At 59.4% G+C, this 57,671-nt stretch carries 51 protein-coding genes (1 of these 51 only partly in view); 27 read left to right on the plus strand and 24 right to left on the minus strand.

All coding sequences use genetic code 11. The features are described from left to right. Positions 1-73 precede the first annotated feature (73 nt). The 5 genes from gspD to gspG are packed head-to-tail and all read right to left on the minus strand — an operon-like array spanning position 74 to position 5,594. Entirely contained in the window at positions 74-2,455 is a 2,382-nt protein-coding gene (gene gspD / locus HXW87_RS19050) for a type II secretion system secretin GspD (RefSeq protein ID WP_239777473.1), read from the minus strand. Then, positions 2,452-3,000 carry a type II secretion system protein GspM gene (gene gspM, locus HXW87_RS19055; protein WP_239777474.1) on the minus strand — a complete coding sequence of 183 codons (549 nt, stop codon included), beginning with the start codon at positions 2,998-3,000 and terminating at the stop codon, positions 2,452-2,454. The genes gspD and gspM overlap by 4 nt, the downstream gene beginning before the upstream one ends. Then, entirely contained in the window at positions 2,993-4,177 is a 1,185-nt protein-coding gene (gene gspL / locus HXW87_RS19060; protein ID WP_239777475.1) for a type II secretion system protein GspL, read from the minus strand. Before gspL ends, gspM begins: the two co-directional genes overlap by 8 nt. Next, on the minus strand, positions 4,174-5,127 hold the full coding sequence (gene gspK, locus HXW87_RS19065; RefSeq protein WP_239777476.1) for a type II secretion system minor pseudopilin GspK: 954 nt from the start codon (positions 5,125-5,127) through the stop codon (positions 4,174-4,176). Before gspK ends, gspL begins: the two co-directional genes overlap by 4 nt. Positions 5,128-5,135: 8 nt before the next feature. Beyond that, a complete protein-coding gene (gene gspG / locus HXW87_RS19070; protein ID WP_239777477.1) occupies positions 5,136-5,594 on the minus strand; it encodes a type II secretion system major pseudopilin GspG in 459 nt (152 codons plus the stop codon). Between the two features lie 147 nt (positions 5,595-5,741). Between gspG and gspI the strand changes: the two genes are divergently transcribed. From gspI to HXW87_RS19095, 5 genes are all read left to right on the plus strand, one after another. After that, a complete protein-coding gene (gene gspI, locus HXW87_RS19075; protein WP_239777478.1) occupies positions 5,742-6,122 on the plus strand; it encodes a type II secretion system minor pseudopilin GspI in 381 nt (126 codons plus the stop codon). Positions 6,123-6,702: 580 nt separating this feature from the next. Further along, positions 6,703-7,065 carry a hypothetical protein gene (locus HXW87_RS19080; RefSeq protein WP_239777479.1) on the plus strand — a complete coding sequence of 121 codons (363 nt, stop codon included), beginning with the start codon at positions 6,703-6,705 and terminating at the stop codon, positions 7,063-7,065. 383 nt (positions 7,066-7,448) lie between these two features. Next, positions 7,449-8,693, plus strand: a complete 1,245-nt coding sequence (locus HXW87_RS19085) for a hypothetical protein (protein ID WP_239777480.1) — start codon at positions 7,449-7,451, stop codon at positions 8,691-8,693. Beyond that, complete coding sequence (locus tag HXW87_RS19090) at positions 8,690-9,214, plus strand: hypothetical protein (protein ID WP_239777481.1); 525 nt, start codon at positions 8,690-8,692, stop codon at positions 9,212-9,214. Before HXW87_RS19085 ends, HXW87_RS19090 begins: the two co-directional genes overlap by 4 nt. Then, positions 9,202-11,169, plus strand: a complete 1,968-nt coding sequence (locus tag HXW87_RS19095; RefSeq protein ID WP_239777482.1) for an AAA family ATPase — start codon at positions 9,202-9,204, stop codon at positions 11,167-11,169. The genes HXW87_RS19090 and HXW87_RS19095 overlap by 13 nt, the downstream gene beginning before the upstream one ends. Before the next feature lie 937 nt (positions 11,170-12,106). Here HXW87_RS19095 and HXW87_RS19100 read toward each other — a convergent pair. Together HXW87_RS19100 and HXW87_RS19105 are read right to left on the minus strand one after the other, a co-directional pair. After that, positions 12,107-12,892, minus strand: coding sequence for a methyltransferase domain-containing protein (locus tag HXW87_RS19100; RefSeq protein ID WP_239777483.1), 786 nt, complete (start codon positions 12,890-12,892; stop codon positions 12,107-12,109). A gap of 344 nt (positions 12,893-13,236) precedes the next feature. After that, complete coding sequence (locus HXW87_RS19105; RefSeq protein WP_239777484.1) at positions 13,237-13,668, minus strand: type II secretion system protein N; 432 nt, start codon at positions 13,666-13,668, stop codon at positions 13,237-13,239. 132 nt (positions 13,669-13,800) lie between these two features. Here HXW87_RS19105 and gspH point away from each other — a divergent pair, with 132 nt between their 5' ends. Both gspH and HXW87_RS19115 read left to right on the plus strand, forming a co-directional pair. Continuing rightward, the gene (gspH, locus tag HXW87_RS19110) at positions 13,801-14,253 is read left to right on the plus strand and encodes a type II secretion system minor pseudopilin GspH (protein WP_239777485.1); all 453 of its coding nucleotides are present in this window, start codon (positions 13,801-13,803) and stop codon (positions 14,251-14,253) included. Further along, positions 14,250-14,858, plus strand: a complete 609-nt coding sequence (locus HXW87_RS19115) for a prepilin-type N-terminal cleavage/methylation domain-containing protein (protein WP_239777486.1) — start codon at positions 14,250-14,252, stop codon at positions 14,856-14,858. The genes gspH and HXW87_RS19115 overlap by 4 nt, the downstream gene beginning before the upstream one ends. Before the next feature lie 240 nt (positions 14,859-15,098). Here HXW87_RS19115 and HXW87_RS19120 read toward each other — a convergent pair whose 3' ends face one another. The 3 genes from HXW87_RS19120 to HXW87_RS19130 are packed head-to-tail and all read right to left on the minus strand — an operon-like array spanning position 15,099 to position 17,282. Next, positions 15,099-16,037, minus strand: a complete 939-nt coding sequence (locus HXW87_RS19120) for a DUF4880 domain-containing protein (RefSeq protein WP_239777487.1) — start codon at positions 16,035-16,037, stop codon at positions 15,099-15,101. 31 nt (positions 16,038-16,068) lie between these two features. After that, positions 16,069-16,620, minus strand: a complete 552-nt coding sequence (locus HXW87_RS19125) for an RNA polymerase sigma factor (RefSeq protein ID WP_041062424.1) — start codon at positions 16,618-16,620, stop codon at positions 16,069-16,071. Beyond that, complete coding sequence (locus tag HXW87_RS19130) at positions 16,617-17,282, minus strand: secretin and TonB N-terminal domain-containing protein (RefSeq protein ID WP_239777488.1); 666 nt, start codon at positions 17,280-17,282, stop codon at positions 16,617-16,619. The genes HXW87_RS19125 and HXW87_RS19130 overlap by 4 nt, the downstream gene beginning before the upstream one ends. A 206-nt stretch (positions 17,283-17,488) precedes the next feature. Between HXW87_RS19130 and HXW87_RS19135 the strand changes: the two genes are divergently transcribed. Further along, complete coding sequence (locus HXW87_RS19135) at positions 17,489-17,833, plus strand: hypothetical protein (protein WP_239777489.1); 345 nt, start codon at positions 17,489-17,491, stop codon at positions 17,831-17,833. Positions 17,834-18,050: 217 nt separating this feature from the next. Here HXW87_RS19135 and HXW87_RS19140 read toward each other — a convergent pair whose 3' ends face one another. Next, the gene (locus HXW87_RS19140; protein ID WP_121185065.1) at positions 18,051-18,491 is read right to left on the minus strand and encodes a carboxymuconolactone decarboxylase family protein; all 441 of its coding nucleotides are present in this window, start codon (positions 18,489-18,491) and stop codon (positions 18,051-18,053) included. A gap of 309 nt (positions 18,492-18,800) precedes the next feature. On the opposite strand from HXW87_RS19140, the gene HXW87_RS19145 reads away from it, so the two are divergent. From HXW87_RS19145 to HXW87_RS19160, 4 genes are all read left to right on the plus strand, one after another. After that, positions 18,801-20,234, plus strand: coding sequence for a PLP-dependent aminotransferase family protein (locus tag HXW87_RS19145; RefSeq protein ID WP_239777490.1), 1,434 nt, complete (start codon positions 18,801-18,803; stop codon positions 20,232-20,234). 123 nt (positions 20,235-20,357) lie between these two features. After that, positions 20,358-20,651 (plus strand): putative quinol monooxygenase, encoded by a 294-nt coding sequence (locus HXW87_RS19150; RefSeq protein ID WP_047293918.1) that lies wholly within the window; start codon positions 20,358-20,360, stop codon positions 20,649-20,651. Positions 20,652-20,848: 197 nt separating this feature from the next. After that, entirely contained in the window at positions 20,849-21,250 is a 402-nt protein-coding gene (locus tag HXW87_RS19155) for a cupin domain-containing protein (RefSeq protein ID WP_239777491.1), read from the plus strand. 241 nt (positions 21,251-21,491) lie between these two features. Beyond that, positions 21,492-22,205, plus strand: coding sequence for an ATPase (locus HXW87_RS19160; RefSeq protein WP_239777492.1), 714 nt, complete (start codon positions 21,492-21,494; stop codon positions 22,203-22,205). A 205-nt stretch (positions 22,206-22,410) separates the two neighbouring features. On the opposite strand, the gene HXW87_RS19165 is transcribed toward HXW87_RS19160, so the two are convergent. Continuing rightward, positions 22,411-27,306 carry an NAD-glutamate dehydrogenase gene (locus HXW87_RS19165; protein ID WP_239777493.1) on the minus strand — a complete coding sequence of 1,632 codons (4,896 nt, stop codon included), beginning with the start codon at positions 27,304-27,306 and terminating at the stop codon, positions 22,411-22,413. 505 nt (positions 27,307-27,811) lie between these two features. Here HXW87_RS19165 and HXW87_RS19170 point away from each other — a divergent pair. From HXW87_RS19170 to HXW87_RS19200, 7 genes are all read left to right on the plus strand, one after another. Further along, positions 27,812-28,165, plus strand: a complete 354-nt coding sequence (locus HXW87_RS19170) for a hypothetical protein (protein ID WP_239777494.1) — start codon at positions 27,812-27,814, stop codon at positions 28,163-28,165. 290 nt (positions 28,166-28,455) lie between these two features. Beyond that, positions 28,456-29,415 carry a MoxR family ATPase gene (locus HXW87_RS19175; RefSeq protein WP_003218556.1) on the plus strand — a complete coding sequence of 320 codons (960 nt, stop codon included), beginning with the start codon at positions 28,456-28,458 and terminating at the stop codon, positions 29,413-29,415. Positions 29,416-29,420: 5 nt separating this feature from the next. Then, a complete protein-coding gene (locus HXW87_RS19180; protein WP_239777495.1) occupies positions 29,421-30,365 on the plus strand; it encodes a DUF58 domain-containing protein in 945 nt (314 codons plus the stop codon). After that, on the plus strand, positions 30,362-30,859 hold the full coding sequence (locus HXW87_RS19185) for a DUF4381 domain-containing protein (RefSeq protein WP_047293910.1): 498 nt from the start codon (positions 30,362-30,364) through the stop codon (positions 30,857-30,859). Before HXW87_RS19180 ends, HXW87_RS19185 begins: the two co-directional genes overlap by 4 nt. Continuing rightward, the gene (locus tag HXW87_RS19190; protein ID WP_095666791.1) at positions 30,852-31,931 is read left to right on the plus strand and encodes a VWA domain-containing protein; all 1,080 of its coding nucleotides are present in this window, start codon (positions 30,852-30,854) and stop codon (positions 31,929-31,931) included. The genes HXW87_RS19185 and HXW87_RS19190 overlap by 8 nt, the downstream gene beginning before the upstream one ends. Then, on the plus strand, positions 31,928-33,661 hold the full coding sequence (locus tag HXW87_RS19195; protein WP_239777496.1) for a tetratricopeptide repeat protein: 1,734 nt from the start codon (positions 31,928-31,930) through the stop codon (positions 33,659-33,661). Before HXW87_RS19190 ends, HXW87_RS19195 begins: the two co-directional genes overlap by 4 nt. Next, complete coding sequence (locus HXW87_RS19200; protein WP_239777497.1) at positions 33,658-35,295, plus strand: BatD family protein; 1,638 nt, start codon at positions 33,658-33,660, stop codon at positions 35,293-35,295. Before HXW87_RS19195 ends, HXW87_RS19200 begins: the two co-directional genes overlap by 4 nt. A gap of 112 nt (positions 35,296-35,407) precedes the next feature. On the opposite strand, the gene HXW87_RS19205 is transcribed toward HXW87_RS19200, so the two are convergent. Together HXW87_RS19205 and HXW87_RS19210 are read right to left on the minus strand one after the other, a co-directional pair. Then, on the minus strand, positions 35,408-35,710 hold the full coding sequence (locus HXW87_RS19205; protein ID WP_182401501.1) for a hypothetical protein: 303 nt from the start codon (positions 35,708-35,710) through the stop codon (positions 35,408-35,410). A 207-nt stretch (positions 35,711-35,917) separates the two neighbouring features. Beyond that, complete coding sequence (locus HXW87_RS19210) at positions 35,918-36,196, minus strand: hypothetical protein (RefSeq protein ID WP_239777498.1); 279 nt, start codon at positions 36,194-36,196, stop codon at positions 35,918-35,920. Positions 36,197-36,487: 291 nt separating this feature from the next. Between HXW87_RS19210 and HXW87_RS19215 the strand changes: the two genes are divergently transcribed. Genes HXW87_RS19215 through HXW87_RS19225 form a run of 3 tightly spaced genes read left to right on the plus strand, consistent with a single transcriptional unit; the run spans position 36,488 to position 41,951 of the window. Beyond that, on the plus strand, positions 36,488-37,732 hold the full coding sequence (locus HXW87_RS19215; RefSeq protein WP_239777499.1) for an exonuclease SbcCD subunit D C-terminal domain-containing protein: 1,245 nt from the start codon (positions 36,488-36,490) through the stop codon (positions 37,730-37,732). Continuing rightward, entirely contained in the window at positions 37,729-41,370 is a 3,642-nt protein-coding gene (locus HXW87_RS19220) for an AAA family ATPase (protein WP_239777500.1), read from the plus strand. Before HXW87_RS19215 ends, HXW87_RS19220 begins: the two co-directional genes overlap by 4 nt. Beyond that, positions 41,367-41,951, plus strand: a complete 585-nt coding sequence (locus HXW87_RS19225; RefSeq protein WP_239777501.1) for a glutathione S-transferase — start codon at positions 41,367-41,369, stop codon at positions 41,949-41,951. Before HXW87_RS19220 ends, HXW87_RS19225 begins: the two co-directional genes overlap by 4 nt. 99 nt (positions 41,952-42,050) lie before the next feature. On the opposite strand, the gene HXW87_RS19230 is transcribed toward HXW87_RS19225, so the two are convergent. From HXW87_RS19230 to HXW87_RS19265, 8 genes are all read right to left on the minus strand, one after another. Continuing rightward, the gene (locus tag HXW87_RS19230) at positions 42,051-42,308 is read right to left on the minus strand and encodes a hypothetical protein (RefSeq protein WP_239777502.1); all 258 of its coding nucleotides are present in this window, start codon (positions 42,306-42,308) and stop codon (positions 42,051-42,053) included. Continuing rightward, positions 42,305-42,514, minus strand: a complete 210-nt coding sequence (locus HXW87_RS19235; RefSeq protein ID WP_182401286.1) for a hypothetical protein — start codon at positions 42,512-42,514, stop codon at positions 42,305-42,307. Before HXW87_RS19235 ends, HXW87_RS19230 begins: the two co-directional genes overlap by 4 nt. Before the next feature lie 254 nt (positions 42,515-42,768). After that, on the minus strand, positions 42,769-42,948 hold the full coding sequence (locus HXW87_RS19240; protein WP_041062495.1) for a hypothetical protein: 180 nt from the start codon (positions 42,946-42,948) through the stop codon (positions 42,769-42,771). A 157-nt stretch (positions 42,949-43,105) separates the two neighbouring features. Continuing rightward, positions 43,106-44,281 (minus strand): lactonase family protein, encoded by a 1,176-nt coding sequence (locus HXW87_RS19245; protein WP_239777503.1) that lies wholly within the window; start codon positions 44,279-44,281, stop codon positions 43,106-43,108. After that, the gene (locus tag HXW87_RS19250) at positions 44,281-44,580 is read right to left on the minus strand and encodes a DUF5629 family protein (RefSeq protein ID WP_131670256.1); all 300 of its coding nucleotides are present in this window, start codon (positions 44,578-44,580) and stop codon (positions 44,281-44,283) included. Before HXW87_RS19250 ends, HXW87_RS19245 begins: the two co-directional genes overlap by 1 nt. Positions 44,581-44,735: 155 nt before the next feature. Beyond that, complete coding sequence (locus HXW87_RS19255; RefSeq protein ID WP_239777504.1) at positions 44,736-46,322, minus strand: aldehyde dehydrogenase (NADP(+)); 1,587 nt, start codon at positions 46,320-46,322, stop codon at positions 44,736-44,738. Positions 46,323-46,331: 9 nt separating this feature from the next. Beyond that, a complete protein-coding gene (gene araD1, locus HXW87_RS19260; RefSeq protein WP_239777505.1) occupies positions 46,332-47,324 on the minus strand; it encodes an AraD1 family protein in 993 nt (330 codons plus the stop codon). A gap of 158 nt (positions 47,325-47,482) precedes the next feature. Continuing rightward, positions 47,483-48,805, minus strand: coding sequence for an MFS transporter (locus tag HXW87_RS19265; protein WP_239777506.1), 1,323 nt, complete (start codon positions 48,803-48,805; stop codon positions 47,483-47,485). Positions 48,806-48,999: 194 nt separating this feature from the next. On the opposite strand from HXW87_RS19265, the gene HXW87_RS19270 reads away from it, so the two are divergent. Both HXW87_RS19270 and HXW87_RS19275 read left to right on the plus strand, forming a co-directional pair. After that, on the plus strand, positions 49,000-50,736 hold the full coding sequence (locus tag HXW87_RS19270) for an IlvD/Edd family dehydratase (protein WP_239777507.1): 1,737 nt from the start codon (positions 49,000-49,002) through the stop codon (positions 50,734-50,736). Positions 50,737-50,921: 185 nt separating this feature from the next. Next, on the plus strand, positions 50,922-51,641 hold the full coding sequence (locus HXW87_RS19275) for a FadR/GntR family transcriptional regulator (RefSeq protein ID WP_041062520.1): 720 nt from the start codon (positions 50,922-50,924) through the stop codon (positions 51,639-51,641). Positions 51,642-51,946: 305 nt separating this feature from the next. Here the strand turns inward: HXW87_RS19275 and HXW87_RS19280 are convergent, their stop codons facing one another. After that, a complete protein-coding gene (locus HXW87_RS19280) occupies positions 51,947-54,331 on the minus strand; it encodes an RND family transporter (protein WP_047293887.1) in 2,385 nt (794 codons plus the stop codon). Further along, on the minus strand, positions 54,328-55,371 hold the full coding sequence (locus tag HXW87_RS19285) for a YCF48-related protein (protein ID WP_239777508.1): 1,044 nt from the start codon (positions 55,369-55,371) through the stop codon (positions 54,328-54,330). The genes HXW87_RS19280 and HXW87_RS19285 overlap by 4 nt, the downstream gene beginning before the upstream one ends. Positions 55,372-55,819: 448 nt before the next feature. Between HXW87_RS19285 and HXW87_RS19290 the strand changes: the two genes are divergently transcribed. The 3 genes in view from HXW87_RS19290 to HXW87_RS19300 are tightly spaced (at most 31 nt apart) and all read left to right on the plus strand, a layout consistent with a single transcriptional unit that may run on beyond the window. Further along, positions 55,820-56,410 (plus strand): amino acid synthesis family protein, encoded by a 591-nt coding sequence (locus HXW87_RS19290; protein WP_007968626.1) that lies wholly within the window; start codon positions 55,820-55,822, stop codon positions 56,408-56,410. 31 nt (positions 56,411-56,441) lie between these two features. Further along, complete coding sequence (locus tag HXW87_RS19295; RefSeq protein WP_095666804.1) at positions 56,442-57,275, plus strand: alpha/beta fold hydrolase; 834 nt, start codon at positions 56,442-56,444, stop codon at positions 57,273-57,275. Beyond that, positions 57,272-57,671, plus strand: partial view of an aldehyde dehydrogenase gene (locus HXW87_RS19300; RefSeq protein WP_239777509.1) — the beginning only. Its footprint extends 1,082 nt past the window's final position; 400 of the gene's 1,482 nt are visible here — the first part of the coding sequence; the start codon lies at positions 57,272-57,274; the stop codon falls past the right edge of the window. Before HXW87_RS19295 ends, HXW87_RS19300 begins: the two co-directional genes overlap by 4 nt.

The following is a 57,671-nucleotide window of genomic DNA, read 5'->3' on the forward strand; positions in this document are numbered from 1 at the left end:
TTGGGGCCGCTTCGCTGCCCATCGGGGATAAATCCCCTCACCACAGGGTTACTTCTCAGATTGAGGGTGGGATTCAAAAGCGTGTACTCCCTTCAATCGGCACCGCTTTGATCGTCGCGCGAGGTCCCGAAGCCGGAACCGGACTCGGCACTCCCTGCGCCGCCGTCGGCAACTGCGGCGCCTGCATGTCCGGCATTGCCCAGCTGCGTTCCGGTTGCAGGCCGCCCTGGGCGCGGCGCATGAAGTCGTAGCGGTTGAGGGTGATGCTGCGCCCCGCTTCGCTGTCGCGGATGATGTACGGGCGCAGGAACACCATCAGGTTGGTCTTGCTGATCGCCCGGCGCTCGTTGCGAAACAGCGCACCGATCCCCGGCAAGGTGCCCAGCCATGGCACCGCTTCGTTGCTCTGGCTGTAACCGTCCTGCAGCAAGCCGCCGAGGACCATGATCTGGCCGTCGTCGAGCAGGATGCTGGTGTCGATCGCGCGCTTGTTGGTGACGATCCCCGCCGACGTCGCGCTGGCCGACGCGCGCTCGTCGATGCTGCTGACTTCCTGATAGATATCGAGCTTGACCGTGCCGCCCTCGGAAATCTGCGGCCGCACGTTGAGCTTCAAGCCCACCTCTTCCCGGGTCACGGTCTGGAACGGGTTGTTGCTGGTGCCCCCGCCGCCAGTGACATAGCTGCCGCTGACAAACGGAATGGTCTGGCCGACAAAAATACTCGCCGCCTCGTTATCGAGGGTCAGCAGATTCGGCGTCGACAGCACGTTGGTGCCGCCCTTGCTCTTCAGCGCCCGGGCCAACACTTTCAGGTCGAGAATCTTGCCGATGCCGGGGATATCGACGGTGCCGTTGACGTAACCGAGGTTCAAACCCTGCGGCAGCACATCGAGGCTGGTCTTGCCGTTGAGGTTGATCCCCGAACCGCCAAGATTCGCCCCGCCAATCACGCCTTTACCGCCGAGATTGCCGGTCTGCCATTGCACGCCGAATTCGCTGGCATCGTCCTCGCCGACCTCAACGATCAGGCTCTCGATCACCACTTGCGCACGGCGCTGGTCGAGCAAATCGATGACCTCGCGCAGGTTGCGATACAACGGCTCCGGCGCGGAAATCAACAAAGTGTTGGTGGTGGCGTCAGCCTGAATCGTCACCCCGCCGGCGCTGAACGCAACGTTCTGTTCGCTGGCCTGATTGCCGCCGCTGCCGGTCGAACTGCTGCCCTGCGCATAACTGCCGCCGGTGCTGCCCGTGCTGGAAGTGGTCGAGGTGCTGCCGCTGGTTTGCGTGCCGCTCTGCGCACCCGAACCGCCATTGTTGTTGCCATTGCTACCCATGGCGCTGAGCACCGAGCGCGCACTGTCGCTGGTGCCGCTGTCGCTTTCGCCAGTCAGCAGGCCGCGCAAGGCCTGCGCCAGTTTCGCCGCTTGCGCGTTACGCAAATAAACCACGTGCAGGTTGCTCGGATTGCTCTGTGCGTTGTCGAGTTTGTAGATCAGATTGCGCGCCAACTCAGTGCGCTCGGGGCTGCCGGCGCGGATGATGATGGTGTTGGAACGCGGGTCGCCGATCACCGCGATTTTCTGCGTCGGGTCGTTGCCCGGCGCGTCGAGCAGGTCGGCGACCATCGGCGCGATGTCGGCGGCGATACCGTTCTGGATCTGCACCACGTCGGTGTCGATCGCGCTCGGGGTGTCGATGGTCTGGATCAACTGGGCGACGCGGGTCAGGTTCTCGGCGTAATCGGTGACGACGATGGTGTTGTTGCCGGGGTAGGCATTGATCGGGTTGTTCGGCGAGACGATCGGGCGCAACACCGGAATCAGGTTCACCGCGTTTTCGTATTGCAGGCGAAAGGTACGCGTCAGCATGCCGTTGCCGGCGGGTTTGTCCGGGCTGTAGATCGGCCCGCCGAGCAGTTTCGCATCGGCTTCCGGCACCACCTGGGCGACGCCGCCGACATCGACCACGCTGAAACCCTGCATGCGCAACGCCGCGAGCAACATGTCATAAGCCTGGCGTGCCGGCACCTGACCTTCCGAGACCAGCGTCAGGCTGCCCTTGACCCGAGGGTCGACCAGAAACTGCTGGCCGGTGGAACGCGACAACGCGCGCACCACCGCTTGAATATCGGCATCGACAAAATTCAGCGTCACCGGCTGATCGCCCAGCGGATTGCTCGGCAGTGTGCTGCCGCGTGGGGCGCCGCCACTGCGTGCGCGTTCGGTGATGTTGTGCAGCTGCCGGGGTTGCGGCGCGGTTTGAGCCTGGGCGCGTTGCCGATCAAGCAGCGCATCGCCACTGCGCTGGGTGTTGGCCAGTGGACGGCCGAGTTCGCTGTCCACCAGCAACGGCGGCTGGTTCGGCGGCGTGCTGGTGTTGCTGCACGCGCTCAACGCCATCAGCAACATCGGCAACGCCAGACGTGCCGGTTTGGTTCCTGACCCCTTCATGAAGCTTCCTTAGCGCCCAGCGCCTGATCCATGCGAACGGTGCCTGACAATGTGCCGGCAGTGACTTCGGTCGAAGCGTTGTCGGCGCGTTGCAGACGGGCCTCGACCACTTGCAGAGAAAGTTGTGCCGGGGTGCTCAGCAGCCAGTCGAGCACGGCATCGGCCGGCGCTGCGTCGAACGTCAGCTGCCACGCGCCGGCCTCTCCGGCCTGCAATTGAAAGTGTCCGGCCAGGCCGCTGGCCTGCAGCGTCTGCTCAAGAGACTGCGCAAGACTTTGCCCGTCCGGGCGCACGCTGACTTCGCGCAACAGCACTTCAAGGGCTTCGGTCTGCGCACGCAGCTTCGGCGTTTCGCTTTGCCAGTACGTGATTTTTTTCAGCGGCGGCTGAATCAATGCGACCCACACCAACAGCGCCAGCAGCACCGCCGTCATGCCGCCGACCATGCGCTTTTCGCGCAGGGCCAACGCTTGCCAGCGCGCCTGAAGCTGCGCGCTGAAACGCTGCCAACGGGCGCGATAGACCGCGAGCGATGCCTTATTCATCTTCTGCTCCGCTGTCGTCAGCGCTGTCGTCGGGAGTGGTGACTTCATCGCTCGGGCGCAGCAGCCAGCCTTCATCGTCAGCCGTCGCACTGATCCCGATCTGGGCCAATGCGGCTTGCCAATCCTTGTCCTTGTCATTGGCGCTGCGCCGGACGTCGGCCAGCAAACTCAACTGCAACGTGCCGTCGACAAACGTCAGGCGCTCGACCGTGCCGGCCATGAACGGCATGCCACTGCCGGCCTGCAACACCAGCCGATTGAACGGCTGCGCCGGGTCCTCCGCCGCGCCCTTCTGCCGCGCCGCCAATTGCTGACGGGCCTGCTGCAGCGGATTGAGGATCACCGGCAACTCGGGAAAGGCCTGCTTCACCCGCTGCGCCATCTGCGCCTTGAGCTGCTGGCCCTGACTGGCCTCACGGGCGGCATACAGGTTCAGGCCGATGACCCACACCGCCACCGCCAAGGCGCACAGCCCCAGCGCCCGGCCCCAACCGCGATGCTCGCTGCGCTGCTGTTGCACCGCGCCGTGCAGGCCCCAACCGGGCAACGGCCCGGTCCAGCGCTGCGCCTCGGCCATCGGCAATTCTGCATCCGGCGGTGGCGTCGAACCGATCCAGTGCAACGGCGTGCCGCAGCTCAGCAGCCAGTCACCAATCTCGTCGTCGAACAGCGGCTGCACCCGCGCCACCTGCACGCTTTCGCGCAGCAACAAATGGCCGTCCTGCCGACAGGCCACCGTGCCCGGCAGCACCGGCAAGCTGTACGCCGCCGGGTACAGACCGCGCAGATTCAGCCCGGCCTGCTTCAGCAATTGCCCCAGATGCTGCAAACGCTGACGCGGCGCCCAGGCGATCTGCACCTGCCCCGCTTCATCCCGCGAACTGTGGGCGATGTGCATGTCATTGCAGTCGCCGAGCATCAAGGCCTGCGCCGCGCATTGCACCGCCGCTGCGGTCTTGTTCGCCGGCAATGGTGGCAGGTCGATGCTCGCCAGCAGGCTGTCCGCCGGGTGCAGATAAGCGCTGAGCGGTGGCTGCTTGGGTGACTGCCCCAGTTGGCTCAAGGTCTGGCGCTGTTCACGAATGACCTGCCCCTGCCGGTCCAGCCACGCGCAGTCCATTTCACTGTCGAGACTCAACTGCGCCAGTGGCGGCAAACTCACACGCAACTGGCTCATGCACCCACCCGCGACCAGATCACTTGCGGCAGCCGATCCTCGCTGCGGTGCAACAACGCATCGAGACTGACACGACGCTGCTCACGCCGCGCCTCGCCACGCAGGCGAAACCAGTCACTGGTGATGCCGACCTTGACGCTGGTCAGTTCCAGTTGCGGCATACGCAAGCGGTTGACGAAATCGCCACGGTTGATGAACCAGCGCCCGGCATCGCGCTCATTGATCAGCGCCTGCGCGCGCTCCAGCGACAACCCCGGCACATACGCGGCCAATACCGGCGCAGTGGCGGTATTGCCATTGAGCCAAGTGGTCGCGGGGATCACCGTCAGGTACGGCGCCAGTTTGCCGATGACCGCCTCATTCACACCCTCGACGCTGCGCAAATCATCAACACTGCGCAGCATCGGCAACTTCGGATGCTGTGGCTTGCGCGACGCATTCGGCGACGTGGCGCGGCCACTGTCAAAGGCGTTTTTGCTCGTGGTGTTCTCGGCTATTTGCGGATTCAACAGATACGGATAAGAGCCGATCACCCGCTGACTGATGCGCTGACTCAACCCGGCGCTGATGCCGATCAACTCGCACAACCGCTTAAACGCCTGCACCTGCGCCTCATCGACACGCTCGTTGGCCACCAGATTGCGCAGGTTGAACTTGCCCTGCTCATCCTCCAGCCGCCCCTCGAAACCGTGCGCATTCAAACGCTGCGCCCACGGCTGATCGAACCGGGTCAGCGGATCACGCTGCCGCGCATCCCAGAGCAATTGCCGGCTGATCTCCAGCCCGCCGTGCAACAACCAGCGCCCCTGCACCCGCTGCTGATCCGCCTCCAGCGCGCGGGTCGAAACGCTCTGCCGGGTCAACATCCCCGCCGCAATCACCGCGACCACCGCCGCAATCAACAGCGCACTGATGATCGCCATCCCCTGCTGGTTCGATTGGCTGTTCATCGCCGGCTTTACAGCTGCCAGGAGCCGATATCGGCATTCACGCCGTCGCCGTCAGGCTGACCGTCGGCACCGAGGGAAAAGATATCGATCTCGCCATTCGCGCCGGGGTTGAGGTATTGATAAGGACGACCCCACGGGTCATTCGGCAGACGCTCCAGGTACGAACGCCAGTTGCTGTTCTTCGCATCCGCCGGCCGCTCCACCAGCACTTTCAGACCCTGCGTCATGCTCGGGTAAGTGCCGTGATCGAGGCGATACAACTTCAGCGCCTGCATCAAACCACCGATATCCTGCTTCGCCGCCGTGGCCCGCGCCTGATCCGGCCGATCGAGCACTTTGGGCACCACCATCGCCGCCAGAATCCCGAGAATCACCACCACCACCATGATCTCGATCAGGGTAAAACCCTGCTGCCCACGGGGCAGCCGGCTCGGTCGGTTGGGCTGTTTGAACTGCGCGATATCCATCTCGACATTCCCTTGGCTTGATTCGATTCGACGCGCAGTGTTGCAAGAAGATATGTCAGGGATGTTGAAAATCCTCGGGAGTTTTCGTCGTCAAGCCGTCAAGGACGGGGGTTAGCGTCAAGGGCTGCCCGACTGCCCGAGCCGCCGATGCGCACCCCCTCCCCGCAAGCCGGATTCACCCTGATTGAAGTGCTCGTGGCCCTCGCGATCATCGCCGTCGCCATGTCCGCCGCCGTGCGCGTGGCGGGGTTGATGACGCAGAGCAGCGGGATCTTGCGGGATCGCTCGATTGCGATGATTGCGGCGCAGAGTCGGATGGCTGAACTTCGGTTGGAGGGGCGGTTGTTGATGGGGGTTAAGGCGATGGAGTGTGATCAAGGGAGGTTGTTGTTGCGGTGTGAGCAGGTGATTGGGGGGGTGGAGAATGGGCGGTTGCTCAAGGTTGGGGTGCAGGTGTTTGATCGCAGCCAGGAAGCGCCAGCGTTGGCGCGGTTGGAGACGTTGCTCAGCCGCCCCGAAAATCCCTAGCTCTAAAACGTCCCGAAATGTCGGACAGCTCAGAGGCATATGAATCAACCGTGGGACATTTCCGACGCCGACCTAATGATCTAAACCAACTTGCACGCACCGCGTTGAATCCATAATCAACTCGGTCTCTCAGGTCGATGTAAAGCGTAAGACACCTCGGTCGGCCCCCTCTCCCTCCGGGAGAGGGCTGGGGTGAGGGCCGCTGCTTGAATCACCCGTTTACCCACCCCAAAAACCACGTTTAAAAGACACTCACCGTTACTTCCTCAAGGCTACACAACCTTGCGTCATTACCTACGACTACGCCAGAATCCGCCGGCTTGTGCGTCCGGGGTGCGGGTCTTATCGTTTCCAGGTCACTGAAAAACAGTGATCGGGTTTGGTAGCCCGCACATGAGTTCTGCACAGCATCACCATTCGTGGCGTCGTTTCGTCTCGGCTTTATGGTGGTCATGCACAGGGCACCTTCGGGTGCGCCGGGTTCCTCATGTGCCGGTCTACCAACCTGAGCATGGCCGCCACCTTCGTTTGGTAGCGAAATTGGATGGCCTCCCTTTTTGAAGCATGAGGAGTTTCATCTATGTTCAAGCCAACACCCAATCCCTCCGAAACCGATCCGGTTTCACCCTACAAATTCCCCGACTCCCGAACCCTCAACGAAGCCGCCGAACGCGCCCTCGACCACTACCTAACCCCACAACAACGCATCATGGGCAGCCACCACAAACACGACCCCATGTACCTGGCCAACCCGGCCTACAACACCGAATCCCTGCTGGCCAACGCCAGCGAATCACTGGGATCAGCGAGTGAAATGCTCAACAACTTCGCCGCCACGCTGGTGCCTGCCCATCGCAAGACTGCGATTGGGATTGCCCAGTTGGTGATGTTGAGCGAGTTGGCGGTGAATCAGGCGCTGGATCATGTTGAGGTAAAGGCGTAATAGTCTCAGCGCTGTAGCTCAGCAGCCTGAAAGAAAATGGCCGAGGTCGTCAGTCACACCTGACAACCTCGGCCATTTTTCAATTTTCCGGTACATCTCAATATTCTCCAGCAGCAAAATACCCCCCTATTTCCAACCTGAGCCTTCCCAACTCCTTCAACAATTGGTATTGGCCAGAGGTTGCCGCCGTCACCAGCTAGAATTCGACTCAATTAGATCTAAACGGGTCAACGTTGACCTCACCCGGCACTGCTCTCTCTGGCCAAACCGGAGAGGAATGAGCCAGGCAAGGCATAGCGGCATATCGACAGCATGGTCAGCTTTCAGTTAGGGTTCGCTCATAGAAATTCCCGAACAACCTAAGTAACGGATTACACGTCGACATGACGCAGATAATAAACCGGGATGCTGCTGACAAAACAAAAGGCTTCCGGCTCCAAAAGCTCCGAGCAGCAACACTTCTGCTGAGAGCCGCAAATGATTTGTCGAATGTAAATTTCTACTACGCAGCCATTGAGGCGGAAGAGGATGTAACAATAATAAAAACCGTAAATTCAATCACAGATCAGATGATTGAAGAAGACAAAAACTACAGCCCTGACAGCAACTTTACAATACACTCAGAAGCCGTACTAAACACCCTTGTGAGTTTTTTTGATATCTATATAGGAAAGTGGCACAGAAGCCCATCTACAGTATTTACATTTAGCTTTTACACCACAACGAACTTCGGGAAAGAAAAAAAGAAAGAACTTGCAGACAGAACAATAATAGAGCTTCCCGACAGGCCGATCCTTGAAATTCTTCAAAGCTCTTCTGATATCCCCGACAACATAGCCAGTGTTGTTAAAACCATCCTGCTTGTCGAATACAAAAAGCAGTATGAAAAAATACCCGGAAACGGCTACCTCAAAGCTCTCGAAGAAATTGATCTAGAGCAATTCAAGATTTTTCTCAAGAAAATTAGCTGGCTGTCTGGGCAAGAAGATGAATTAGAGCTCCAACGCAGTGCAGAAACGCTGATAAAATGTTGCAAATATTATCAACTCAGCATGAGTGGGAAGGAACAACTAATTCTCGCTAAAATTCTTGACAAGATTGATGAGAAACAACATTTCAAAGACTTTGCAGAGAGATTTATTAACTCCGCCGAGGTAGAATTAATTTTCAAAATGGCAGAGTCAGAAGTCAGTGAACAACTACTTGACCCCATATGGAAAGAGCTTCAAGAGTTATCAGCCAACATTATTGACAAACGTAATTTAGAAGAAAAATTACTAGATAGCTGCCCAACATACCCAAAATCAAAAATTGCAACCCTTGCGAGAAAAGCCTGTAGTTCTAAAACAGAAGAAGAAGCGAGCAACAAGAGCTTTTTATCATTGAAGTACAGAGTTTTCGAAGCCTGCGAGGACTATTTTTTTGATAACGAAAAATTCAGCAACACCGTTAATCAAACCTCAATCGATGCCACAATAAAATCACTACAGAAAAAAGCAGCAGATACGATTGAAGAATTAAAAAAAGATTACACATATACCGTATCAAACAAAGAAACCATCAACGGCATAGTGATAAACCTAATAGACTCATGTTTCATATGCTTCGATGAGGACAAATCCGAATGAACGAGGCAGTAAAAAAGAACTTAATGTTCATATCATCCGATGACTTTTACCTGTTGACATATGCAACAATAATCATCCTTGACAGCCTTGGATGTACTAAGGGACGAGTCTTTAAAGATTACAGAAAAATTCCATTCATAATAGAATTAATAACCAACAATCGAAACATATTAATATTAGAATCCTCGACTACAGAAAAACTACACAAGGGTGACAAAGATTTTCTTTTCCACAGCTACTCAAATGGCCTCGCCAAAAGAAGTGAAACATTAAAAATTTTATTCACACTTGAAAAAAAGGGTTATGTATCTTTGCACAAGGGGGACACGGGAGCATTAGTCAACATAACCCTAAACAAAGAAAAACTGCCTCCAAACTTCCTATCAAAGGAAATCTTCAAGAACGAGTACATGAATTGCGAAAAATTCAAGAGGGCAATTCAGAGAAGTACAGCCATTACCCTTGACACATTCCTGAGCAAGGCATATCGGGACAGAGGTATAAAAATATGGGAAGTTTAAGAATTCAGAAGGTCGTTTATGAGGGCACAAACTACCACTTCGAATCCCCACTATTTGATGAAAACCTCATTCTAATTGAAGGTGACAACGGAACGGGAAAGAGTACCTTCTGCAACTTGATCTATTACGGGCTTGGCGGACGAGTTAACGAGTTCAGCCGCAAAGAGAACAAAGAGCAACACAAACAAATCACAGAAGATAAAGACAATCGCGTCGAACTTTACGTAAAGATAAATAGTGAAAACTACAAGCTAACTCGCTACATAGACGACAACGATATAACTGTATCGTCAATTCTAGAAGCCTGCGACATAAGCATCAAATCGAAAGTTTTGATACATAACAATGATCAGCCCACGTCCATATTTCAGGTATTTCGCTCCCCTGAAGTTGAGTACATTTTTTCCGACTGGCTCCTCGAGAAACTTGAAATAACCGTTGTAGAGCTATACCAAGGTTATCGAAATTTTAAAATTAATTTCACCGACCTTATGCGCCTTATCTATCATGACCAGCAGCCCGACCCTAAAGGGGTTTACAAAAAACTAGATACACAAAGCAATTTCATGAACGACTCAGAGCTTTTAAGAAAAGCCATCTTTGAGCTTTTAGTCGGAAAAACATTTTCGGAATACTACGATTCCCTCTCAAAATCAAAAGCACTAGAAAAAGATAAAAACATTGCAGCTGGGCTTCTAAAAGAATATTCCCGGATCATTGAAGAATTGTCTGGAAGTTCAGAACCACTAAACATTTCGTTTCTTCAGTCGTCCCTGCAAGATAAAGAGAACCAATTAGAACGCCTGCACGGTGCCAGGAACAAATTCAAAAGCAACAGAGACACCAAAGGAACAACAGTAGACTATGCACTAATAGATATTAAGAACCAAATCATCGAGAAACAGCTAACCTTAAGCAAGTTAAACCAAGACCTGATTTCAACCATAGGTGAAAAACAAAAACTAAACAGTGTAAAAGAAAACACCCTAAGAGAAATTTCTCAGATCGTAAAAATTATTCATTCACATGATCAGCTTAATTTATTCTCTGCAGACACATGTCCCTACTGCTTAGGTAAAGTTGAACGAGCAACAGGTCATTGTGTCTGCGGCTCAGAGATACAAGAGGAACAATACCAACGCTTCTTCTATACATCAAAAGAATACAAAGAAATCTATAAAGCAAAAATCAAAACAACACAAACCATTGAAATAGCAATAACTGATTGCAATCAAGATCTAAAGTTAATCCAAGATAACATTCGCATACTGGAGAATGAAATGCCAGAGCTAATGCGAAAAATAGAAGAACGAGTTGATAATCTGGATACGCCAGTAGATCTAGACACAATCAATGACATTGACGATGAGATCCTAAATACCCGTCAGGATATAGAAAAAATACGCCAGCAAATTGAAGCAGAAAGCAAAAATGTTCGCCTTACAAACGACTACGAGCGAAAGAGAAGCGAACATGAAACTTCAAAACTGCAAACAGATGCGCTAGAGGCAAAAGCAAAAATAGACATTCAAGGTAAGGTAGGGAAGCTCAGCGCCATCTATAATAAATTAATGACCGACTCTCTACCTGACTGCACCACTGCGCGCATTAGTTTAGATGACTACCTCCCGATAGTTGGCAGCGGTGAATATAGAGAGGCCAGTTCAGCCGTATCAAGGCGGCTTATGTATTACCTCGCCCTTATGAATCTATCTCTGTCACAAGAAGACGTACCGTTTCCTAAATTCTTGCTTATCGACACGCCAGAAACATCAGGGATTGAACTGGACAATCTTAAACGTTGCCTTGAAAAAATTGGTGAGCTTGATAGCTATGGAAAATCCTATCAAGTCATACTTACTACAGGCCTCAAAAAATACCCTGACAGCTTTAAAGTGCATAGAAAAATTTACCTGCCAGACAAGCAGCATCGCTTATTAATAAAAAAACAATAAGCACAAAAAGGGCATACATTTTTCACAAATTAAAGAAAGGGGGCTGATCTATTTTTAGAAATATATCAATCTCCTTTTCTGCGCATGCTACCCCAAGAGCAAAATACTTTAAGGAATAAACTAAGCGCCTGACTACAGCGAGCGGTATGTGCCTTCATCGACATTTTAGGATTTCGTGAACACATCAGATCGACCAATACCAATCCGGAAAAGCTAGAAAAACTTCTTAATATTTTGAATGAAATGGCTACGCACTACCCAGCATTAAGCGAAAACATGGCTACAACCCAAGGCTTTGAAAATATGTTTCGGGTATCTACGTTCTCAGACAATATCGTAATTTTAGGCCAACTCGACCCCACTGGCTTTGCGATTGTTACGACTGTATGCGCTATATTGTGCAAGACTCCTGACGCAAGGAGTGTACGCACGTGGGGCCATTACCGTTGGACAGCTGCATCATACTGGTAGCTTGGTGCTCGGTGAAGGATTGGTCAGAGCCTATGAGCTCGAAAGTCGAACTGCAATCTACCCCAGGGTGATTTTCGACGATTCAGTAATGAACCTTGCTTGCAATGGATCGACAACAAATTCCTGGAAGGCTAAACAGGATTTCGATGGTTTGTACTTTATGGATTACCTAGCACTGGGGCCGCTAATTCTCGGTCCTCCTCTCCACGAAGAACCCATCTTGTCGCTGGTACGCAATGAGATAATTTCGACCATGGAAAATAGCAACGACCTCGGCGTAAAGTCGAAAGTGGGCTGGTTTGCACGCTACCTCAACGACAACAGCGACGCATTGCAGATGGAACGCATCCCTCTCAACTAGAGTGGACTTGTTAACTTGACTTCCCGAGTTTTATATATGCATGAGAAACTCAAAGGAGACTGAGTTATTTCTGGAAATAAATCCGCCCCCTTTTTTTCTACTAATTTATTCGCTACGAAGAGCCTTCACGGATGAAAGCGCTTCAATTGCATTGTCAAACCTATCGACGCTCATCATGGAAATGGAGGATCGACTGACACCTTTTGGCGTTCGACGAAGGTAAGCATTATTTTTACCCACTAAATAGCTTGCACCCGCCAATTCACCATGCATTTCTACGAGTGCTGTTCTCGCGGAGTCTTTTTCACTCCAAGATCGAATACCGATACGATCTACAATATGGACCACTCCTTCCACCTGAAGAATACTTTCGCCCAACTCATAGACTCTTTTGTGCAATTTCTGCCGGTAAGCTGCCATTTCTCCCCCCGTGAAATCCCCAAGGTTTTTACCTATATTTTTTGCTATGGTCTCAGGCGCGGCACCAATTAACCAACAAACTATTGCAGCAGGCCTCACAATTTTTAAATACTCCTCAACAGCAACATCAAAAACATCGCCATTAACAATCGCTACCTGACTGGTTACCTGTGCCAACTCAGACAGACTGACAACCTGAACACTTACTTCGTTAGCCAAGAGATTATTCTTACACAACTCTACTAAGTTCGAATTCGACTCAACACATATAACTCTACTTTTCCTGGCCAAAGCAAGGGTACTAGCACCAGCACCACATCCAATTTCCACGACCAGATCCTGCGGTCCAAGCTGCTCTGCCATCCAAGCATGATGACCATCGTTCGAAATATGCTCAGCATCAACCTTCCACTCTTGAGCATACTGTTCTTGTGTCATCGGAGTGCCGAGAGAGTTAATTAATTTATTCATACTATCCTTGTTAAAAATCCGAAATTTTCAGTTAGTTCACACTACGCCCGATAATGGCATGACGACATCACCACAAACAGAGGAAAAAATCCAGCTCTAACCGCTAAATAGATAGACAAAATTTTACTCAGCGCTCTGCTTCGAGCGAGAGTTGCGTTGTCAACGCCTGATCGGCTCTACATCTCCAGATACATCGAATGCCTCTTGGCCGATAGAAAACATCTATTAACTAACGCCGAAAGCAGCCATAATCTCTCTTTAACGTTTTTGCCGAGGCGTTTGAATCGCCCATACAGAAGCCCTTCATACAACAGATACAACAAGATAACTACGTTGATCTGAAATCACGGCCCAACCAACCTAGGCATCTCCACCCCCTCCCCCAACCTCTCCACCCCCAACCGCACCCTGTCCCCCCCTTGCTCAATCACCACCCCATCCCCCTCCACCGTCACCAACTTCACCCCAGGCCCCACCCTCTCCCCCTGCAAAAAACTCCTCGGCGGCCCGTCGTTCAAACTCAAAATCGCCACCGCCCCGCGACTCCCCGCCATCACCCCGCTCACCTTGATATCTACCGGCGCCGTCTGATTAGAAAACCACTGCAACGCCGGGCTGTCACTGCGAGCCGCGAGCATTTGCGGGGGCGCTGGTGGGGTGTGGGATTCGGCGGAGGTCAGGAGCAGCGACGACCAGGTCGCGACGCCGACCAGGGCGGCGAGCAGTGCGAGGGCCTGGACGGTTTGCGGGGGGGATATGCGGGTGGTGAGCATCATGGGCTGAATCTCCTTTTAGTCCCTGCTGACAGGCTACGCGGCAATTCTCACGGTTTTATTTCACACGCCTTACATGTTGGCCGTGCAGGATGTTTTTTTGGACGGGGCTGGACGCAACGGAGTGCGCAACCGATGAAGGTGGGCAAGCAACAGGGCTTTACGCTGATCGAGTTGATGGTGGTGCTGGTGATCATCGGGATTGCCTGTGCGGCGATCAGCCTGAGTATCAAGCCGGATCCGCTGCAGTTGCTGCGCAAGGACGCTGAGCGTGTGGCGCAGTTGCTGCAGGTGGCGCAGGCGGAGGCCCGCGCCGATGGCCGGCCGATTGTGTGGGTGAGTGATGGCAAGGGCTTTCGCTTCAGTCGGCGCAGTGACAGTGGTCGGGGGTTTGAGCATTTCAAGGATGACCCGCAGTTGCGGCCGCGCACTTGGCAGAGTCCGAAGCTGGAGGTGCGGGTGGAGCCGAAGCAGAAGGTGGTGCTTAACGCCGAGTGGATCAATCCGCCGCTGCAATTGACCCTGTCTGATGGGCTCAATCGGCTGAGTGTGCTGCGTGATGCCAGTGGCAGGATCAGTGTGCAATGAATGATCAACGGGGCTTTACCCTGATCGAGGTGATGGTCGCGATTCTGCTGATGGCGGTGGTCAGTTTGATTGCCTGGCGTGGGCTGGACAGTGTGACGCGGGCGGACAGTCATTTGCAGGCGAGCAGTGAGCAGAGCGACCGTTTGTTGCGGGCGTTGAATCAGTTGCAGCGTGATGTGGAGATGCGCGCGGGGATTGAATTGACCGAGCCGAAGAAGGTTGGCGTGGATGATGAGCTGCCGAGTGCGCCGCCTGCGCTGACGGTGCGCAGTAGTGACAGCAAGGGGTTTCGGCTGGACATTATTCGCCGTGCGGCGGATCAGGTTGGGGCTTTGCAGCGGGTGCGTTGGTGGGTCAAGGGGGATACGTTGTATCGGGCGGTGGCTGAAGCGCGCAGTCGCTATCCATTGCCCGCGCCGGGGAATGGAGTGGCGGTGTTGCAAGGCGTGAGTGATGTGCAGGTGCGGGTTTGGGAGGTGGATAAGGGTTGGCGGCAGTTGAGTGGGAATCGACGGGAGGATCCGTTGGGGTTGGAGGTAAGGTTGACGCGGGAGACGGCGCAGGGGGTGGAGCGGTATCGGCAGGTGATGGGGCCGTTGCAGTGATGCATGCGGGTTATGCCGACATCCCTGCATATCGGAGATTTCTGTAGGAGCTGCCGGAGGCTGCGATCTTTTGATCTTCACAATNAGTGATGCATGCGGGTTATGCCGACATCCCTGCATATCGGAGATTTCTGTAGGAGCTGCCGGAGGCTGCGATCTTTTGATCTTCACAATCAAAATCAAAAGATCGCAGCCTTCGGCAGCTCCTACATTGGGATTGGTGGGGTTGGTGGGATTGGGTTAGCTGAGGACGACGACGCCGCCGGGCAGTTCGGTGCATTTGACGCCGTAGGCATCGCGGATCAGCAGGGCGACGCCGGCGAGTTGGTCGAGGCTGAAGCGGGCCTGGACGCGGCGTTGGCCGAGTTCGCGGTTGAGCAACAGCAGCATGCCGGGGCGGTAGCGGTTGATCTCGTCGATCATCTGGCTGAGGGTTGCGCCGTTGAATACCAGCACTTGTTGGCGCCAGTTCATTACTGCGGCTGTGTCGACGCTTTGCACTGCGCCCACTTGCTGCGCGTCGTAGGTCAGTTGTTCACCGGGCTGCAGGCGCAGGCTGTGGCCATCGACATTGACGTCCACCGAACCATCAAGGCACGTCACGCACACGTGCTGATCGGTGTTGCGCAGGTTGAACCGCGCCTGACTGGCGCGCAACCACCCGCCCCCGGCCTGCATCGCCAATGGCAACCGCGCGGTCTGCACTTCAACCTCACCGCTGACCAGCTCAAAACCTTGCACACCATCATCGCCAGAGCGCTGATTGATACGGGTCTGGGTGTTGAGCTCCAGGCTTACGCCATCGGCCGGTTCGAAACGCTTCTGCTGGCCGACTTCGGTAATGTAATCGGCGCCGAGCCCTTCGAAACCACCGGGAATCGTGCCGCGCACCAGCAGGAACGCCGCCGACGCAGCAATGGCGCCACCGAGAAACGCCCGGCGACCAAACCGCCGAGGCGGCTGCAGCCTTTCAGCGGCAGGCTGCAGGTTGTGCCACAACACCTTGGCCTGCTCGAAAGCCTGAGCATGTTCGGCGCTTTGCGCGCACCACTGGCGCAACGCCCGGGCGTCGGCCACGGTGGCGCGGCCCGAGGTCAGCAAGATCAACCAGTCGTAGGCTTCGCTGTGCAGATTGTCGGCCGCCGATGGCTTGGCAGGTGTCAGTCGAAAGATGTTCAAACGCGCAGGTTCTCAACGAAATGATCGGACACTATTCAGAAGACGGTTTTCCGGCCCCGCGACCGAACCGCTGAAACACTTTTCTTTCCAGTTTCGCGGCGCAGAAGCCCAATGCGGCTTTGATTTCCTTCTCGACCATGCGCGTAGAGATGCCAAAGCGCTGGGAGATTTCCAGGTGCGGCGCCTCCTCCAGCCGCGCCGCGATGAAGATTCGGCGACGCCGCGCTGGCAGCTCGTAAAGGGCGCTGAGCAGCGACTGAATTTCCTTTTGCCCACCGACCACCCGCGCCGGGTCCAGCGCCTCGTCGCCGACTTGCAGCAGCTCTTCGACTTCCTCGCCGGTGAGCAGGCGCGCATCGGCCTGACGGCGGTCGGCGGCGATGTTCAGGGCCATGCGATAGAGGTAGGCGTTGGGCCGCAGCAGGTTCGGCGGCGTCTCCATGCGGTCGACCCGCAGGTAGGTTTCGTGCAGCACGTCGTTGGCCAGGTCTTCCGAGCCGAGACGGCGTCGCAAGCGCACCCGAAAGTCCTCATAGGACGTCAGGAACAGCTGGACCATCGAACCTTGTCCGGTGTCTTTCATCCCCCGGAAACTCCTTCCCATTTGGTGCATTCCATGCGTTTCCCTGACGACTCCGGTAACAACAGCAACGTGACCGGCTGACGCAACGCGCTGGGCGTCGGCCGGTCGATCCTCAGATTGCGAAAGCTCTCCACCAGCGCGGTATCGCGCCGTACATCACCGGTGGTGGTGACCAACCGGTTGTGCTGCACCACGCCGTCGCGCCCGACCCAGACCTGCAACACCGCGCGATAACTGCCCGGACGGGTCAGCGGCGAACGGCACAGGTTGCGCTCGATCGCCGCTTGCACGGCGGTGGCGTAGCTGCGACTGACAGCGGCACTGGCCGGGGTGGTTTTGTCCAGGGCCGACGGCACGTCTTCGACCTGCGCCACCTGCAAGGTGAACGCGTCGTCGCGGGCATAACGCGCCATCAGGCCGCTGCCGCCGAGCAAACGACGCAACGCATCGGCAGCGGTGTATTCGCCATCGACCGCCAATGAGCGCCGGCCACGACTCAACTGACTGTCGACCAGTACCGCAACACCCGTAGCGTGGCTGTACTGATCCAACGCCCGAGCCAGGTCCTGCGCCGGAATGTGCAGGGTCATGCGCAGGTCGGCCGGCACCGGTCCGGCTGTCGCCCCGCCGCTGAACCAGCCAAGCAGCAGCCCCAGACTCACCCGGCGCACGAGAGTCGCTGAACGCTGAAGACCGTCCCTGGAACTACCTCGCTGCACGGCTGACGTACCCCTGAAAACCGTCATCCTGATGGCTGTTTATGAATCTGGTGTGACGGGCGGTGCAAAAAAACCATCACGGGATTCGCGCAAGGCTTGCACTAGACTGCAATCAGAGAACGGCCGCTTCGGCCGGCCAGGAGGCTTGCATGAAATCACTGTGGAAAATCGCCCTCGGCGGGCTGCTGCTGAACGTCTTCGCCAGCGCCCACGCCGAACAGCCGCTGGGCTGTGTGGAGGTAACGGTGGGCGGCTACAAGGCGCCGAATTACGATTGTCTGAGCCAGCAGATGGGCAACAATCCCGAGGGTGCTGCCGCCGCGCAGAAGAATCAGGAGGCAATGAACGTTCCCGTGAACAAACGGCCGCCAAATCAGGTTGGCCTCGCGACGCCGGCCGCAACAGGCACACGCATGGGCAACACCTTCGGCACCTCAGTCAAACCACAACGCCCAGCCGCGAATAACGGAACCTCCCCATTAACCAATAAATGAGTCAAACACCTGAGGCTAAGAAACTCACACACCTACAGGAAGGGGAAACACACCTGTGGCGAGGGGATTTATCCCCGATCGGCTGCGCAGCAGTCGTCAATCCCGCTGACTCGGTTTATCTGACGGACCCGCGTCGGATAGTGTTGGGCCTGCTACGCAGGCCATCGGGGATGAATCCCCTCACCACAAGGAACACCTCAATCACAGGGTGTGTACGTCAGTCGCTTGGGATTTGGCGGAAGCTTACGGCCAGGCGATTCCAGCTGTTGATGGTGGTGACGGCCATGGTCAGATCCACCAGTTCAGCTTCACTGAATTGCGCTTTGGCCACCTGGTAAACATCATCCGGCACATGACTTTCAGCCAACAACGTCACCGCCTCGGCCCAAGCCAACGCGGCGCGCTCGCGGGGATTGAAAAAGCCGCTGTCGCGCCACACCGCGATCGCATACAAGCGCCGCTCGCTCTCCCCGGCGCGGCGCGCATCCACTGAATGCATGTCGGTGCAAAATGCGCAGCCATTGAGCTGCGAGGCGCGGATCCGGATCAGTTGCAACAGCGGCGCCTCGATGCTCAGGTCGCGGGTCAGCGCTTCCATGGCGAGCATGGCTTTCATCGCCTTGGGTGAGGCGTTGTAGTAGTCCAGACGCGGGGACATGGGCAGGTCTCGGAATGCGGGATAGTGGATTTACGGTAAGCGCAAAGCGGTCGGCGTTACAGCCCCAATTCCACGGAATATCGCTACACCACTGCCCAACAGATACACATAGAACCTGTGGGAGCGAGCTTGCTCGCGAAGGCGTCGTGTCAGCTACTAAAGTGTTGACTCACCCACCGCATTCGCGAGCAAGCTCGCTCCCACAGGGGGTCTAGGCCAATTTCGGGTTTTTGTGTTGCGCAACTACTGCCCATCACGCAACAGCGGTAATCTGGCCGACACCCCAATCGCCCCCGGAGCCGCGTCGGTATGGAACTTCACGTCGTGATCAATGGCCGCAAGGACCTGGCCGGCCAGTTGTACAACCAGCTGCGCGGCGCCATCGAATCCGGGCGTCTGGCCGCCGGCACACAGTTACCGCCGAGTCGCTTGCTGGCCGAGCAACTGGGGATCTCGCGCAAGACCATTTCCGACACCTACGCGCAGCTGACTTACGAAAACTTCCTCACCGGGGTCATCGGCAAAGGCACTTACGTCAACGCCCGTCCGGCGCAGATTCAGCGCAAGCAAAGCCACACCGAACTGGCCAGCGCCGAACAGATCGAGCGCTGGCGCAACCTGCCGATGTTCCTGCAGCACCCGACGCTGGAAGGTTCGCTGCGTTACGATTTTATCGGCGGCGCCACCAGCAAGGGCCAGTTCCCGCATGACGACTGGCGCCGTTGCGTATCGCATGCGATGCGCCAGATGGCCGGCTCAAAAGGTTTCTACAGCGTCCCCGAAGGCTTGCCGGCACTGCGCAATGCGATTGCCCGGCACATCGCGTTTTCGCGCGGGATCAACGGTCGGGACGAGGACATCGTGGTGTGCAACGGCGCGCAACAGGCGCTGGACCTGATCACCCGCGTGCTGATCAGCCCCGGCAGCCGAGTGGCGATGGAAGACCCGGGTTATCCGCCGGCCCGCCTGCTGTTCGGTAGCCACGGCGCCGCAGTCAGCGGAGTTCCGGTGGATGCCGAAGGCATTGTGGTCGAACAGATTCCCGAGGGTACGCGGCTGATTTACGTCACCCCGTCGCACCAGTTTCCGCTGGGCATGCCAATGAGCCAGGCGCGCCGCGAGGCGTTACTCGCCCGGGCGCATGAACTGGGCGCGATCATCATCGAGGACGACTATGACAGCGAATTCCGCTACGAAGGCCGGCCTACGGACTCCCTGTTCAGCCTCGACCAGCGCGGGATCGTTGCCTACGTCGGCACCTTCTCCAAGACCCTGCTGCCGGAGCTGCGCCTGGGTTATGCGATTCTGCCGCCGGCGATCCTCGAAGCGGTGATCCGCGCGAAAAAGCTCACGGACCAGCACGCTTCGACCTTGCCGCAATGGGCGCTGGCCAAGTTCATTGCCGAAGGTTGCCTGCTCAAGCACATTCGCCGCTGCCACGCGATTTACGCCCAGCGCCGCGAGCGGATTCTGGCGCGCATGGCCACGGATCTGTCGCCGTGGCTGGAGGCGATACCGCCCAGTGCCGGGTTCCACATGGCGGTGCTGTGCAAGGTGCCTGTCGATCTGGCGCTGGTGATCGAGCTGGCGAGAAAGGTCGAGGTCGGGTTGTATCCCATCGACATTTTCTATTATCAACAGCCGATGAGGAGCGGCCTGTATTTCGGCTTCGGCGCCATCGAAACCCTCGACATCGACACCGCTCTGGATCGCCTGCGCGACATTCTGCAACAAGTGGCGTGAATGATTGGTCTGCGCGATTAACCGCCGATTGGTTATTGGTGATCAACCGGTGCGGGCCTATTCTGCATGGGCGTTATCCCTCAATGAGCAGGATTCGTCCGGCCTGATTCAGGAGAGTGAGCAATGTCCAACGAAGTGATCAACACCGTCCAGGTGCGTGCTGCCGCCGGCCGTTCGGAAGAGCTCGGCCGGCAGTTGCAGAAGATCGTCGACACCCTGCGCCAGACTCCGGGCTGCGACGCCTATATGGTCGACCGCTGCCCCGAGGACAACCAACGCTGGATGGTGAGCGCACGCTGGCAGTCGGAAGCGGCGATGCAGGCGCACTTCAACCGGCCCGAGGCGCAGGGGTTTATTGACCTGATCGATAGCCGTCTGGCCAATAGTGTGGATTTCAATAGTTTCCCCATCGTCTGACCGGACGCCTTCGCGAGCAAGCTCGCTCCCACATTTGGAATGCGTTCAACTGTGGGAGCGAGCTTGCTCGCGAAGGCGTATTCAGCCGCACTGCCGAACGATCGATTGGTCACCCGATCTTCCCGAATATTGGCCGTTTGAATACCCCACCCCGCAGACTACTGTGATCACCACCCCTCCCCAACTGGTGATCCGCCATGAAAGCCCTGCACCTCTTCACCGCCGCTCTTGCCCTGTCCCTGTCCGCCGCAGCATTGGCCCATGACCCGTCGGAAAAAGTCACCGTCCTGCAAGACCAGATGCTGAAAAACGCCCCCGGCAAGAAAGCCATGATGATTGAAGTCGACTACAAACCCGGCCAGTCCTCGATCGCCCACAAGCACGACGGTACCGCCATGGCCTATGTGCTCGAAGGCGAAGTGATTTCCCAGGTCAAGGGCGAACAGCCGATCACCTATAAGAAAGGCCAGTTCTGGTACGAACCGGCCGGCTCCGAACATCTGGTGTCGAAAAACGCCAGCAAAAGCAAACCGGCGAAGTTGCTGGTGTTCATGGTATTGGCGCCGGACGAACAAGTGCTGATCCCTTTGAAAAACTGATGGTTGTTGGCACAGCCATAAATAAAAAGGCGCAAAACCCTGTTTTGCGCCTTTTTATGTCCGGACGAAATTAACCGTTTTGCCTTAAAGCCAATAAAACTAATACATCGCCACAACACGGAAAATTGTCAGCTTATTTACAGGTTGGCGGGTTTAGTCTGAATCAACTGTCGTGCGCCCGTCACAAACAGCCGCGACAACTCTGACGTTCCGACTGAAGTTGCTTCACGGGAGACTCACCATGAAACTTGCCTTTGCCAGTACCCTGGCGATATCCGTTTTAGCCTTGTCCGCCTGTTCCGTACCCACCGCGCCGAAAGCGGTTTCGTCCCTCGACACGCTGTTTACCCAACCGGTCGGCCGCAGCAGCGCCGCCCAAGTGCAAAGCGGTCCCGACGTGTCACTGGGCGTGGTCTACAGCCCGAGCACCCAGACCAACCGCGAATACCTGCGTGACTATCAGGCCAACGCCGGCACCGGTTTCGGCCAGAGCCTGCTGGTGCAGCCGATCCACGACGCCTACGTCAACACCTCGAAACCGGACATGGCCGTGGACTGGGTCAAGGCTTCGCTGCAACGCCAGTTCGGCTCCGTCACGGTGTACCCGGACATGCAGAGTTTGCGTGCAGCGCATCCCGACGTGGTGGCGATCATCGACACCCACAGCCAGTTGATCACCTCGCGCAGTTCCGACATCAAGGCTGATGTGAGTGCAGATTTTTATGATGCGAAGTTGAACTACATCGGTACAGCAAAAGGTTCTGAAGCGAAAGAACTGACGCCAGTGTGGGCCGACTTCAAAGGCTCGGAAGAAATCGTCGCGGATATTAATCAGCAGCAGGATGTGCAAGTTCGGGCGTTGCAGAAGTTTGATCAGTCGCTGAGTAATCTGTTGACCAAGCCGACAGATAAAGTGTCGATGCTTGATAACAAACAAACACCTGACTTGTATTGAAAGTAAGGCCCTCATCGCTGGCAAGCCAGCTCCCACAGGATTTGTGGTGACACTCAAACCCTGTAGGAGCTGCCGAAGGCTGCGATCTTTTGACTTTTAAAATCAAAAGATCGCAGCCTTCGGCAGCTCCTACAGGGAGCGGATCAACGAGCATAAAAAAGCCCCGGCATCTCACGACACCGGGGCTTTTTCATTCAACCACTACTCAGGCCGGTTCAAACTCGGCATTCGCAGCAGCCGCAGGCACCACCGCCTGCCCGCTCAACGCGAGGTCCAGCAGCTCACGGTTGGCAACGGCGTACATGGCGTAGTCCGTGCCGCTCGCAGCACGGATTTCCACCAGCATGGCGCGCCAGCGTTCGATCATGCCTTCGTGTTGTGCCATCCACAGCGCCAGACGTGCTTCCACGTCCTGGGTGCCGTCGCCCTGTTGCAGGACGGAGATGGTGATCGCACGTTGCTGCCAGTCCACATCATCACGGAACGCTTCACGGGCCAGAGCCTGCCAGTTGTTTTCAACCGGCAGCGCGCTGATCTGTTGCAGGTACCAGGTGATGTCCAGCGCACTGCCCACGGCGAAGTAGGCCTTGGCCACTTCGGCCGGATCCTGGCCAGTGACGTCGGACGCTTCGATGATCGGCAGCAGCGTGTACAGGTGCGAGGTACCCGCCACCATACGCGCCAGCAACTCCGGCACACCGGCTGCGACGTAAGCCTGATAACGCGCCTGCCAGTTTTCACGGATTTCGCCGCTCAGCAGTTCGTCGAGCTTCAGACCCAGCTCCTTGAGGTGCGGACCGAAGTGCGCGACGTCACGGGCAGCGTTCTGCTCGTTGCGACGGGCACGCAGGAACCAGCGGGTAGCGCGACGGCCCAGACGCATCAGCTCGTCCATCAGCTCCAGTTGCACGTCAGCGGAGACCTGATAGTCCAGTGCTTCGATCTGACGGAACCAGTGCGGGAGGTGGAAGATGTCACGCACGATCACGTAGGCGCCGGCCACGTTCGCCGGGCTCATGCCGGTCGACTCTTTGAGTCGCTGAACGAAGGTGATGCCCATGTGGTTGACCAGATCGTTGGCGATCTGGGTGCTGACGATCTCACGCTTCAGACGGTGACGACGCATGGCTTCGGAGAACTTGCTGACCAGGGTCGGCGGGAACGCCGTTTCCATGTCGCGGGTCAGGTAGTCGTCGTCCGGCACCAGCGAGTTCAGCAGCTGTTCCTTGAGGTCGATCTTGCTGTACGAGATCAGCACCGACAGCTCGGGACGGGTCAGACCATGGCCTGCCGCAACGCGCTCGTTGATCTGCTCCTCGGTCGGCAGGAACTCGATGGCACGGTCCAGCTTGCCACGGCCTTCCAGATCGCTCATCAGACGCTTGTACTCGGCAATGCGCTCGTAGGCACGACGCGCCGCCAGGGACAGGGCCTGGGTCTGCTTGTAGTTGTTGCCCAGCACCAGACCACCGACTTCGTCGGTCATGCTCGCCAGCAACTGGTTGCGTTGCTTGTCGGTCATGTCGCCGGCCTGAACCACTTCGTTCAGCAGGATCTTGATGTTCACTTCGTGGTCGGAGCAGTCCACGCCACCGGCGTTGTCGATGAAGTCGGTGTTGGAACCGCCGCCATTGAGACCGAATTCCACACGACCCAGCTGGGTCATGCCGAGGTTACCGCCCTCGCCCACGACTTTGCAGCGCAGCTCGTTGCCGTTGACGCGCAGTGCATCGTTGGCCTTGTCGCCGACGTCAGCATGGCTTTCGCTGCTGGCTTTCACGTAAGTACCGATACCGCCGTTCCACAGCAGATCCACCGGCGCCTTGAGCAAGGCGTTCAGCAGCTCGGTCGGGGTCAGCTTGTCGGCCTTGATGTCGAAGCGTTCTTTCATCTGCGGCGAGATGGCGATGCTCTTCGCGCTGCGCGAGAAGATGCCGCCGCCTTCGGACATGATGCTGGTGTCGTAGTCGGTCCAGGCCGAACGCGGCAGATCGAACATGCGCTGACGCTCGACGAAGCTGGTGGCCGGGTTCGGGTTCGGATCGATGAAGATGTGCATGTGGTTGAACGCGGCAACCAGTTGCAGCTTGTCGGACATCAACAGGCCGTTACCGAATACGTCACCGGCCATGTCACCGACGCCGACCACCGTGATGCTGTCTTCCTGGACATTGATGCCACGCTCGCGGAAGTGGCGCTGTACGCCGACCCACGCGCCCTTGGCGGTGATGCCCATTTTCTTGTGGTCGTAACCGGCGGAACCACCGGAGGCGAACGCGTCACCCAGCCAGAAGCCGTAGTCGATGGCGATGCCGTTGGCGATGTCGGAGAAGGTCGCAGTGCCCTTGTCCGCGGCCACCACCAGGTACGGGTCATCGTCGTCATGCCGCACGACGTTGGCCGGCGGTACCAGCGCGCCGTCTTTCAGGTTGTCGGTGATGTCCAGCAGACCGGAGATGAAGATGCGGTAGCAGGCGATGCCCTCGGCCGCGATCTCGTCACGGCTGCCGCCCAGTGGCAGGCGACGCGGCAGGAAGCCGCCCTTCGCCCCCACCGGCACAATGACCGAGTTCTTCACTTGCTGGGCTTTTACCAGGCCGAGGACTTCGGTACGGAAGTCTTCTTCACGGTCGGACCAGCGCAGGCCACCACGCGCCACGTTGCCGAAGCGCAGGTGCACGCCTTCGACGCGTGGCGAGTACACGAAGATTTCGAACTTCGGTACTGGCTTCGGCAGCTCAGGGATTGCGTGCGGGTTGAACTTGAAGCTGAAGTACGACTTGTTCTGGCCGTTGGCGTCAGTCTGATAGAAGTTGGTGCGCAGGGTGGCTTTGATCAGGTCCAGGTAACGACGCAGGATGCGGTCTTCGTTGAGCACCTGAACATCGTCCAGTGCGGTCAGAATCGCCTGTTCCAGACGCTGTTGCTTGTCTTCCAGATCATCGCTGCCCAGCTTGCGCGCCAGGTAGAAACGGGTCTTGAACAACCGGGTCAGCTCGCGAGCGATGTCGGTGTGGTTGTTCAGGGTGCTGGCGATGTAACCCAGGTCGAAGCCCAGACGAATCTGCTTCAGGTAACGGGCGTAGGCGCGCAGCAGCGCCACGTCGCGCCACGGCAGACCGGCGGTCAGCACCAGACGGTTGAACGCATCGTTCTCGGCATCGCCACGCACGATGTGGACGAACGCGTCCTGCAGGGTGTCGTTGAGTTGCTGGATGTCGAGGTCCAGACCTTCGGCTGCGGTGAACGCGAAGTCGTGAATCCAGAACTCGCGGCCATTGGTGTGACGCAGACGGTACGGGAACTCACCCAGCACGCGCAGGCCGAGGTTTTCCAGAATCGGCAACACGTCGGACAGTGCCAGCGGGGTGTCGGCGTGGTACAGCTTGCAATGCAGCTCGCGCTGACCAGACACCTGACCCAGCGGCTGATAGAAGCTCATCACCAGCGGATTTTTTTCGTTCAGGCTCAGCAGGTGCTGCATGTCGACCACGGCCGAATGCGCCGCGAAACGCTCGCGGTAGCCGGCCGGGAAGCCTTTCGGGAAGTCCGCCAGCACGTTGGTGCCGTGGGCTTCGCCGAAGCTTTCGACGGTCAGGGCAGCGTAGTCGTCCTGCCAGCTGCGGCAGGCCTGTACCACTTCTTTTTCCAGCAGCAGCGGATCGATGTCGATGCGGTTCTTCGGATCAACACGCAGGATCAACTGCACGCGAGCCAGCACGGACTCGGAGAAGAAGGTCCAGAACTCGCAGTCGGTGGCCTTCAGGCGCTCCATCAGCACCTGCTGGATCTTCTGGCGCACTTCGGTGGAATAGATGTCGCGCGGCACGTAGGCCAGGCAGTAGCAGAAGCGACCGTACGGGTCTTTGCGCAGGAACACGCGGATCTTGTTGCGTTCCTGGATCTGCACGATCGACATCACGGTGCTGAACAGTTCGTCGACCGGGGTCTGGAACAGGTCATCACGCGGCAGCACTTCGAGCACCTGTGCCAGTTCCTTGCCCAGGTGAGCCTTGGACTGGAAGCCGGAGCGGCGTTCGATTTCTTCGACCTTGCGGCGGATGAACGGGATGACCCGCACGCTCTCGCCATACACCGAGGAGGTGTACAGGCCCATGAAGCGGTGTTCCTTGATGACTTTACCGTCGGCGTCGATTTCACGGATCGACACGTAGTCCGGGTAGGCCGGACGGTGTACACGGCTCGGGTGCGCAGCCTTGGCGAACGACAGCAGGGTCGGTTCGCGCAGGTAGTTCACCGCGTAGTCTTCGATGTGACGGTCTTCGTTGGTCAGGCCGGTGCGCAGCAGCTTGGTCAGGCCGAGGAAGGAATTCTGGTCGTATTCGATATGGCCGCCATCGGCCTGATCGACAACGGTGAACTCTTCGTAGCCGAGGAAGGTGAAGTGGTTGCCCACCAGCCATTCCAGGAAGCTCTTGATTTCGCTCTTTTCGTCGGCGTCGACGGCGAATGCGCTGTGATCGAGCTTGGTGAGGATCTCCTGCACCTTGGCCTTCATCGGCTCGAAATCAGCGACCGCGACGCGCACTTCACCGAGCACCTGCTCCAGCTCTTTGCTCAGCACATTCAGTTCGGCCGCGTTGGCGCAGCGGTCGATTTCCAGGTACATCAGCGACTCGTGCAGCACGCCTTCGCCGGTACTGCCTTTTGGCAGGATTTCCAGCAGCTCGCCCTTGCTGCCACGACGCACGCTGAGCACGGTGGTCTGCAGGGTGTGGATGCTGTAGCCGCGACGGTTCAGCTCGGTGCGGACCGAGTCGACCAGGAACGGCAGGTCGTGGTGCAGCACTTCGACCGCGGTGTGGGTCGACTGCCAGCCATGACGCTCGTAATCAGGGTTGTAGACGCGCACTTGCGGTTGCGCGTGATCGAAGCGCTCAAGCAGGCGCCACGCGGAAAGAGTACAGCCAGCGAGGTCGGAGAGGCGACGTTGAGTCAGCTCGTCCAGGGAAATGATGCCGAAGAATTGTTCAGCGAACAGCGCCACTTGTGGCAGTGCCTGTTCACTGATGTGCTGCGCCAGTGCCGCTTGCAGTTGGTGCTGGAAGTCGGCTTTGCTGGCTGCGGTGAAGAACGCCATCTGTGGTACTCCGCTTAAGCTTGTTATTGATGGAAAGCGTCGCGTGCAACACCCCTTGCGGGGCTTGTGTCGCCCTGTTCCTGAATCTCGGGCAGAGGAAACAGGGGGACAGGTGGGTGAAGCTGGACGAGACACTCAGGTCACATTCACCTTCCATTGAATGGGCATCTGCAAAAACGACTGTCGAGGCCGCCGACAATGTCTTTACGGGTGCTCATCCGTTGCGCAGCTTAATGGGTGCGACAATGTGTCTGCTTGCGGTGCTGCGACATATTCGGTCATTGGCACGTAAACCAAGGCTTTGGCAACGGTAAACACTAGCAGTCATGGCGCAAAACGGCGGCTTGAATGCCCGTATTTACGGTACATCTGTGCCAGAAGTGACCATTGACCTGTGTCGCGTTCGCGACACATCCTCTGACACTCTCACATGCAGAAATTCCCGAGGGCTGGCAGAATCGCGCCCAATTGCGACCAACACGCCCGCCGAGGCAGGAATTCCCCCATGCAAATGAACACCGCCCTACTGATCGTCAACCCATGCGACGACGAAGAAGACAACATGGCCATGCTCTGCTGCCATAGCGACAAGGGCGAGATGTTTCTGATGAGCCGTTATCCGGACGAGGACGAGCTGGAGATCACCCTGGATGGCGAGCCTTCGACCCTCGACGGGGTGAAAGTCACCCTGGGCAAGACGCTGCTGAAGATCGAGATCGCGGCGGCGGATGCCGATGCGCTGAATGGCGATGATGTGCTGGAGATCACTTTCAATCCGGCCATGGTGGATCTGGATGAGGTTGAGGAAACCCTGAAGAACATTCTGGATGGCACCGGGACCTATATCAGCCAGATTTAAGGGTGACTGAGCCGGCCTCTTCGCTGGCAAGCCAGCTCCCACAGAGAGCGATGTGTTGCATAAATCGCATTCGCACCGCTGATACCTGTGGGAGCTGGCTTGCCAGCGATGGGGCCAGAACTGCCACCTCACCACTCCCCTGCTACAAAATTCCAACAAATCCCCCGGTCATTTCCCGCACTTTGCGCAAAATGCCGTTAGTCGCCACCCCCCTCGATGGATTAAAGTAACGCCCCCAGCCCCGGCGTTATCCGAACGCCTGCGGCCACCCTTTCCAGGAACAGTCACCGATGGAACATCGTGAAGCGCTGCTGGCGCTGCGAACCTTTCTTTCAACGCAGATTCTCGGCCAGGAAAAACTCATCGAGCGTTTGCTCATTGCCCTGCTCGCCGACGGCCACATGCTGGTCGAAGGCGCTCCGGGTCTGGCCAAGACCAAAGCGATCAAAGAACTCGCCGAGGGCATCGAAGCCCAGTTCCATCGCATCCAGTTCACTCCCGATCTGCTGCCGGCCGACATCACCGGCACCGAGATCTATCGCCCGGAAACCGGCAGTTTCGTGTTCCAGCAAGGGCCGATCTTCCACAACCTGGTATTGGCGGACGAAATCAACCGGGCCCCGGCCAAGGTGCAATCGGCGCTGCTCGAAGCCATGGCCGAGCGTCAGGTCAGCGTCGGGCGCAGCACTTACGAGCTGTCGCCGCTGTTTCTGGTGATGGCCACGCAGAACCCGATCGAGCAAGAAGGCACCTATCCGCTGCCGGAGGCTCAGCTCGACCGCTTCCTGATGCACGTCAAGATCGGTTTCCCGGACGCCGCCGTCGAACGCCGGATCCTGCAGCAGGCCCGTGGTGAAGCGCTCAACGGCGAAACCAAGCCTGAACGCCGGGTCAGCCAACAAGCGATCTTCGCCGCGCGCAAGGAAATCCTCGGTCTGTACATGGCCGACGCCGTGGAGGAATACCTGGTGCAACTGGTCATGGCCACGCGCACCCCGGCCAAGTTCGACCCGGAAATGGCCGAGTGGATCGCCTACGGCGCCAGTCCACGCGGCTCTATTGCCCTCGACCGTTGCGCCCGGGCTCACGCCTGGCTGGCGGGTCGCGACTTCGTCAGCCCGGAAGACATTCAGGCGGTGCTGTTCGACGTGTTGCGTCACCGCATCATTCTGTCGTTTGAAGCCGAAGCCGCCGGCATCGACCAGGATCGGGTGGTGCAGCGGATTCTCGACGTCGTAGCCGTCGCTTGACCCCCATGAACGCCCCCCTGCCGTCCGAACCGGGCATCCGCATCAGCCTCACTGACCTGATCGAGATGCGTCACCGCGTGCGCGAAGTGCAGTTGTTTTCCACGCCAAGTCAGCGCAGCCCGCTGATCGGCCTGCATCACTCGAAATTCCGCGGACGCGGGGTCGACTTCGATCAGGTGCGGGTGTATCAGGCCGGCGACGACGTGCGCACCATCGACTGGCGCGTGACCGCGCGCACCCAGGAGCCGCACACCAAGCTGTTCCACGAGGAGCGCGAACGACCGATTTTCATCATGGTCGAGCAAAGCACGCGGCTGTTTTTCGGCTCCGGGCTGATGTTCAAGTCAGTGCTGGCGGCGCAAGCGGCGGCGCTGATCGGCTGGGCCGCGCTGGGGCACAATGATCGGGTTGGCGGGCTGGTGTTCGGCGACAACGAGCATTACGAAATCAAACCGCGCCGCAGCAAGCAGAGCCTGCTGCAACTGCTCAATCGCCTGGTCAAGGTCAATCAGTCGCTGCACAGCGAACGCGAGCCGGACCGCGACGCCCTCGGCGTGGCGCTGCGCCGGGCGCGCGAAGTGTTGCGCCCGGGCAGTCTGGTGATCGTCATCTGTGACGAGCGCGCGCTGACCGACAGCGCCGAGCAGCAACTGAGCCTGCTGGCGCGCCATTGCGACCTGCTGATGCTGCCGCTGTCCGATCCACTGGACCACGCCCTGCCCGCCGCCGGGCTGCTCAGATTCGCGGAAAGGGGCGCACAACTGGAGCTCGACACGCTGACTTTCGAGCTGCGCCAGACCTATCGCGCTCAGGCCGAAGCCCGTATCGCCCGCTGGGAATTGCTCGCGCAAAAACTGCGGGTGCTGCTGATGCCATTGAGCACGCAAAGCGAAATGGTCGAGCAGATGCGCGAGTTCCTCAATCCGCAGCGCCCGGGGAGCAGTCGATGAACGGCCTCGAGCAACTGCAACCGCTGATTTCGCCACCGCCGATCGACTTTTGGCCGCCAGCGCCGGGCTGGTGGCTGCTGCTGTTATTGCTGCCGCTGCTCGGGTTCGCGGCGTGGCGTTTGCGCCGGTTCATTCCGGTCAAGAAACGCCCGATCGTACGCGCCGAACAGCCGCTCGATCCGGTGCGCATCGCCGCGCTGGCCGAACTGGCACAAATGCCCAAACCCTACGACGGCGCACCGGCCGGGGCCTGGCTGCAGCAGCTCAACGGACTGCTCAAACGCCTGTGCCGCAACCACTACCCCTACAGCCAGAGCCACACCCTCAATGGCCGCAAATGGCTGGCGTTCCTCGACAACCGCTGCCCGGCGGCCGGTCTGACGCGCTGGATGGTGCTGGTCGAAGGCGCCTACAAACCGGAATGCAAACTCGACGACAAAGCCATCGCCGGCCTGACCCAAGCCGTCGACACCTGGATTCGCAAGCATGTTTGAGTTCGCCTGGCCGTGGATCTTCGTGCTGCTGCCGCTGCCGTGGCTGATGCGTCTGGTGTTGCCGGTGGCCGACAGCGGCGAGCCGGCCTTGCGCGTCAGTTTTCTCTCGGACCTCGAAGGCCTCGCCCGTCGCCGGGCCCGCGCCAACCTGCCGGCGTGGCGCCAGCAGGCGCCGTTTCTGTTGCTGTGGCTATTATTGCTGAGCGCCGCCGCCCGCCCGCAATGGCTCGGCGAACCATTGCCGATTGCCGCCAGCGGCCGTGATCTGCTGGTGGCGGTGGACGTGTCCGGTTCGATGGATTTTCCCGACATGCAGTGGCAGGACGAAGACGTCAGTCGCTTGTCGCTGGTTCAGCATCTGCTCGGGGATTTCCTCGAAAGCCGCGATGGCGACCGCGTCGGTCTGATCCTGTTCGGCAGTCAGGCGTACCTGCAGGCACCGCTGACGTTTGACCGCCACACCGTGCGCGTCTGGCTTGATGAAGCGCGCATCGGCATTGCCGGCAAGAACACCGCCATCGGCGACGCGATCGGTCTGGCGCTCAAGCGTCTGCGCCTGCGTCCGGCGCAAAGCCGGGTGTTGATTCTGGTCACCGACGGTGCCAACAACGGTGGCGAAATCGATCCGTTGACCGCAGCAAAACTGGCCGCCAGCGAAGGGGTGAAAATCTACCCGATCGGCATTGGTGCGGACCCGGAAGACAGTGGCAGCACCGGGCTGCTTGGGGTCAATCCGAGCCTGGACCTCGACGAGCCGGCGCTCAAGGCGATTGCCGCAGCCACCGGCGGCCAATACTTCCGCGCCCGCGACGGCAAAGAGCTGCAAGCGATCCGGGACACCCTCGATCAACTTGAACCGGTGACCCAGCAACCGACCCAGGCGCGCCCGGCGCAAGCCTTGTATCAGTGGCCGCTGGCGTTGGCCCTGCTGCTGAGCCTGTTGCTGGTCGCCCGCGAATTGTGGCCGGATAACCCGCTGCAACGCCTGTTTACCAAGGAGCTGTATCTGCAAAGTCCGTTGCCTGACTGGCGTGAGCGTCTCAAGCGCCTGCGTTTGCGGAGGCGTCGATGATCGTGCTCTGGCCGCACTGGTTCCGCCCCTGGTGGCTGCTGCTCCTGCCGCTGCTCGGCTGGCTGATCTGGCAACTCTGGCACCGGCAGAAACGCGCCGGACGCTGGCAGATGATTCTGCCGCCGGCGTTCCACTCGACGCTGCTCAGCGGCGGCAATGGCCGCGCCAGCAAGCTGCCGTGGGTCGCCCTCGGCGTGGCGTGGCTGCTGACCCTCATCGCCCTGCTCGGCCCCAGTTGGGAACGTGTCGAACAGACCAGCCAGAAACCCGCCGACCCGCTGGTCGTCGTTCTGGAACTGACCCCGGAAATGCTCGCCACCGACTCACCGCCAACGCGACTGGAACAGGCCCGGCGCAAGCTGTTTGACCTGTTGCAGGCGCGCAGCGATGCGCAGACCGCGATCGTCGTCTACGCTGGCAGCGCGCACACGCTGGTACCGCTGTCGGATGACCTGGCGACCAGTCGCAATCTGCTCGACGCGCTCAAACCGTCGCTGATGCCGGAAAGCGGCCATCGCGCTGATCTCGGCATAAGCAAGGCACTGGCCTTGCTCAAGCAAGGCGCACTCGGTCAGGGGCGAATTCTGCTGATCGGCTCCTCGCTGACCGAGGAAGAACGCCAAGGTATTCGTCGAGCCCTCGGCGAGCAGTCAGCACAACTATTGATGCTCGGCATCGGCACCGCTGAAGGCGCGCCCATCGCTCAGGAGGACGGCAGTTTCCTCAAGGATGAACAAGGCGCGATTCGCGTGCCGCAGCTCGACAGCCCGGGCCTCGGCGCGTTCCTCGCCAGCGTCGGCGGTGAATACCACAGCGCGCGTCTGGACGAATCCGACTTGCGCGCCCTCGGCCTGCTCGATGGCCCGCGCAGCCTGCGCAACGATGGTCAGACTGTGCGTCTGGACACCTGGGCCGATCAGGGTTACTGGCTGTTGTTGCCGCTGTTGCTGCTCGCCGCGTGTGCTGGACGGCGTGGCTGGTTATTCTGCCTGCCGCTGCTGCTGTGCTTGCCGCAGCCGAGCTACGCTTTCGACTTCGAAGACCTGTGGCTGCGTCCTGACCAACAGGGTTTGCACTTGCTCAAGCAGAAGCGCCCGGCCGAGGCCGCCGAACACTTTGAAGATCACCAGTGGCAAGGGCTGGCGTTGTATGAGGCCGGCGATTACAGTGGCGCCGCTCAGCGTTTCGCCGAAGGCAGCGACGCCCGCGCCCACTACAATCGCGGTAATGCGCTGGCGAAAAGTGGCGAGCTGGAAGCGGCGATTGATGCCTACGAGCAAGCGCTGGAACTGCAACCGGATTTGCGCCCGGCGCTGATTAACAAGGCCCTGGTGGAAAACCTGCTCAAGCAGAAGAACACCCCGCCACCGGCCGAACCACAACCGCAAACGGCCCAGCCGAACGTGCCCGGCGATGAACCACCGCCAGCGACCGCGCCGCCACCGACGGTCAAAAACGAGACCCCGAGCGAGGCTCAGCCCGGCGAGTCGGCCACCGAGCCGCCGACCACGCCCCCGCAGCCGGGCCCTGACGAAGTGCCGGGCAATCCGCCGGAAGAAGCACCGAATACGGCACCGACGCTGCAACCGGCCGAGGACAACCTCGAAGGCGAACAGCGTCAGGCACTGGAACAATGGCTGGGCAAAATTCCGGACAACCCGGGCGAATTGCTGCGACGCAAATTCTGGTACGAACAGCAACAACATCAGGATCAGGAAAAAACTCGATGACCCGCTTCAGCGCCCTCTTGCTACCCCTGCTGCTCTGCACGGCCACCGCCCAGGCGGCCGAGCTGACGGCCAGCGTGGATCGCAGTCGCCTGAACTCCGGCGAGACGGTCGAACTCACCCTCGAAACCAGCGACGTCACCCAGTTCGGCAAGCCCGACCTGACCCCGCTGGAACCGTTGTTCGAGGTGCGCGGCACGCGCCAGGTCAACCAGTTGAACACGCTTAATGGCGACAACCGCGCCACCACGCGCTGGATCATCACCCTGCTGCCGAAAGAGAATGGCAGCGTGGTCATTCCACCGCTGCAACTGGGTGACGTGCAGAGCCAGCCGATCACCGTGCAAGTGGTCGAGAGCGACACTCGCGAAGAAAAAAGCAACCCGAACCCGGTGTTCATCGAGGTCAGCCTCGATCAGTCCAGCGTTTACGTGCAAGCCCAGGCGATCCTGACCCTGCGCATCTACCATTCAGTGTCGCTGTACGACGACAGCAGCCTGACCCCGCTGCAAATCGCCGATGCGCGGATCGAACAGCTGGGCGACATGCGTACCTATGAGAAAGACATCAAAGGCGTGCGCCATGGCGTGATCGAGATGCGCTATGCGATCTACCCGCAGCACAGCGGCTTGCTGCTCATCGCCCCGCAGACGTTCAGCGCCACGCTGGTCGACACCCAGCCCAGCCAGGACGCCACCGCGCAAGGCCCGAAACCGGGCAAATTGCTGCGGGTCAATTCCGCCGAGATCGCCCTGACGGTCAAACCGAAACCGCTGACCTATCCGGCCGATGCGCCGTGGCTGCCCGCTCGCAGCCTGAGCCTGAGCGAAAGCTGGAACCCGGAGCCGGAGCACATTCAGGTCGGTGACTCGCTGACCCGCAGCCTGACCCTGAAAGTCGAAGGCCTGGCCAGCTCGCAGCTGCCGGCCCTGCCCGGCACCGAAGCCAACGGCCTGCGCCGTTACCCGGATCAACCGGTGCTGAGCAACCAGAGCGGCGAGCGCGGCCTGATCGGCAGCCGTGAAGAACGCGAAGCGCTGGTACCCAGCCGCAGCGGCAGCATCGAGCTGCCCACCGTCGATGTGGTCTGGTGGAACACCTTCGAAGATCATCTGGAACACACCAGCCTGCCCGCGCGCACCCTGCAGGTGGCGAACAACCCGAGCCTGCAAGTCGACACCCCGGCCGGCACCCTGCAAGCCAACGCCGTCGACAACGACGTGTTGTGGTGGTGGAAGCTCAGCACGCTGATCCTCGCCTGTACCACCCTGCTCGGCTTCGGCCTGTGGTGGCGTGCGCGCTGGCAACCGGCGGTGCATCGCGCCGCCCAGACCGGCCCAAGCCCGCGTACGTTGCTGGATGACATCAAACGGGCGTGCCAGGCGAATGATCCGCAAGCGACGCGGCAGGCACTCGATGCCTGGGCGCGGCAGCAGCCGGAGACACTGGCGGATATGGCGGCGCGGTTTGTGCCGTTGTCCGACGCGCTGGACGGGCTCAATGGCGCGCTGTACAGCGAGACCGGGCAGCATTGGCAAGGCGAAGATCTGTGGCGGGCAATCCGCACGATTCCGGCGGCGGAGCGGGTGCAGGATCCGGTGGGTGACAGTGGGTTGCCGCCGCTTTATCCGAAGTAAAAAGCAAAAGATCGCAGCCTGCGGCAGCTCCTACACATATCTCTGTAGGAGCTGCCGCAGGCTGCGATCTCTTGATTTTGCTTTAGGTAAAAAATGCTGAGGACATTCGGAATCAATAGTTGAATTTCGTTTTCACTTGTTCGCCTTCGCGATAGGAGAGAACGAAAGATTTCCAGGGCTCACCGCGAGCGACTGCATGCTCGTGTAATTTTTCTACAAGCGCATAGATTTTCGAATGGTTGTAATCCGTTTCAGCATCCCAGATTTCTGAGCCATTTTTTTCAACGGCGAGGTCTGACTCCATGTAGTTACCCCCCCATTCAACGCTGAATCGAAAAGCGTCATAACCCCGAACAATTCCAGCCTCAACCAGCTGGAAAATTTCCTGGATGTTTTTTATATCTTCAGTGATCACTCTTTAACCTCCGGACTGAAAGAACGGGGACAAAACTACGTTCTCAAGAAACTTCTAACTCAGCCTGCCTGTGCTCTTCTTCAGGTAGCACGCCAGGCAGCAGCGTTTCTATGGCAATTTGACTAGTACAATCTGATCAGAACCCTTTGGCAATTCCAGAAAGTACTCCAGCCTTCAAGAATCTTTTGCCATGCCTGCAAGGTGAACTTACTGTCCAGGCCCGACTTGCTCATTTACTTCCTTTATATAGGAAGTAAATTTCCCATCGCCCTTATCCACATGCAGCCGCCCGCACGTCTGGCACCAATAAACCGTCAAAGCCCCTTGGTCTATTGTTTCGTAGAACTCGTCTTCAGACAGCCAACGATTTGATAGCGCACAGCCAATTTCATCTATCTTCTGCTCGGCGACTAAAGACAACTCGAAATCGGACGTACCCAAAGACAGGTTCATTACATGACCGCAGACACAAGCAAATTTTGGCATGACTGAAGCGTCCTTTTTCTGTTCAAGCTTTGCCTTGTGGCCATTTTAGAAGCACAGCCTCATCGGAAACCGTTGGGTTTTCTAAAATCCGGAAAGCGTACTGCGCTCGCGGCAAATGATATCAATATAATGGCCAAACACCAGATAACCGCTTTCTGGCATCACCGAAATGCCCAGCCTCGACTTACCCAGACAAGCCCTGACTCCCCAATAATCTGTAAACTCCCCTCTTCTTTAGCCGCCCGTCATTTCCCCCTGCGGCCATCACCTTTTTCTGTAGCGGAGTCCACCTTGCGTCTGTTCCACACCTCCGACTGGCACCTTGGGCAAAACCTGCATGGCCAGGAGCGCGATTTCGAGCATGCGTGCTTTCTCGAATGGCTGCTGCGCCAATTGCAACTGGCGCAGCCGGATGTGCTGCTGATTGCCGGGGACATCTTTGACACGGTCAACCCGCCGGTCAAAGCCCAGGAACGCCTCTACGATTTCATCGTCAGTGCTCACGAGCAGCAGCCGTTGCTGACCATCGTGATGATTGCCGGTAACCACGATTCCGGCTCGCGCATCGAGCTGCCCGCGCCGTTGATGCGCCGTTTGCGCACCCATGCGCTGGGGCGGGTGTTGTGGCTGGATGACGGTCAGCTCGACGCCGAACGGCTGCTGCTGCCACTGCCCAATGCCCAAGGCGAAATCGCCGCGTGGTGCCTGGCGCTGCCGTTCCTGCGTCCGGCGGAAGTGACCGGTGCGCATCTGGGCGACGACTATCTGCGCGGTATCGGACAGGTGCATGAATGGCTGATCGAAGCGGCGAATGCCAAGCGCCAGCCGGGTCAGGCGCTGGTCGCCATCAGCCACGCGCATATGGCCGGCGGTTCGGTCTCGGAAGACTCCGAGCGCAGCCTGATCATCGGTAACGCCGAGGCGCTGCCCGCCAGCCTGTTCGGGCCGAGCATCAGTTACGTTGCCCTCGGCCATTTGCACAAGCCGCAGAAGGTCAACGGTGAAGAACGCATTCGCTACAGCGGCTCGCCGATTCCGCTGTCGTTTTCAGAGATCGGCTATCAACACCAGATTCTCGACATCACCCTCGACGGCGAAACCCTGGTCAGCGTCGAGCCGAAACTGATCCCGCGCTCGGTCAACCTGCAACGCATCGGTCCGGCGCCGCTGGCGGAGATTCTGCTGCAACTGGCTGACCTGCCGAATATCGATCTGCTCGCTGAAACCCAGCGTCAGCCATGGCTGGAAGTGCGCGTCACCCTCGACGAGCCGCAGCCGGATCTGCGCCATCAGGTGGAAAACGCCTTGCAAGGCAAAGCCGTGCGCCTGGTGCGGATCGCCGCCGAATACGCCGGCAACCGTGGCGCCGATGGCAGCGACGACGGCAGCGCGCTGGTCGAGCTGGATCAACTCACCCCGCAGGAATTGTTCAGCCGTGCCTGGCTCGACAACTATGGCAACGAGGTCGATGAACAAACCCTCAAGGACTTCGCCGAGCTGCTGCAGGACGTACAACTGGAGGGCGAGCAGCCATGAAGATTCTCGCCATTCGTTTGAAGAACCTCGCCTCGCTGGCCGGGCCGTTCGAGATTGATTTCACCGCCGAACCGCTGGCCAGTGCCGGTCTGTTCGCGATCACCGGGCCGACCGGCGCCGGTAAAAGTACCTTGCTCGACGCCTTGTGCCTGGCACTGTTTGGCGCCGTGCCACGGCTGAACAACACCGGCCGTGACGCCAAGGTGCCGGATGCCGACGGCGAAATCGCCACCGGCGACCCGCGTACCTTGCTGCGCCGTGGTACCGGTGAAGGTTACGCGGAAGTGGATTTTGTCGGCGTCGATGGCCGCCGTTACCGCGCGCGCTGGGAAGCCAACCGTGCCCGGGAAAAGGCCGGCGGCAAGTTGCAGGCCAGCCGGCAGAGCCTGCGCGACATCGATCAGGATCAACTGCTCGCCAGTCAGAAAGGCGAATACAAGACTCAACTCGAAGCCGCGCTGGGCCTGAACTTCGAACAATTCACCCGTGCCGTGCTGCTGGCCCAGAGCGAGTTCAGCGCGTTTCTCAAGGCCGACGACAACGACCGCAGCGAACTGCTGGAGAAACTCACCGACACCGCGCTCTACACTCGCCTCGGCCGCCGCGCGTTCGACAAGACCAAAGAGGCCCGCGAAGCACACAAGCTGTTGCAGGATCAGGCCACTGGCGTGACTCCGCTGACGCCCGAAGCGCGGGCCGAGCTGGACGAACGCTTCAACGCCGCCCAGCAACAGCTGAAGTTGCAGCAGGCGCAGCTCAAACAACTGGAGCAACAACACAGCTGGCTCAAGGATTTGCGCCAGTTGCAGGATGCGCAACAAGCGGCCGCCGAACAACTGCAGAGTGCACAGCAGCAGTGGGAAGGTCTGGCTGGCGAGCGCCTGAAGCTGACGCGCCTGGAGCAACTCGCGCCGCAACGCCACCAGTTCGCGCGCAAGACTGAACTGGATGCGCAACTGACGCCGCTGGCGGCACAGATTGCCGCGCATACCCAGCAACACGGCGAGCTCAACGAGCGCCAGACGCAACTGGAACAGGCGCTCAATGCGGCAAACATCGCCCTGAGCGAAGCGCAGCAGCGGCACAGCGAAAGTGCCCCGCTGCTGCGTCAGGCCTTCGACGAGCAAAGCACCCTTGCCCGCCTCGCCAAGGACACCGCCCTCAGCGCCGAGGCCCGCCAGTCCGCCGAGCAAGCCTGCACGCAAGGCCAGAGCGCGATTCAAGCCTTGCAGGCGAAACAGGCCGAGGTCGCTGAACGCCTGCAGAAAATCGCCGCCGGGCTGGAACAGAGTGCGGGTCTGGCGCCGCTCAGCGATGCATGGAATGCCTACCGCGATCGCCTGCAACAGCTGATGCTGATCGGCAATCGCCTGAACAAGGGGCAGGCCGAACTGGCGTCCCTCGAACAGAACGCTGCGCTTAGCGCCGAGACGCTGGCCGCGCAAAAACAACAACTGGAAGTGCTGTTCAAGGAGGCCGGCGCCGAGCCGAATGCCGTCGCCGAACAGATCGGCATCCTCGGCACGCTGTTGCAGGACAACCGCAAACAGCTGCGCGCCATCGAAGAACTGACGCGGCTCTGGGCCAGTCAGCAGGAGCTGGAAAAACGCGGCGCCGAGCTGCAACAGCGCCTGCTCGATGCGCAGCAGGAACGCGAGCGCCTGACCCAGGACGGGGTGAAAACCAAGGCTGAGCTGACCGTCGCTGAACAGACCCTCAACGTCACCCGTGAACTGCTCGAACGCCAGCGTCTGGCACGCAGCGCCAGTGTCGAAGAGCTTCGCGCGCAGTTGCAGGACGACCAGCCGTGCCCGGTCTGCGGCAGCCACGAGCACCCGTATCATCAGCCGGAAGCGCTGCTGCAAAGCCTCGGCCGGCACGATGAATCCGAGCAGGCCAGCGCGCAGCACGCGGTGGATCAGCTCAAGGAAAAACTCACCGAGTTGCGCGCTGAAGTCGGTGGCGTGATCGCCCGGCAGAAAGAGCTGCTGCAACAGCAGGAACAATTCACCGCCCAGTTGCAGGCATTGGCGCCGAGTCTGGAGGCGCATCCGCTGGCGCCTCAGTTGCTCAGTCAGGACGCCGACAAGCGCGATGCCTGGCTGACTCGGCAGAACGATCAGTTGAACCAGAGCATCACTCAGGACGAACAACGCCAGAGCGCCCTGCTCACCCTGCAACAGGACGCGGCGCGCCTGACCCAGCAACTGCGCAACGCCGAAACCGCGCATCAGCAAGCGGCGCAGCACCTGAGCAATCAACAGCGCGAACTGAGCAGCGACCGTCAGCGTCTCGACGAAGAGCTCACCGCGTTCGCCAGCCTGTTGCCGGCCGACACCCTCGAAGCCCTGCGCGTTGAACCGGCGGCAACCTTCATGCAACTGGATCGGCAGATTGCTGAGCGTCTGGCGCAGGTCGAGCAGCAGAAGGAAGAGTTGGCCGAACAGCAGCAGCGCCAGCAGACCCTGGAGAAAGAACAGGATCGCCAGCTCAGCCGCGTCCAGCAGCTGCAAAGCGCCGAGCAGCAGTTCAGCGCCCTGGCCGAGCAGCAACAGGCCAGTCAGGAAAAACTCGCGCAGCTGCTGGGCGAGCACAGCAGCGCCGAGCACTGGCAGCAGCAGCTGGAACAGGCTGTGGAACAAGCGCGCAACGCCGAAACCAGCACCGCTGCGCAACTGCAGAACGTGCGCACGCAACAGGTGCAGATCAGTGCCGAACTCAAGGCGCAACAGGAACGCTTGCAGGTACTGCAAAGCGAAGACGACGAACTGACGCAGAAGATTGCCGAATGGCGCGGGCGTCATCCGGAACTGGATGACGGCGGTCTGGAAGATCTGCTTCGCGTCGATGACACACAGCTCAGTGAACTGCGCCAGCGCTTGCAGCACAACGAAAAAGCCATCGAACAGGCCAAGGTGCTGCTGCAGGAGCGCGATCAGCGCTTGGCCGATCATCAGGCGCAGCACAACGGCAATCTCGATGCCGAGCAACTCGCCAGCGCCCTCGCCGAGCTGCAGAACCAGTTCAATCTGAGCGAGCAACAGTGCGCCGAATTGCGCGCAGAACAAGCTGAAGATCAGCGCCGGCAGAACGCCAATCAGGCGCTGGCACAGCAGATCGCCGACGCCTATGCCGAGTACCAGCGCTGGGCGCGCCTGAATGCGTTGATCGGCTCGGCCACCGGCGACACCTTCCGCAAGATCGCCCAGGCCTACAACCTCGACCTGCTGGTGCATCACGCCAACGTGCAGTTGCGCCAACTGGTCAAACGCTATCGCCTGAAACGCGGCGGCAGCATGCTCGGCCTGCTGGTGCTGGACACCGAGATGGGCGATGAATTGCGCTCGGTGCATTCGCTGTCCGGCGGCGAGACCTTTCTGGTGTCACTGGCCCTCGCACTGGGCCTGGCCTCGATGGCGTCGAGCACGCTGAAAATCGAATCGCTGTTCATCGACGAAGGCTTTGGCAGCCTCGATCCGGAATCGCTGCAACTGGCCATGGATGCCCTCGACGGCCTGCAGGCGCAGGGGCGCAAGGTCGCGGTGATTTCCCACGTGCAGGAAATGCACGAGCGGATTCCGGTGCAGATTCAGGTGCAGCGCCAGGGCAACGGCTTGAGCACCCTGGAGGTGAAATGAACACGCTGTATTCCTTCCGCCGCTGCCCCTACGCGATGCGCGCGCGAATGGCCCTGCGCTATTCGGGGGTAGCGGTGGAGATCGTCGAAGTCAGCCTCAAGGCCAAACCGGCCGCGATGCTGGCGATTTCACCCAAAGGCACGGTGCCGGTGCTGGAGGCCGATGGCCGGGTGATCGACGAGAGCCTGGAGATCATGCGCTGGGCGTTGGCGCAGCATGATCCGGACGATTGGCTGCTCGATGGCGATTCACGAATTGCCGAATTGATCGAAGCCAATGATCAAGTGTTCAAAGTGCATTTGAACCGCTACAAATACGCCGAGCGCTATCCCGAGCAGCCAATGGAGGTTTATCGGGCCGAAGGGGCGGTGTTTCTGCAGCGGCTGGATGGGTTGCTTGAAGGTCGGGATTATTTGCTGAGTGATCATCCGTGTCTTGCAGATGTGGCGTTGCTGCCGTTCGTTCGACAGTTTGCGCATGTGGATCGCGAGTGGTTCGCGCAGACGCCCTATGTTCGCTTGCAGGCGTGGCTACAGCGCTTCCTCGAATCCAACCTCTTCACCTCCATCATGAAGAAATAACCCCTGTAGGAGCTGCCGAAGGCTGCGATCTTTTGATCTTGATCTTAAAAACAAAATCAAAAGATCGCAGCCTGCGGCAGCTCCTACAGGGAATGTGTTTCAGGCCAGTGCGTTGCACATGCCCAGTGCCATGCAATCCACTTCAAACGGCCCAAGAAAATCGACCTCAGTCTTGATCGGCGGATTGCCGGCCAGCAACCCTTGGGAGTTGGCCCGTTCGATATTGTGCGCAATGCTGTGATTGGCCTCTATGGCCCGCGCCAGCGCACCGACCGAGCCTTGACCAAAACCGAGTAACGCCGCGCCATTGGTCATCAATGCCAGACCGGCGATGACCCAGAGTCTGTAGCCTTTCATGCGCCGCTCACTCCTGCGAGTTCAGCACGATCAACCAGCACGTCTGCGCGGTGTTCGAACTGGATGCCGGGGTGTGCGACTTCGATCGGTGCGTCGAAGATGTGTTGGGTTTGCGCGGCGATGCTTACAAACAGCACCAGAGCCAGGTAAAGACCGATGGCCAGGTAGGCGCCGCGCTTGGCTGAGGTGATGATTGAACTGGCCATGATGTGCTCCGTGGGCATGTTTCAGTGCCGTCAGGATCAATCAAAAAAGCCGTGGTAACCACTCAGGGTTTGCCATAGTAAACATCAGCTTCGTTGATTATTTAGGCCTTTTATTCGCGTGTTTGAAGAAACCTATCAAGTCGTCCAACGCACAAACGTGTAGGAGCTGCCGAAGGCTGCGATCTTTTGACGTTGAAGATCAAAAGATCGCAGCCTTCAGCAGCTCCTACAGGGAGTGGTGCCAAATCAGACTTTCAGTGTTGGGCTTTGTGATCCAGCGCGGCGTAGAAGTTGGCGCTCTGTTGCAGGTATTTCTGGGTGTAGCTCTGGGTGTGGGATTTTTTGCTGGCGATTTCAACGTTGGCACTGGCTGGCAATGCAACGGTGGCGGAGATGGCGGAAGCGGCGATGACGGAGAAGAGATTGAAGTTCATGGCGGTAACCCTCGTGTTCGGTTGGCTTGCTTTGCCCGGTTGGGCCGTGAAGCAAACTTAACGCTCGAGGGTTGATCGCTTGAAATGCTTTGTAGCATTACCGGATATCAGCGCGATTAATACAAAGAGACAGGCCCCGTAAACCGGGGCCTGTGGCTTATTGTCGCACGATAAACTTCAGGTCACTGGGCGCGTCCATCGGTAGTTTCTGCACGGTTTTGCCGAGCAGACCGGTCTTGGCGTCACGCTCGACGACGACAATTTCGTTGCTCTTCTGGTTGGCGATCAGCAGGAATTTGCCACTTGGATCGAGGCTGAATTCGCGCGGGTGATCGCCTTCCACCGAACGTTTTTGCAGTTCCTTGAGCTGGCCGGTCGCCGGATCAATGCCGAACACCAGCAACTGGTTGGCGGTACCACGGTTGCTGACGTAGAGGAACTTGCCATCGGCCGAGGCATGCAGCGCGGCGGCGGCTTTGTCCGAGGTCGGCTGACCGGCAGCCAGATCGACCAGTTGCGTCTGGGTCAGCACGCCGTCGTGATAGTCGAACACTGCAACCTGTGCGCTCATTTCCATGGTCAGCCAGGCATGTTTGCCGTCCGCGCTGAACAGCAAGTGACGCGGGCCGCTGCCGGCCGGCAGGCTCACCGAAGCAGTTTTCGCCGGGGTCAACGGTAGCTCCGGGTTGGCTTTCGGGTCGAACTGGTAAATGAAGACCTTGTCCGCCCCCAGGTCGTTGGAGAACACGTAGCGGCCATCCGGCGAGGACACCGTCGAGTGCACGTGGCTCGAGGCCTGACGCTCGGGGTTGACCCGGCTCGCCGGGTGCGCGCTCATCTGCACCACCGGTTTGAGTTTGCCATCGGCACCGACCGGCAACACCGCGAGGGTGCCGCCCGGATCTTCCATCACCGAATAGTTGCTGACGAACAGATGGCTGGCATCGCCGCTGAGGCTCGAATGGGTCGGCTCGTTGCCCAGGCTCTGCACTTGATTGATCAGGGTCAGAGTGTGGGTCTTGGGATCGATCGAATAGCTGCTGACGCGGCCGACCGGGTCTTTCTGGCCGGGACCGTTTTCATTGACCACGAACAGCTGCTTCTGGTCTTTGGACAAGGTCAGCCATGACGGGTTTTCGCTCTTCACCACTTGCAGCGGCTTGGCGGCGATCTGGCCGGTGGCGCTGTCGAAATTCATTCGATAGATGCCCTGGCTGGTGCCGGCGGTGTAGGAACCGACCAGCAATTGATAGCTCTCGGCGCTGGCACTGGACAGGCCCATCGCACCGACGCTGCCGGCCATCAGCAGTGGCCAGAATTTACGCATGTTCATTAATTGTCGTCCTCGTCGTCGCTGCTGCTGACCACGTCACCGAGGCACACCAGACGGTGTTCGCCGGTGGTCTTGGTGTCGCTGGCGTAGCCAATGATCAGCCAGCTTTGCAGGTCTTCATCAAACGTTGCTGCTTCAACCTGAGCCGGCGTGAATTCCCAATGCTTGGCCTCTCGGCCGTCGATGCATTCAATGTGCAGGTTGTCGTCTTCGTCGAGGGCGAATTCGAAGGCGTGCAAGCCATCGATTTCGACCATGCCGCAGTGTTCGAGGGCGTTGAGAAGGGTTTGGGCAGTCATGGCAAACAGTCTTTCTAGGGGGGAAAGGGCCAATGATAGCTTATAGCGCCTCGATCCCTCTGTAGGAGCTGCCGAAGGCTGCGATCTTTTGATCTTGTTTTTTAAAATCAAAGTCAAAAGATCGCAGCCTTCGGCAGCTCCTACAGAGTGATGGGTCAGAGGGCGTCGCGCGAGGGCTTGCCGTCTACCAGCCGTTGAATGCGCAACGGGTTGGCGTTTTTCAGTGGTTCGGGCAGCAAGAAATCCGGGTAGTTCTGAAAGCATACCGGGCGCAGGAACCGATCGATTGCCAGCGTCCCCACCGAGGTACCGCGCGCATCGGAAGTCGCCGGATACGGCCCGCCATGCACCATCGAATCACACACCTCCACACCCGTTGGATAACCATTGAGCAGAATCCGTCCGACTTTCTGTTCGAGCAGCGGCGTCAGTTCCGGGAAGTGTTCGAAGTCGGCCTGCTCGCCGATCATCGTCGCCGTCAGTTGCCCGTGCAGGCCCGACAGCGCCGCGCTGAGTTCGGCCTTGTCCGCCACTTCGACGATCACCGTGGTCGGGCCGAACACTTCTTCCTGCAGCACTTCATCGCCGTTGATCAACAGGCTGACATCGGCCTTGAACAGTTGTGGCTGCGCCTGATTGCCCTGTTGCGGATTACCCGCCAGATGCTCGATGCCGGAATGCGCCAGCAACTTTTGCAGACCCTTGCCGTAGCTGCCGAGGGTGCCGGCGTTGAGCATGGTTTGCGCCGGTTGGTCGCCAATCAGCCCGGCGACTTGCTGGACGAAGGCGCTGAACTGCGGCGAGCGAATACCAATGACCAAACCCGGGTTGGTACAGAACTGACCGCAGCCTTGCACCACGGAGGCGGTCAGGTCGCGGGCGATGGCCTGCGAGCGCTCAGCCAAGGCTTGAGGCAGAACGATCACCGGGTTGATGCTCGACATTTCGGCGAACACCGGGATCGGTTGCGGCCGTGCCGCGGCCATGTCGCACAGTGCGCGGCCGCCCTTCAGCGAACCGGTGAAACCAACCGCCTGAATCGCCGGATGCTTGACCAGCCATTCGCCAACGCCAGCGCCGTAAATCATGTTGAACACGCCTGCCGGCATCGCGGTTTTTTCCGCCGCGCGAATCAGTGCCTCGGCCACACATTCAGCGGTTGCCATATGACCTGAATGCGCCTTGAACACCACCGGGCAACCGGCGGCCAGCGCGGCAGCGGTATCGCCGCCCGCTGTAGAAAAAGCCAGCGGAAAGTTGCTCGCACCGAACACTGCCACCGGGCCGAGGCCGATGCGGTACTGACGCAGATCCGGACGCGGTAACGGCTGGCGCTCCGGCAGCGGCAGCGGCAGATCAATTCGCGCGCCGTAGAAATCACCGCGCCGCAGGACTTTGGCGAACAGGCGCATCTGCCCGCTGGTGCGCCCGCGCTCGCCCTGAATGCGTGCGGCAGGCAGCGCGGTTTCACGGCAGACCAACGCTACGAAATCATCATCCAGCGCATCCAGTTCGTCGGCAATCGCGTCGAGAAATTGCGCGCGGCGTTCGGCGCTGAGGCTGCGATAGGCCGGGTACGCTGCGGCGGCGGCTTTGGCGGCGGCATCGACTTCGGCTTCAGTCGCTTGAATGAATGCGTACGGCAGCTGTTCGCCGGTGGTTGCGTCGACGCTGTGCAGTGTCACGTCGCCCGCTGCGCTGCGCTGTCCGCCAATGAAGTTGTGTCCAAGAATCTGCGTCATGGGAGCTCCTTAAAGGGTGCCGATGCTGTCCGGTTGAAAGGCCGCTGCTGCCGGCGCGATGCCGTTGACCAGCGGGGCGCCGAATTCGGCCTGGCTGATTTCAAACTGGTCGCCCGGTTGGGTGCGAACGCCATCGGCGAACGACAGGGTCGCCGTGCCGAAGAAGTGAATGTGCACGTCGCCCGGGCGCAGGAACTGACGGTATTTGAAATGGTGGTATTCAAGGTTGGCGAGGCTGTGGCACATGTTGGCTTCGCCGCTGAGGAATTCGTTCTGCCACAGCACTTCGCCGTTACGCAGGATGCGACTGCTGCCGGCCAGATGTTGCGGCAGTTCGCCGGTGCGCAGTTCCGGGCCGTAGCTGCAACTGCGCAGTTTCGAGTGGGCCAGGTACAGGTAATTCTTGCGCTCCATGACGTGATCGGAGAACTCGTTACCCACGGCGAAACCGAGGCGATACGGTTTGCCGTCGTGGCCAATGACGTAAAGGCCGGCCATCTCCGGTTCCTCGCCAGCGTCTTCGGCGAACGGCGGCAACGGGAATGCCTCACCCGGACGCACGACGATGCTGCCGTCGCCCTTGTAGAACCATTCCGGCTGCACGCCCGCCTGCCCCGCCGCTGGTTTGCCGCCCTCCACGCCCCATTTGAAGATGCGCATGGTGTCGGTCATTTGCGCTTCGTCGCCGGCCTGCTGGTGCATCTTGTCCCGCGCCGAGGCGCTGCCCAGATGCGTGAGGCCGGTGCCGCTGACCAGCAGGTGCGCCGGGTCCGGATGATCCAGCGGTGGCAGGATACGCAGGTCTTTGAGCAACTGCGCATAGTCATGACTGATGCCCAGGCCGTGGGTTTGTACTTGCTGCTCCAGAGTGCCGCCGGCTTCGATGGCGGCCAGCGCGAGATCGCGTACGCTACGGGCGTCCTGCACTTCGCGGATCAGCCCGTTGTCGACCACGCCGACGCGGCGCTCGCCGTTGATCAATTCGAATTGAACCAGATGCATAAATTTCTCCTGTAAACAAAACTTCGAAACACTGCAAAACCCTGTGGGAGCTGGCTTGCCAGCGATAGCAATCTGTCAGATACCGCTATGTTGGATGTGCCGCCGCCATCGCTGGCAAGCCAGCTCCCACAGGGTTTGCGGTGATGGTTCGTTTGATATCAGGTTCGGGTGGCACCGCGTGCGCTGGCGGCGAATTGCTCGGCTGGCAGGACGTGTTTGCGCTCAAGCACGCGGTAAACCACGCCGGTCAAAATCAAACCGAACACCATCACCCCACTGAGGAAATACAACCCCGAACCCAGATTCCCGGTGTATTCCTTCAGCGCCCCAATCACGAACGGCCCGATGTAACCACCGAGGTTGCCCACCGAGTTGATCAGCGCGATCCCCGCTGCCGCACTCGCGCCGGCAAAGAACCGCCCCGGCAAGGTCCAGAACACCGCTGTGCAGGAAAACAGCGCGAACGCCACCAGACACAGCGCTGCCAGTTGTGCCACCGGCAGGGTCAGCCAGGCGCTGAAAAACAGGCCCAGTGCACCCAGCACATAGAGCACCGCCAGGTGGCCGTAGCGATCGTTCATGCGGTCGGAGCTGCGTGGCACGATCAGCAGACCGACGATGCCGAAGATGTAGGGCACCGACGAGACGAAACCGGTCACCAGATCGCTGCCGCCAAACTGTTTGATCAGCGTCGGCAGCCACAGGCCAAGGCCATAAATACTCAGGGTCACCGGCAGGTAAAACAGCGCCAGTAGCAACACCCGTTTGTCCTTGAGTGCATGCAGCGGGTTGCCGTGACGGGTCTGGCCGTATTCCTGCAAATCCTTTTTCAGCTCGCCGGTCAGCCAGTCTTTCTCGGCCTGATCCATCCACTTCACGTTTTGCGGGCCATCGGGCAGCCAGCGCAGGACCGGCCAGGTCAGCAGGATCGCCGGGGTGCCGATGACGATGAACAGCCACTGCCAGCCGTGCAGCCCAAGGATGCCGTCCATACCGAGCAAACCACCGGACACCGGGCCGGTGATCATCATCGCAATCGGTTGGGAGAGGATGAACAGGCCGAGGATCTTGCCGCGATGGCGCACCGGGAACCATTGGGTGATGTAGTACAGAACGCCGGGGAAGAACCCCGCCTCCGCCGCGCCGAGCAGAAAGCGCATGACGTAGAAACTGTGCGGGCCCTGGACGAACGCCATGCCGATGGTGATCGCGCCCCAGGTGATCATGATCCGCGCGAACCAGCGCCGCGCGCCGAAGCGTTCGAGCATCAGGTTGCTGGGGATTTCGAGAAGAAAGTAGCCGATGAAAAACAGCCCGGCGCCCAGCCCATAGGCCGCATCACCGAGGCCGATGTCAGCGCCCATGTGCAGCTTGGCGAAGCCGACGGCGGAACGATCCACATAGGCGATCAGGTACAGCAGGATCAGGAAGGGAATCAGTTTCAGCGTGATGCGGCGGATAAGCCGCAGTTCCTGGCTCATGGGATCGGTCTCCGATTGTTGTTTTTATAGAACCTCGGGGGACGCCTCTCGCGAAAAATCGCCAGGGCCGATCCCTCCGTCGAAAACGACTATATAGTAATACTAATTACGCAACAACACTTCCAAAGCGACGATTTTGCGCTTATGTTTAGCCATGACTCGCAAACAATAGTCTTACAATAAGAGAATCGATCATGTCTGAGAAGAAACCCACCCTGCGCTCCGCCCAATGGTTTGGCACGGCCGACAAGAACGGCTTCATGTACCGCAGCTGGATGAAGAATCAGGGCATCGCCGACCACCAGTTCCACGGCAAGCCGATCATCGGCATCTGCAATACCTGGTCGGAACTGACCCCGTGCAACGCGCATTTCCGCCAGATTGCCGAGCACGTCAAACGCGGCGTGATCGAGGCCGGTGGCTTTCCGGTGGAATTCCCGGTGTTCTCCAATGGCGAGTCGAACCTGCGCCCCACCGCCATGCTCACCCGCAACCTGGCGAGCATGGACGTCGAAGAAGCGATTCGCGGCAACCCGATTGACGGCGTGGTGCTACTGACCGGCTGCGACAAAACCACCCCGGCGCTGTTGATGGGCGCGGCCAGTTGCGACGTGCCGGCGATCGTCGTCACTGGCGGACCGATGCTCAACGGCAAGCACAAGGGCAAGGACATCGGTTCCGGCACGGTGGTGTGGCAGCTCAGCGAGCAGGTCAAGGCCGGCACCATCACCCTCGACGATTTCCTCGCGGCCGAGGGCGGCATGTCACGCTCGGCGGGCACCTGCAACACCATGGGCACCGCGTCGACCATGGCCTGCATGGCCGAAGCGCTGGGCACCTCGTTGCCGCACAACGCGGCGATTCCGGCAGTGGATGCGCGGCGTTATGTGCTGGCGCACATGTCCGGCATGCGCGCGGTGGAGATGGTGCGCGAAGATTTGCGCCTGTCGAAGATCCTGACCAAGGAAGCGTTTGAAAACGCCATTCGGGTCAACGCGGCGATCGGCGGTTCGACCAACGCGGTGATCCACCTGAAAGCCATCGCCGGTCGCATCGGTGTCGAGCTGGATCTGGATGACTGGACGCGTATCGGGCGCGGCATGCCGACCATCGTCGACCTGCAACCGTCCGGGCGCTTCCTGATGGAAGAGTTTTACTACGCCGGAGGCTTGCCGGCGGTGCTGCGGCGTCTCGGTGAGGCCAATCTGATCCCCAATCCGAACGCGCTGACCGTGAATGGCAAGACGCTGGGCGAGAACACCAAAGACGCGCCGATCTATGGCGAGGACGAAGTGATCCGCACCCTCGACAATCCGATCCGCGCGGACGGCGGTATCTGCGTATTGCGCGGGAATCTGGCGCCGCTGGGAGCGGTACTCAAGCCGTCCGCCGCGACCCCGGAATTGATGCAGCATCGGGGGCGCGCGGTGGTGTTCGAGAATTTCGACATGTACAAGGCGCGGATCAATGACCCGGAGCTGGATGTCGATAAGGACTCGATTCTGGTGATGAAAAACTGCGGGCCGAAGGGGTATCCGGGCATGGCCGAGGTGGGCAACATGGGCTTGCCGGCCAAGCTGCTGGCCCAAGGCGTGACCGACATGGTGCGCATCTCGGATGCGCGGATGAGCGGCACCGCGTACGGCACCGTGGTTTTGCACGTTGCCCCGGAAGCCGCTGCCGGTGGGCCATTGGCGGCGGTGCAGGAAGGCGACTGGATCGAGCTCGATTGCGCCAGTGGGCGTTTGCATCTGGACATTCCGGATGCCGAACTGGCAGCGCGCATGGCCGATCTGCAGCCGCCGCAGCAGCTACTGATCGGCGGCTATCGTCAGCTGTACATCGATCATGTGTTGCAGGCGGATCAGGGTTGCGATTTCGACTTCCTGGTCGGCTGCCGAGGGGCGGAAGTCCCGCGTCATTCTCACTGATCACACAAATCCCTGTGGGAGCGAGCTTGCTCGCGAAGACGGCGGTACATTCAACTGCAATGTTGTTTGACCCGCCGCTTTCGCGAGCAAGCTCGCTCCCACAGTTGTTCTTTACCCGCCTCAAGAATGCGCCGTGCCTGCTATGATGCGCGGCATCTCCATCGCTCAGGATCGCGCCGTTCCCCATGGATTACCGCAAACCTTCCGACCGTAAAAGCATGCACTCGCGCATTGTCCAGGAACTGGGCATGCAGATCGTCTCCGGACGCTTTTTGCCCGACGACAAACTGCCCGCCGAAGCGCTGTTGTGCGAGGAATACGCGGTCAGCCGCCCGGTGTTGCGCGAAGCCACGCGAGTGCTGGTGGCCAAGGGGCTGGTGTATTCAAAACCGCGCGTCGGCACGGTGGTCAAGGCGCGCCGCGAATGGCACATGCTCGACCCGGACGTGCTGCACTGGCTGATGCAAAGCAGTCCGCAGAATGAATTCTTCAATGTGCTGACCAGCGTGCGCAGCATCATCGAACCGGCCGCTGCCGCCCTCGCCGCCCAGCACGCGACCGAGGCCGACATCGCCGCCATCGGCGAGGCCTATCAGCGCATGGAAGCCGCGCCGACCCCGGAGGCCTTGCTGCAACCGGACCTGGACTTCCATAGCCGGATTGCCGACGCGACCCATAACGATCTGCTGGCGAACCTGTGCAACATGCTCTCGGTGGCGATTGCCGAGGCGTTGAAACATTCCAACCAGCGGCCGAATCTGCATGAACTGGCGTTGCCACGGCACAAGGCGATTCTTACCGCGATCGAGAACCGTGATGCCCTCGGCGCGCGCCATGCGACGCTGGTGCAGCTGGATGATGCGCGCAGTGCGTTGAGTGTTGTGCTTGGGGCGGATCTTTCGTAAGCCTTGAGACCGCTTGCCCTCACCCTAGCCCTCTCCCAGAGGGAGAGGGGACCGATCCGGGAATATTGACGACCTACACCGACGTGAACGATTTGCTTTGAATCCATAATCGGCTGGTATCTCAAATCTCATGATTTGCTGTGAATCCATAATCGATTCGGTATTTCCAAGTCGATGTATCAAGCCGCACACCTCGGTCAGTCCCCTCTCCCTCTGGGAGAGGGCTAGGGTGAGGGGCTTTTGATCTTGACTCATAAAAAAGCCGCAACCCCAAGGTTGCGGCTTTGTCGTTTCAGGCGCCCGGATCAGTGGGCGAACAACGAATTGCCCTTCTGCCCCGCCAGTTTCTCCGGCTTGATCAGGAACTTGGCCAGCGCCGGCAACAGCCACAGCGCACCGAACATGTTCCACAGCAACATGAAGGTCAGCATCAGGCCCATGTCGGCCTGGAACTTGATTGCCGAGAAGATCCAGGTGCATACGCCGATGGCCAGGCACAGGCCGGTGAACAGCACCGCTTTACCGGTGGATTTCAGGGTCTGGTAATAGGCTTCCTGCAATGGCAGACCGGCGCGCAGGAAACTCTCCAGACGGCTGTAGATGTAGATGCCGTAGTCCACGCCAATCCCCACGCCCAGCGCCACCACCGGCAGGGTCGCAACCTTGACGCCGATGCCCATGAACGCCATCAGCGCGTTGCCCAGCACCGAGGTCAGCACCAGCGGCAGGACGATGCACAGGGTCGCCGCCCACGAGCGGAAGGTGATCATGCACATCACTGCGACGCAGATGTACACCAGAATCAGGATGGTCAGCTCGGCCTGTTTGATCACCTCGTTGGTGGCCGCTTCGATGCCGGCGTTACCGGCGGCGAGGATGAATTCCAGACCGTCCTTGTTGTTGGCCTTGGCAAATTCCTGCACCGCATGCACCGCGCGGTCGAGGGTTTCGGCCTTGTGGTCGTTGAGGAAGATCAACACCGGCGCCAGCGAACAGCTGTTGTTGTACAGGCCGTCGGCGCGGGCAATCGAGTTGTTCAGCACGTCCGGGTTGCGCGACAGGGTTTCCCATTTCAGGTTGCCCTCGTTCATGCCCTTGATCATCTGTTTGGACACGGTCACCAGCGAGATCGCCGACTGCACGCCCTCGGTGTTCTGCATCTTCCACATCAGCTCGTCGATCGGCGCCATCGCTTCGTAGCGCGAGCAGCCCTCGGTGGCGGTCTTGACCATCACCACCAGTACGTCGGAACTGGTGGAATAGTTGTTGATGATGAAGTTGTTGTCCTTGTTGTAGCGCGAGTCCGGACGCAGCTCCGGCGCGCCCTGGTCGAGGTCGCCGATCTTCAGGTTCTGGCTGTACCAGAGGCCGCCACCGAAGGCGAGCAGCGCCAGGGCAATCGAGACCGGCGCGACTTTCGGGCTGGCGAAGTTCGACAACAGGCGCCAGAACGGGTGTTCGCGGTTCGCGTCCTTCTTGCTCTTGGCGATGGCGCGCTTGCTGATGCCGACATAGGAAATCGCCACCGGCAGCAGGATCAGGTTGGTGAACACGATCACCGCCACGCCGATGGACGCGCCGATCGCCAGTTCGCGGATCACCCCGATGTCGATGATCAGCAGGGTGATGAAGCCCACGGCGTCGGCGAGAATCGCGATCATCCCCGGCAGGAACAGTTGCCGGAAGGTGCGCCGCGCCGCAGTCAGGGCGTTGTCCGCCTCACTCGACTGCAGGGCGATGCCGTTGATCTTCTGCACGCCGTGGGAAATGCCGATGGCGAAGATCAGGAACGGCACCAGCATCGAATACGGATCCAGCCCGAAACCGAAGAAGTGCATCAGCCCCAGTTGCCAGACCACCGCCACCAGCGTGGTGCTCAACACCGCAATGGTGCTGCGCAGGCAGTTGGTGAACCACAGCAGCAGAATCAGGGTGATGACGAACGCGATGCCGAAGAACATCACCACCATCACCAGGCCGTCGATCAGGTCTCCGACCTTCTTGGCGAAGCCGACGATGTGGATCTTGACGTTGGGGTTCTGCGCTTCGAACTTGTTGCGGATCTTGTCTTCAAGCTCATGGGAGAACTGGCGGTAGTCCAGCGCCAGCAGCTTGCCCTGATCCTGCGGGTCCGGGTAGGACTCCAACAGCGGGATGTCGACGATGCTCGATTTGAAGTCGTTGGACACCAGGCGCCCGACCTGCCCTGACTTGAGCACGTTGTTGCGCAGCATGTCGAGGCTGTCCGGCGAGCCGTCGTAGCTCTGCGGAATCACTTCACCGCCAGCGAACCCCTCTTCGGTCACTTCGGTCCAGCGTACGCTCGGACTCCACAGCGATTTGAGGCCGGAACGGTCGACGCCGGAGATGTAGAACACCTCGTCGTTGATCTGGCGCAGGGTCTCCATGTATTCCTTGGAGAAGATGTCGCCGTCTTTGGCTTCCACCGAAATCCGAACGGTATTGCCCAGGTTCGCCAGATCGTTGCGGTGCTCCATCATCTTCTCGATGAACGGATGCTTGAGCGGGATCATTTTTTCGAAACTGGTGGAGGGGCGAATCAGCGTGGCCTGCCAGAACAGGAAGATACTGACCACCAGACAGATCAGGATCACGGCCGGACGGTTGTTGAAAATCAGACGCTCGAGGAACGTCGCCTTGTCCTGATGATGAGTGCTCAAGGAAGTCATAGCCCCGCCTTCTTATTATTGATTTCGGCGCCGTTGGGCTGCGTGGTGTGCACGCCGCCCTGCCCGGTCAGAATCAGATTGCCGTCGCCGGCCGCTGTCACCGAGGACAGCGAAATGCGGTCCGGGCGGTTGAACACGCTGAAGGTTTCGCCGTTGTCGCTGCTGCTGATCACCGAGCCGCCGTTGCCGACGATCACGATCGAGCCATCCGCGAGCAGCGTGGCGCCGGACAGGCCGAACTCCAGCGCACCACGCGCGGCTTTGAGTTCGACCTGCTGCCAGGTGCTGCCGAAATCGCTGGAACGATAGAGATTGCCGCGCAGGCCGTAGGCCAACAAGGTCTGCGCCTGGGCGGTGCCGATCACGCCGAACAGCGAGCCTTGATATGGGCCCTGGAGTTTTTCCCAGGTCTGGCCCCAGTCCGGGGAGCGGAACATGCTGCCCTGCTCGCCGACGATGAACAGCCCGGCGTCCTTGACCGCCGCGATGGCGTTGAGGTGGAACTGGTCCTGGTTGTCGAGGCGGTCGCTGACGTCCTGCCAGTTCTTGCCGCCATCGGTGGTTTCCAGCAATGCGCCGTAGGCACCGACCGCGACGCCGTGGTTGACGTCCTGGAACCAGACGTCGAGCAGCGGTGCTTCGCGCTTGAGGTCTTCGAATTGTTTGCTCCAGGTCAGGCCGCCGTCGGCGCTGGCGAGGATCTGCGCGTCGTGGCCGACCGCCCAGCCGTGCTTGTCGTCGACGAAGTACACCGCCGTCAGCAATTGCCGGGTCGGCACTTTGGCCTGGGTCCAGGTCTTGCCCTGGTCGTCGGAAAAGAGAATGTGCCCGCGGTCACCCACCGCCACCAACCGGGTGCCGGCGTTGACAACATCGAGTATCAGGCTTTTGGCGGCTTTGGCCGATTCGGTGGAGTACACCCCGTCGGCGGGCGCTTCGGCAGCCAGAACGGGTGCCGACAAGGCAGCACAGCCCAGCAGTGTGAGTGCTGTGGCCAGCAACGCGGTGTTGCGTAACGCCGGCGGGCGGCAACGACTCATAGACCTTCCCCTATTTATTATTGTTAGGCCATTGGGCCTTAGGGCGCCGCAAGGGTGCTCGTGGTGACTGATGGGTCACAAGCATAGCCGTGAAACCCGCAGTCCAGAGCGCCTTGGGAAGCTGGCTCATCCTATCGGGCTTTGGAAACGTCTGACAATCGGCGCCACGTTATCTTTTGTTAACCAAATGGCCCCGACACAACCCCCTGTAGGAGCTGCGGCACGCTGCGATCTTTTGATCGGTTTTTTAAAAACAAGATCAAAAGATCGCAGCGTGCCGCAGCTCCTACATCGATATCGCGTCGTGGTGGCTTGATGAGGATGGCAGGCGAATACACCGCCATTCGCCGGATCGATGCGGCAAATCTTGCGTGGGGGACTTGCACGATCGGTATTATGGTATACCATCAGACGCACAGACACTCTCAATCCCCCTACGGAGCAGCTCATGAGTTTCGAAATTCGCAAGATCGTCAGCTATGTCGAAGAGACCTTCATCGAAGGCGGCAAGGCCACGGACAAGCCAGTGACTATGGTTGGCCTGGCCGTAGTGATGAAGAACCCGTGGGTCGGCAACGGCTTCGTCGAAGATCTGAAACCGCAAATCCGCGCCAACTGCTCCGACCTCGGCGCCATGATGGTCGAGCGTCTGGTGGGCATCATCGGTGGCGCCGAGAAGATCGAGGCTTACGGCAAAGCGGCAGTGGTCGGCGCTGACGGCGAAATCGAACACGCCTCGGCCGTGATCCACACCCTGCGCTTCGGCAACCACTACCGCGAAGCGGTCAAGGCCAAGAGCTACCTGAGCTTCACCAACAAGCGCGGCGGCCCGGGCACGTCGATCCAGATTCCGATGATGCACAAGGACGACGAAGGTCTGCGCTCGCATTACATCACCCTGGAAATGCAGATCGAAGACGCGCCGCGTGCCGACGAAATCGTCGTGGTGCTCGGTTGCGCCGACGGTGGTCGACTGCACCCGCGCATCGGCAACCGCTACATCGATCTGGAAGAACTGGCCGCCGAAAAAGCCCAGTAATCACAATAAAAAGGCATTGCAGGAGCGCTCCATGATTCGGCTCACCGCTGAACTCACCCCGGCTGGCACCAGTTACCTGGCGACCGGCCAAGGCCAGCCCGTGGTCTTGATCCACGGCGTGGGCCTGAACAAAGAAATGTGGGGCGGCCAGATCGTTGGCCTGTCTGCCCAATACCAGGTGATCGCCTACGACATGCTCGGCCATGGCGCCAGCCCGCGCCCGGCCAGCGGCACCGGCCTGCTCGGTTATGCCGATCAGTTGCTGGAGCTGCTCGATCACCTGAATCTGCCCCAGGCAGCGGTGATCGGTTTCTCCATGGGCGGCCTGGTGGCGCGGGCGTTTGCCCTGCATTACCCCGAGCGTCTGCAAAGCCTGGTGGTGCTCAACAGCGTGTTCAACCGCAGCGAGGAACAACGTGCCGGGGTCATCGCCCGTACCGCGCAGGCCGCCGAACACGGGCCGGACGCCAATGCCGAAGCGGCGCTGTCGCGCTGGTTCAGCCGCGAATATCAGGCGGCGAACCCGGCGCAGATTGCGGCCATTCGTCAGACACTGGCCGGCAACGACCCGCAGGGCTACCTGACCACCTACGAATTGTTCGCCACTCAGGACATGTACCGCGCCGACGACCTCGGCAGCATCCAGGCACCGACGCTGATCGCCACCGGCGAACTTGACCCCGGTTCCACCCCGGAAATGGCCGAGCAACTGGCCCGGCGCATCCCCGGTGCGAAGGTTGCGGTACTGCCCGAGCAACGGCATATGATGCCGGTAGAGTCGCCGCGCCTGGTCAACCAGACGCTGCTGCAATTTCTCGACTACGCACACGCCCGACAAAACCCTATAAAGGGGATCGTTGCATGACACTCCAACGCTTCCAGATGTGCATCGGCGGAGAATGGGTCGACGCCCTCTCCGGCAAGACTTTCGAAAGCCTCAACCCGGCCAGCGCGCAAGCCTGGGCCGAACTGCCTGACGCCGATGAAGCCGATGTCGAACGCGCCGTGCAAGCGGCGCAGACTGCCTTCGACAGCCCGGCCTGGCGCGGCCTCACCGCCACCGCGCGCGGCAAACTGCTGCGGCGTCTCGGTGACCTGATCGCGGAAAACAAGGAACAACTGGCGCAGCTGGAAAGCCGCGACAACGGCAAGCTGATCCGCGAAACCCGTGGTCAGGTCGGTTACCTGCCGGAGTTTTTCCATTACACCGCAGGCCTGGCCGACAAGCTCGAAGGCGGCACCCTGCCGCTGGACAAGCCCG

This window comes from Pseudomonas sp. Y5-11, assembly GCF_022368695.1.
In the GTDB taxonomy this organism is placed as follows: Bacteria; Pseudomonadota; Gammaproteobacteria; order Pseudomonadales; family Pseudomonadaceae; genus Aquipseudomonas; species Aquipseudomonas parakoreensis.

Bases quoted from the DNA above. Each gene is read 5' to 3' on its own strand.
- gspD (WP_239777473.1), bottom strand. From the start codon at position 2,455: ATGAAGGGGTCAGGAACCAAACCGGCACGTCTGGCGTTGCCGATGTTG.
- gspM (WP_239777474.1), bottom strand. From the start codon at position 3,000: ATGAATAAGGCATCGCTCGCGGTCTATCGCGCCCGTTGGCAGCGTTTC.
- gspL (WP_239777475.1), bottom strand. From the start codon at position 4,177: ATGAGCCAGTTGCGTGTGAGTTTGCCGCCACTGGCGCAGTTGAGTCTC.
- gspK (WP_239777476.1), bottom strand. From the start codon at position 5,127: ATGAACAGCCAATCGAACCAGCAGGGGATGGCGATCATCAGTGCGCTG.
- gspG (WP_239777477.1), bottom strand. From the start codon at position 5,594: ATGGATATCGCGCAGTTCAAACAGCCCAACCGACCGAGCCGGCTGCCC.
- gspI (WP_239777478.1), top strand. From the start codon at position 5,742: ATGCGCACCCCCTCCCCGCAAGCCGGATTCACCCTGATTGAAGTGCTC.
- HXW87_RS19080 (WP_239777479.1), top strand. From the start codon at position 6,703: ATGTTCAAGCCAACACCCAATCCCTCCGAAACCGATCCGGTTTCACCC.
- HXW87_RS19085 (WP_239777480.1), top strand. From the start codon at position 7,449: ATGACGCAGATAATAAACCGGGATGCTGCTGACAAAACAAAAGGCTTC.
- HXW87_RS19090 (WP_239777481.1), top strand. From the start codon at position 8,690: ATGAACGAGGCAGTAAAAAAGAACTTAATGTTCATATCATCCGATGAC.
- HXW87_RS19095 (WP_239777482.1), top strand. From the start codon at position 9,202: ATGGGAAGTTTAAGAATTCAGAAGGTCGTTTATGAGGGCACAAACTAC.
- HXW87_RS19100 (WP_239777483.1), bottom strand. From the start codon at position 12,892: ATGAATAAATTAATTAACTCTCTCGGCACTCCGATGACACAAGAACAG.
- HXW87_RS19105 (WP_239777484.1), bottom strand. From the start codon at position 13,668: ATGATGCTCACCACCCGCATATCCCCCCCGCAAACCGTCCAGGCCCTC.
- gspH (WP_239777485.1), top strand. From the start codon at position 13,801: ATGAAGGTGGGCAAGCAACAGGGCTTTACGCTGATCGAGTTGATGGTG.
- HXW87_RS19115 (WP_239777486.1), top strand. From the start codon at position 14,250: ATGAATGATCAACGGGGCTTTACCCTGATCGAGGTGATGGTCGCGATT.
- HXW87_RS19125 (WP_041062424.1), bottom strand. From the start codon at position 16,620: ATGAAAGACACCGGACAAGGTTCGATGGTCCAGCTGTTCCTGACGTCC.
- HXW87_RS19135 (WP_239777489.1), top strand. From the start codon at position 17,489: ATGAAATCACTGTGGAAAATCGCCCTCGGCGGGCTGCTGCTGAACGTC.
- HXW87_RS19140 (WP_121185065.1), bottom strand. From the start codon at position 18,491: ATGTCCCCGCGTCTGGACTACTACAACGCCTCACCCAAGGCGATGAAA.
- HXW87_RS19145 (WP_239777490.1), top strand. From the start codon at position 18,801: ATGGAACTTCACGTCGTGATCAATGGCCGCAAGGACCTGGCCGGCCAG.
- HXW87_RS19150 (WP_047293918.1), top strand. From the start codon at position 20,358: ATGTCCAACGAAGTGATCAACACCGTCCAGGTGCGTGCTGCCGCCGGC.
- HXW87_RS19155 (WP_239777491.1), top strand. From the start codon at position 20,849: ATGAAAGCCCTGCACCTCTTCACCGCCGCTCTTGCCCTGTCCCTGTCC.
- HXW87_RS19160 (WP_239777492.1), top strand. From the start codon at position 21,492: ATGAAACTTGCCTTTGCCAGTACCCTGGCGATATCCGTTTTAGCCTTG.
- HXW87_RS19165 (WP_239777493.1), bottom strand. From the start codon at position 27,306: ATGGCGTTCTTCACCGCAGCCAGCAAAGCCGACTTCCAGCACCAACTG.
- HXW87_RS19170 (WP_239777494.1), top strand. From the start codon at position 27,812: ATGCAAATGAACACCGCCCTACTGATCGTCAACCCATGCGACGACGAA.
- HXW87_RS19175 (WP_003218556.1), top strand. From the start codon at position 28,456: ATGGAACATCGTGAAGCGCTGCTGGCGCTGCGAACCTTTCTTTCAACG.
- HXW87_RS19180 (WP_239777495.1), top strand. From the start codon at position 29,421: ATGAACGCCCCCCTGCCGTCCGAACCGGGCATCCGCATCAGCCTCACT.
- HXW87_RS19185 (WP_047293910.1), top strand. From the start codon at position 30,362: ATGAACGGCCTCGAGCAACTGCAACCGCTGATTTCGCCACCGCCGATC.
- HXW87_RS19190 (WP_095666791.1), top strand. From the start codon at position 30,852: ATGTTTGAGTTCGCCTGGCCGTGGATCTTCGTGCTGCTGCCGCTGCCG.
- HXW87_RS19195 (WP_239777496.1), top strand. From the start codon at position 31,928: ATGATCGTGCTCTGGCCGCACTGGTTCCGCCCCTGGTGGCTGCTGCTC.
- HXW87_RS19200 (WP_239777497.1), top strand. From the start codon at position 33,658: ATGACCCGCTTCAGCGCCCTCTTGCTACCCCTGCTGCTCTGCACGGCC.
- HXW87_RS19210 (WP_239777498.1), bottom strand. From the start codon at position 36,196: ATGCCAAAATTTGCTTGTGTCTGCGGTCATGTAATGAACCTGTCTTTG.
- HXW87_RS19220 (WP_239777500.1), top strand. From the start codon at position 37,729: ATGAAGATTCTCGCCATTCGTTTGAAGAACCTCGCCTCGCTGGCCGGG.
- HXW87_RS19225 (WP_239777501.1), top strand. From the start codon at position 41,367: ATGAACACGCTGTATTCCTTCCGCCGCTGCCCCTACGCGATGCGCGCG.
- HXW87_RS19230 (WP_239777502.1), bottom strand. From the start codon at position 42,308: ATGAAAGGCTACAGACTCTGGGTCATCGCCGGTCTGGCATTGATGACC.
- HXW87_RS19235 (WP_182401286.1), bottom strand. From the start codon at position 42,514: ATGGCCAGTTCAATCATCACCTCAGCCAAGCGCGGCGCCTACCTGGCC.
- HXW87_RS19240 (WP_041062495.1), bottom strand. From the start codon at position 42,948: ATGAACTTCAATCTCTTCTCCGTCATCGCCGCTTCCGCCATCTCCGCC.
- HXW87_RS19245 (WP_239777503.1), bottom strand. From the start codon at position 44,281: ATGAACATGCGTAAATTCTGGCCACTGCTGATGGCCGGCAGCGTCGGT.
- HXW87_RS19250 (WP_131670256.1), bottom strand. From the start codon at position 44,580: ATGACTGCCCAAACCCTTCTCAACGCCCTCGAACACTGCGGCATGGTC.
- HXW87_RS19255 (WP_239777504.1), bottom strand. From the start codon at position 46,322: ATGACGCAGATTCTTGGACACAACTTCATTGGCGGACAGCGCAGCGCA.
- araD1 (WP_239777505.1), bottom strand. From the start codon at position 47,324: ATGCATCTGGTTCAATTCGAATTGATCAACGGCGAGCGCCGCGTCGGC.
- HXW87_RS19265 (WP_239777506.1), bottom strand. From the start codon at position 48,805: ATGAGCCAGGAACTGCGGCTTATCCGCCGCATCACGCTGAAACTGATT.
- HXW87_RS19270 (WP_239777507.1), top strand. From the start codon at position 49,000: ATGTCTGAGAAGAAACCCACCCTGCGCTCCGCCCAATGGTTTGGCACG.
- HXW87_RS19275 (WP_041062520.1), top strand. From the start codon at position 50,922: ATGGATTACCGCAAACCTTCCGACCGTAAAAGCATGCACTCGCGCATT.
- HXW87_RS19280 (WP_047293887.1), bottom strand. From the start codon at position 54,331: ATGACTTCCTTGAGCACTCATCATCAGGACAAGGCGACGTTCCTCGAG.
- HXW87_RS19285 (WP_239777508.1), bottom strand. From the start codon at position 55,371: ATGAGTCGTTGCCGCCCGCCGGCGTTACGCAACACCGCGTTGCTGGCC.
- HXW87_RS19290 (WP_007968626.1), top strand. From the start codon at position 55,820: ATGAGTTTCGAAATTCGCAAGATCGTCAGCTATGTCGAAGAGACCTTC.
- HXW87_RS19295 (WP_095666804.1), top strand. From the start codon at position 56,442: ATGATTCGGCTCACCGCTGAACTCACCCCGGCTGGCACCAGTTACCTG.